Raw genomic sequence first — 57,330 nt, forward strand, 5'->3', positions numbered from 1 at the left:
GTGTTCGCGGGCCCGAACAATGTGGCCTACTCGGCGACGAAGGCGGACCAGGCGCACCAAGTACGCCTGCTGGCTGCGGAGTTGGGCGGGGACGGCATTCGCGTGAACGGTGTCAACCCCGACGGGGTCGTGCGCGGCTCCGGCATCTTCGCGGGCGGCTGGGGCGCGCAGCGTGCGGCGACGTACGGCATCGAGGAGGAGAAGCTCGGCGAGTTCTACGCCCAGCGCACCCTCCTCAAGCGCGAGGTCCTCCCGGAACACGTGGCCAACGCGGTCTTCGCCCTGACAGGCGGCGACCTGACCCACACGACGGGCCTGCACGTCCCGGTGGACGCGGGGGTGGCAGCGGCGTTCCTGAGGTGAGCCCGGGGCACCGGACGCCCCGTCAGGGGCGCGGGGAACTGCGCGACCAGCCACGACGGCGCCGCACGCGCAGGCGAAACAGCGACCGCCAACGGCGCCCGGCCCCGGACCTCCGCCCCGGCCCCTCTCCTCAACCGCCGGAGGAACGGCGCGCCCAGCCACGACGCACCTGAACCCGCCCCCCGACCGCCACACACCACGGCGCTCAGGGGCGCGGGGAACTGCGCGAGCAACCACAGCACACCCGCACCCGCGAACGATCCCTCACCCGCAACGGCGCGAAGGCGACGACCCCATGCCCACCACCCCCTACGCCGCAATAGACCTGGGCGCATCGAGCGGCCGAGTCATCACAGCCCAGGTCGCCCGCGACACCCTCACCCTGAACGAAGCGCACCGTTTCCCGAACACCCCCGTCCGCACAGGCCCGTCCCTCCACTGGAACATCCTCGGCCTCTACACAGGCATCCTTGACGGCCTCCGCAAGACGGGCCAGGTCCGCTCCCTGGGCATAGACAGCTGGGCCGTCGACTACGGCCTCCTGGACGCGACCGGCGCCCTCCTCGGCAACCCGTACCACTACAGGGACCCCCGCACGGACCACATCGCGGAGCAGCTCCGGACCCACGTACCCCCAGCGGAGCTCTACGCGGCGACGGGCCTCCAGTACGCCCCCTTCAACACCCTCTACCAGCTCGCAGCCGCCCGGGACACCCCCCAACTCGCCGCAGCCCGCACCCTGTTGCTGATCCCCGACCTCCTCACCCACTGGCTCACAGGAGAACGCGGCACCGAGCTGACCAACGCCTCCACCACCCAGCTCATCGACCCGCGCACCCGCGACTGGGCGCACGACATAGCCAGGCGCACCGGCACGGACCTGACGCTCTTCCCCCCGCTGCGCCACCCGGGCGACCCGGCCGGCAACCTGCTCCCCCACGTCCTCGACGCAACGGGCCTGACCGGCCCCGTCCCGGTGACTACCGTCGCGTCCCACGACACCGCGTCGGCCGTAGCGGCCGTACCGGCGACCGAGGGCACGCACTTCGCCTACATCTGCACCGGCACCTGGTCCCTGGCGGGCCTGGAACTGGACGCCCCCGTCCTGACCGAGGAGAGCCGCGCGGCGAACTTCACCAACGAGCTGGGCATCGACGGCACGGTCCGCTACCTCCGCAACATCATGGGTCTGTGGCTGCTCCAGGAGTGCCAGCGCGCCTGGGGCGACCCGGACCTGGCGGGCCTCCTCGACGGGGCCGCGCGGGCACCCGCCCTGCGCTCGGTCATCGACGCCGGCGACCCGACGTTCCTGGCCCCCGGCGCCATGCCGTCCCGTATCGCCGCCGCCTGCCGCGCCACGGACCAGCCCGAACCCCGTACCCCCGCCGAGACCACCCGCTGCATCCTCGACTCGCTCGCCCTCGCCCACCGCAGGGCGATCGCGCAGGCGGCGCGGCTCGCCGACCGTCCGGTGGACGTCGTGCACATCGTCGGCGGCGGCGCCCGCAACGCGCTGCTGTGCCAGCTCACCGCGGACGCCTGCGGCCTGCCGGTGGTGGCGGGCCCGGCGGAGGCGGCGGCGCTCGGCAACGTCCTCGTCCAGGCCCGCGCCGACGGCACCCTCGGCGACCGGGCGGCGGCGCGCGAGCTGGTCGCCGCCACGCAGCCGCTGACGCGCTACACACCGCGCGGCTCGGCCGCCCAGTGGGCGGCGGCGGAGGCCCGTGTCGCCGCCTCGTGACCGGGTACGGCACACGACGTACGCTGCACCCGTCCGATGACCGCCCCCTGCAGAACCTCAGCCAGACCCGACCCAACCGCACCGAACCGAAGGGGCCACGATGCGTGTCGCGCTCTTCCTGACCTGTGTCAACGACACGCTCTACCCCGACACGGGCCGTGCCGTGGTGAAACTCCTGACCAGACTGGGTGTGGAGGTGGACTTCCCGGCGGCCCAGACATGTTGCGGGCAGGCCCACTACAACACCGGCTACCGTCACGAGGCCGAACCGCTGGCCCGCCACTACTCCGATGTCTTCGGCCCGGGTCTCGCCTCGGGCGCGTACGACGCGGTCGTCACGCCGTCCGGTTCGTGCGCGGCGATGGTGCGCGAGCTGTACCCGCGCATGGGTGAACGGGCCCGCGCGGAGGGCCGCGGCGGCGGTCTCGCCACGACCCTCGCGCCGGTGGTCCCGAAGACGTACGAGCTGACGGAGTTCCTGGTCGACGTGTTGAAGGTGACGGACGTCGGCGCGTACTACCCGCACAAGGTGACCTACCACCCCACCTGCCACGGCCTGCGCTCCCTCGGCCTCGGCGACCGCCCCGCCCGGCTCCTCCGCGCCGTCAAGGGCCTGGAACTTGTCGAACTGCCGGGCGCGCAGGAGTGCTGCGGTTTCGGCGGCACGTTCGCCGTGAAGAACGCGGACGTCTCGGCGGCGATGGGCGCCGACAAGGTGCGCAACGCCGAGTCGACGGGCGCGGACGTGCTCTGCGCCGCCGACAACTCCTGCCTGATGCACATCGGCGGCACGATGAGCCGCCTGCGCACGGAGCTGCGGCCGGTCCACATCGCGGAGATCCTGGCGAGCACGGAAGAGGAGCCCCTGGTATGAGCGGCACGAGCGGCACCTATCTCGGCATGCCCGCCTTCCCCTCCTTCCCGAAGGCCGCGCACGACGCCGTACGGAACACCACCCTGCGCGCCAACCTGACCCACGCCACCCACACCATCCGCGACAAGCGCGCCCGCGCCGTCGCCGAGCTGGACGACTGGGCGCGGCTGCGCGAGGCGGGCAAGCAGATCAAGGACCACACGCTCCGCCACCTCGACCACTACCTCCTCCAGCTGGAGAAGTCGGTGACGGCGGCGGGCGGCACCGTGCACTGGGCCGCCGACGCCGACGAGGCCAACCGGATCGTGACCCGGCTCGTCAAGGAGACGGGCGAGTCGGAGGTCGTCAAGGTCAAGTCGATGGCCACGCAGGAGATCGGCCTCAACGAAGCCCTGGAAGCCGCCGGGATCGCCGCGTACGAGACCGACCTCGCCGAACTCATCGTGCAGCTCGGCAAGGACCGCCCCTCGCACATCCTCGTCCCCGCCATCCACCGCAACCGGGGCGAGATCCGCACCATCTTCGAGAAGGAGATGGGCGCGTGGGGCCGCCCGGCACCGGAAGGGCTCACCGACACGCCCGCCGAGCTCGCCGAGGCCGCCCGTCTCCACCTGCGCGAGAAGTTCCTGCGCGCCAAGGTCGGTGTCTCCGGCGCGAACTTCATGGTCGCCGAGACCGGCACCCTCGTCGTCGTCGAGTCCGAGGGCAACGGCCGCATGTGCCTGACGCTGCCCGAGACGCTGATCTCGGTCGTGGGCATCGAGAAGATCGTGCCGAGCTGGCGGGACCTGGAGGTCTTCCTCCAGACGCTGCCGCGCTCCTCCACCGCCGAGCGCATGAACCCGTACACCTCGACCTGGACCGGCACCACCAACTCCGACGGGCCGCGCACCTTCCACCTGGTCCTGCTCGACAACGGCCGCACCGACACCCTCGCCGACGAGGTGGGCCGCCAGGCGCTGCGCTGCATCCGCTGCTCGGCCTGCCTGAACGTCTGCCCGGTGTACGAGCGGGCCGGCGGCCACGCCTACGGCTCGGTCTACCCGGGCCCGATCGGCGCCATCCTCAGCCCGCAACTCCGGGGCACGCAGAGCGAGATCGACGCCTCCCTCCCGTACGCCTCCTCGCTCTGCGGCGCCTGCTACGAGGTGTGCCCCCCGGTCGCCATCGACATCCCCGAGGTCCTCGTGCACCTGCGGGAACGGGTCGTGCAGGGCGGTGAGGCGGTCCGGCGCGGCGCGAAAGTGACGCTGAAACCGGCCAAGGGGCACGCGGCGGAGCGCGCCGCGATGCGCGCCGCCCGCTGGGCGTTCACCCACCCGGCGGCGCTCGGCACCGGCCAGCGCCTCGCCTCGCGCACCCGCCGCTTCCACCCGCGTACGGTGCCGGGCCCCGGCCGCGCGTGGACGGCGGCCCGGGATCTGCCGAAGGTGCCCGCGGAACCGTTCCGCGACTGGTGGCAGCGGACGCACGGCGGAAAGGACGACGCGAAGTGAGCAGCAGGGACGTGATCCTGGGCCGGGTGCGACGCGCGCTCGACGACGGCGGGCAAGGCGGGGCCCCGACCACGTACGCCACGGACATCGACCGGGACTATCTGCGGGAGCACGGCGACCGGAGTGTCGCGGAGACGGTCGAGCTGCTCGCCGAGAACCTGGCGGACTACCGGGCGCTCGTGCACCGGTGCTCCGCCGGGGAGCTGGCCGCCACCGTGGCCCGGCTGCTCGCCGCGCACGGCACACGCTCCGTGGTGACGCCTGCCGGGCTCCCCGGCGACTGGCTGGCGGACACCGACGCCGTCCGGGTGACCGACGACGCCGCGCACACCCCCGCCGAACTCGACGAGGTCGACAGCGTCGTCACCGCCTGCGCCGTCGCCGTCGCCGAGACCGGCACGCTCGTCCTGGACGGCTCGCCCGACCAGGGCCGCCGCCGCATCACCCTCGTGCCCGACCATCACATCTGCGTGGTGCGCGTGCCCGGTCAGGTCGTCTCGGCCGTCCCGCAGGCCCTCGAACGGCTCGACCCGGCGCGTCCGCTGACCTGGATCTCGGGCCCGTCCGCGACCAGCGACATCGAACTCGACCGGGTCGAGGGGGTGCACGGTCCGCGCACCCTGGAGGTGATCCTGGTGAGCGGGGAGTGACGGGCGCGGTTAGCGTGATTCCATGATCCGGTTCGATCAGGTCACCAAGCGGTACGCGGACGGCACGACGGCGGTGGACGGCCTCTCCTTCGAGGTCGCCGAGGGCGAACTGGTCACGCTCGTCGGCCCGTCCGGCTGCGGCAAGACCACGACGATGATGATGGTCAACCGGCTCATCGAGCCGACGTCGGGCCGCATCCACGTCGACGGCGAGGACATCGCCACCCTCGACCCGGTGAAGCTGCGCCGCCGGATCGGTTACGTCATCCAGCAGGTCGGCCTCTTCCCGCACCGCACGGTGCTCGACAACACGGCGACCGTGCCCGCGCTGATCGGCTGGAAGAAGGCGAAGGCGCGGGCCCGCGCCGCCGAGCTGCTCGATCTGGTGGGCCTGGACCCGAAGACGTTCGGGGCCCGCTACCCGGAGCAGCTCTCGGGCGGGCAGCGCCAGCGGGTCGGCGTGGCGCGGGCGCTGGCCGCGGATCCGCCCGTGCTGCTGATGGACGAGCCGTTCGGCGCGGTCGACCCGGTGGTGCGCGAGCAGTTGCAGGACGAGTTCCTGCGAATGCAGGCGGCTGTGCGCAAGACGGTGCTGCTCGTCACCCACGACATCGAGGAGGCGGTCCGGCTCGGCGACCGGATCGCGGTGTACGGGCAGGGCCGCATCGAGCAGTTCGACACGCCGGGCGCGGTCCTCGGCACGCCCGCGACGCCGTACGTCGCCGAGTTCGTCGGCGCGGACCGTGGCCTGAAGCGGCTGTCGGTGACCGCGATCGAGCCGGACGACCTGGAGCAGCCGACGGTCGTGCGGCTCGACGACGGCGCCGGGCGGGCCGCGGCCCGGATGCGTGCGGAGGCGGCGCGCTGGGCGGTGGTCCTGGACGGGAGCGGTGATCTGCACGGCTGGATCGGCGTCGACGAGGCGGCCCTCGCCGGTCCCGACGGGCGGGTCGGCGATCTCGCGCACCGGATGAACGCCTGGGTCCCCGTCGGCGCGCCGCTCAAGCAGGCGTTCGGGGTGATGCTCCAGCACGACGCGGGCTGGGTCGCGGTCCTCGACGGCGCCCGCTTCCTCGGCGTCCTCACCCCGGCGAAACTGCACGAGGCGCTGCGCCGCTCGGTCGACGCGGATGCGCAGGGCGTGGGGCGGGACGAGGTCGAGTTCGACTCGGTCGCCGACGCCTAACGGGCTCCTTGCGGCCGTCGCCCCTGACGCTGCCGCTGCCCCTGACGCTCCCGCCGGCCGTTCATCGCGCGCAGGTTCTCGTCCTGTACGGAGTCGTCGAGGGGCCGGTCGGGGCGGTACGGGGCCAGTGCGGCGACGGGCCGCCCGGTGACGATCTCGTGCGCGGCGAGCCGGCCCAGGACCGGGGCCAACGTGACCGCGCTGTGCGAGACGAGGTGGTAGAGCCCGGGCGCCGCCCCGACCGCGCCCACCAGCGGCAGCCCGTCGAAGGGAATGGGCCGCACACCGACCCTGACGTCGTCGATCCGGGCACGGGCCAGTCCGGGCAGGATGGTACTCGCACGGCGGTGCAGTTCACGGGGCAGGCCGTCGAGGGCGGCGGCGGGATCGAGATGTGCGTCGATCTCCCAGGACAGGGCCAGGACGCCGCCCTCCGGTGTGGGCCGCAGGTCGACGTCCGGGGTGACGACCATCGCGGTGAGTGCCGGTCCTGGCAAGGGCGCGCTCTCGGCGAGCAGTCCTGGCACCTGCCGCATGGGCAGCCGCTGCCCGGCGAGGGCGGCGATCCGGTCGGCCGCCGGGCCCGCGCAGTTCACGACGGTGTCGGCGCTCCAGGCGCGGGCCCCGGCCGTGACGCCGGTGATCCGCCCGTCGCCGGTCCGCGTCAGGCCGGTGACGGCGACTCCGCAGTGCGTCTCGGCACCGTGCCGCACGGCCGCGTCGAGCAGGGCGTGCACGAAGCGCGGCGCGTCGAACCAGGCGGCGGAGCCGTATACCGCGACCTCGTCGGCGGCGCAGACGGCGGGGTCGACGGCGGGCGCGAGGTCGCGCAGCACGGACGGCGGGGCGAGGCGGCAGTCGTGGCCCCAGCCCCGGGCGCGCAGGACGCGTTCGCGCAGCGCCCGGTGGGCCGTGTCGCCGTCGGCCCACTGGACGAGGGGCACGGGGTGGCGCCAGGCCGGTCCGCCCAGCGTCCCGGAGAGCAGGCGGTGCTCGTCGGCGCCCTGCCGGTTGAGCCGGTAGTAGGCGTACGGGGTCTTCACGTGGGTGACGTCCGCGGAGAACGTGGCGCCGGAGGTGCCGGACGCGGGGCGCGGGGCCGCCTCCAGGACGACGACCCTGACGCCCTGGCGGGCGAGGTGGTAGCCGACGCTCGCGCCGAGCACGCCCGCGCCGACGACGACGGCCGAGCGGGCCGGAGCCGTGGCGGACGCCGGGGCGGTCGGGGCAGCTGAGTCCATGGCTGATCCTGTTCGGTGGGTCCGCCGGAGGCGCTCCACCTTCCCGCCCTTCGGCCGCGGCACACCCTCCCGTACCGGCCTACTTCAGAAGCCCCTTGTCGCGCAGATAGGTGCGCGCGACGTCCTCGGGGAGCCGCCGCCAGCTGTCGACCTGCTGGTTCATGGCGGCCAGATCCGCGGTGGTGAGGACGGGGCCGAGCGCGCCCAGCGCCTCGGCGACCTTCTCGCTGCCCGCCTGCGACCGGTTCACGACGGGCACGATGTAGTCGGCGTTCTGGAGCTTCTTGTCGTCGGCGAGCAGGACGAGCCCGAAGTCGGCGAGCGTGGCGTCGGTGGTCGTGGTGAGCACCATCTGGTCCTGCCCGTTCTGCACGGCCTTCTTGGACTGGGTGGTGCCGACGCCCTTCGGGTCGACGCCGGTGACGTCGATCCCGTAGACCTTCTTCAACCCCGGTTCGCAGTACGGGCGTTGCACGCATTCGTCCCCGGCGGCGAGCCGCACCTTCAGACCGGAGGCGCCGAGGTCGCTGAGGGTCTTCAGCCGGTGCTCGGCGGCGTAGGACCGGGCGACGGCGAAGGCGTTCTGGTCGACTGCCCTGCCCGGGTCGAGGACGACGAGGCCGCGCGGCCGGGCGAGGGTGCGCAGCGCCTTGACGGTGGCGTCGAGGTCGGGTGAGCCGACGGGGTCGGCGTCGGCGCCGTGGGTCTTGGCGCCCAGCCAGTCGGCGAAGGTGGCGGCGTACTCCGGGACGACGTCGATCTGCCCGGACTCCAGGGCGGGTTCGTACAGCTCACGGTTGGCGACGGACAGGATCTCGGTGCCGTACCCGGCGTTCTCCAGCAACAGCGCGTAGATGTTCGCGAGCAGGTCGCTCTCGGTGAACCCGGCGGACCCGATGACGAGGTGCTTGCTGTCGCCGGGCGGCGCGGTCACCTCGCCCTGGTTCTCCAGGGACGGCCCGGTGGCACACCCGGCGAGCAGGAGCCCGGCCCCGAGGAGCGCCGCGCGAAGGCGGCTCCGCGCGCTCACCCGGCGGCCCTTCCCCGCGCCCAGGACGGCGCGCACCGCTCGGCGATCTCGAAGAGCCCCTCGACGAGCAGCGCGAAGACGGCGACGAGCACGGCGCCCGCGACGACCTGCGGGGTGCTGGCGAGGTTGAACCCGGCGGTGATGATCCGGCCGAGCCCGCCGCCGCCCGCGAGCGCGGCGATGGTGGCGGTCGCGACGAGCTGCACGGCGGCGATCCGCACCCCGTTGAAGATCATCGGCAGCGCGAGCGGCGCCTCCACCCGCAGCAGCATCTGCCGCCCGGTCATGCCCATCCCGCGCGCCGCGCGGACGACTTCCCGGTCGACGCCGCGCATCCCCACGTACGCGTTGGTGAGCAGGGGCGGCACGGCGAACAGGACGAGCGCGACGACGGTCGGTCCCTCGCCGTACTGCCCGAGCGGTGTGAGGAGCAGCAGGACGAGGACGGCGAAGGTGGGCACGGCCCGCCCCACGTTGGAGATGTTGACGGCGAGCGCGCCGCCCTTGCCGAGGTGCCCGAGCACGAGAGCGACGGGCAGGGCGATCAGACAGCTGATGACGAGACAGACGAGGGTGAGGACGAGGTGCTGGGCCAGCCGGTGCCAGATGCCGTCGTCGCCGGACCAGTGCGCGGAGTCGGCGAGCCAGTTCCAGGCGTCGGTGAGGGTCTTCACGCGCGGCTCGCTCTCGTCCAGGGGGTGAGGAGGCGCCCCACGCCGAGCAGCACCAGATCGGCGACGACGGCGATGACCACGCACAGCACGGAGGCGGTCAGCACCTGCGCCTTGAAGTACGTGTTCATCCCCGCGTAGATCAGGTTGCCGAGCCCGCCGTGGCCGACGATGGCGCCGATCGTCACCAGGGACACGGCGGACACGGTCGCGATGCGCAGCCCCGCCATGGCGGCGGGCAGCGCGAGGGGCAGCTCGACGGCGAGCAGCAGCCGGACCGGCCCGTACCCCATGCCGCGCGCGGCCTGCCGGGTCTCCTCGGGCACGGCGCGCAGCCCGGCGAGGATGTTCCGCACGAGCAGGGTCAGCGAGTACAGCACGAGCCCGGCGGCGACGAGCGTGGCGGAGAGCCCGTAGGCGGGCAGCAGCAGCGAGAACATGGCGAGGGACGGGATCGTGTAGAGCACGGTGGTCAGCGCGAGCACGGGCCCGGCCGCCCATCCCCACCGGCGCGCGACGACGGCCAGCGGCACGGCGATGACGAGCGCGATCGCCACGGCGGCGAGGGTGATCTGCAGATGCTGCACGACGGCGTCGAACAGGATGTGCCTGCGCGTGCTCAGATACGCGCCGCAGATCCAGTCGTTGCGGGCGAGGCAGTCGTCCGGCGGCGGAGTGGGCACGCGTCCATTTCAGCGGCGGGGGCGGCGCGGGGCGCGTCGGGTGATCCGTATGGGCGAGACGAGCTCCCGCCGAGGACACATCGAAACCAAGCGAAACTTCGCCGAAACTTTCGCGCGACCGTAACGCCGCAGGCCCGCACAACGGGGTCGATCGGCTCGCGTCAGAAGCCGTACGAGTACCGGCTGAACCGCTCATTCTGTGTTTCGCAATGTTTACCGAAACTCTTGACAGTTGGCAGGGCCAGATCAAAGCTGTCGCCGTCACGAGCGAGAGCACGAGTTGGACGAGGAGGCACGCTCATGCACGACACCCCCCTACACCGGTTCAGGCTGCTGATCAGCGCTGTCTGTGCCGCGCTGCTGGTCGCCGTCGCCGCGCTGGCCCTGCCCGGCACCGCGCACGCCGACACGACCGTCACCACGAACCAGACCGGCACGAACAACGGCTACTACTACTCGTTCTGGACCGACGCCCCCGGCACGGTCTCCATGAACCTGGGCTCCGGCGGCGGTTACAGCACCTCCTGGAGCAACACCGGGAACTTCGTCGCCGGCAAGGGCTGGGCCAACGGCGGGCGCAGGAGCGTGACGTACTCGGGGACGTTCAACCCGTCCGGCAACGCCTATCTGGCGCTGTACGGCTGGACGTCGAACCCGCTCGTCGAGTACTACATCGTCGACAACTGGGGCACGTACCGGCCCACGGGCACGTACAAGGGAACCGTCACGAGCGACGGCGGCACCTACGACATCTACAAGACGACGCGGTACAACGCGCCGTCCGTCGAGGGCACCAAGACCTTCGACCAGTACTGGAGCGTCCGGCAGTCGAAGCGGACGGGCGGCACCATCACCACCGGCAACCACTTCGACGCGTGGGCCCGCGCGGGGATGCCGCTCGGCAGCTTCAACTACTACATGATCATGGCGACCGAGGGCTACCAGAGCAGCGGCAATTCCAACATCACCCTGGGCGGCACCGGTTCGGGTGGTGGCGGAGGCGGGGGCGGGGGCGGCGCGTGCAGCGCCACCCTCTCCGCCGGGCAGTCCTGGAGCGACCGCTACAACCTCAACGTCGCCGTCTCCGGGTCCAGCAACTGGATCGTCACCATGAACGTCCCCTCCCCCGCCAAGATCCTCTCCACCTGGAACATCGCCGCCAGCTACCCCAACGCACAGACCCTGACCGCGAAACCCAACGGCAGCGGCAACAATTTCGGCGTCACCATCCAGCACAACGGCAACACGACCTGGCCCTCCGTCTCCTGCACCGCGAGCTGACCCCCGTCCCCTCGATGGCGAAGGAGCACCCCCCATGCACATCTCCGTACGGACCCCCGTGCGCATCCCCACGCGTGCACGTTCCCTGCTCGCGAGATCGGCGGTCGTCGCCATGGCCGCCGCCGCCACGCTCACCGTCCACCCTGCCGCGCCCGCGCAGGCCGCCGCCGCCTGCACCGGGTATGTCGGCCTCACCTTCGACGACGGCCCGTCCGGCACCACCCCGGCCCTGCTCAACGCGCTGAAGCAGAACGGGCTGCGGGCCACCATGTTCAACGAGGGCCAGTACGCCGCCGCCAACCCGGCCCAGGTGCGGGCGCAGGTCAGCGCCGGGATGTGGGTCGCCAACCACAGCTACACGCACCCGCACCTGACCACGCTCGGGCAGGCGCAGATCGACTCGGAGATCTCCCGCACCCAGCAGGCCATCGCGAACGCGGGCGGCGGTACGCCGAAGCTGTTCCGGCCGCCGTACGGCGAGACCAACGCGACGGTGCGGGCGGTCGAGGCCAAGTACGGCCTGAAGGAGATCATCTGGGACGTCGACTCGCAGGACTGGAACAACGCCAGTACCGACGCGATCGTCGCGGCGGCGGGCCGGCTCACCAACGGCCAGGTCATCCTGATGCACGACTGGCCCGCCAACACGCTCGCCGCGATCCCGCGCATCGCGCAGGGCCTGGCCGCCCGCGGCCTGTGCGCCGGAATGATCTCGCCGAGCACCGGCCGCGCCGTCGCCCCCGACGGCGGATCGGACGGAGGCGGAGGCGGCGGGGGCGGCTCCTGCACGGCCACCCTCTCCGCAGGACAGTCCTGGAACGACCGCTACAACCTCAACGTCGCCGTCACCGGATCGAACAACTGGACCGTCACCATGAACGTCCCCTCCCCCGCCAAGATCCTCTCCACCTGGAACATCGCCGCCAGCTACCCCAACGCACAGACCCTGACCGCGAAACCCAACGGCAACGGCAACACCTTCGGCGTCACCATCCAGCACAACGGCAACACCACCTGGCCGTCCGTCTCCTGCGCCACGGGCTGAGCCTCGGCACGGCCGCGGCGCGGGCTACAGGCCCACGTCGCGGCTGCGGAGGTCCGCCGGTGACTCGCGGCGGACGAGGAGGCGGGCGTCGCCGTCGCGCACGGCCACCACCGGCGGGCGGCCGACCATGTTGTAGCCGGAGGCCATCGACAGGTGGTAGGCGCCCGCCACAGGGACGGCCAGCAGATCGCCCGCCCGGACGTCGGCGGGCAGTTCGACGTCCGCGGCGACCACGTCCCCTGCCTCGCAGTGCCGGCCGACGACCGTGACCGGGGCCAGGCCCGCCCCTCTCGTGTTCCGGCCGATCAGGCGGGGCGCGTAGCGCACCCCGTACAGCGCGGGCCTGGGGTTGTCGCTCATGCCGCCGTCGACGGCGACGAAGGTGCGGTCGCCGGTGTGCTTGATGGCCACGACGCGGTACAGCGCGATCCCGGCGGGTCCGGCGATGGCCCGGCCCGGCTCGATGATCAGGCGCGGCACGGGAAGCCCCGCCGCGCCGCACGCCGCCTTCAGTTCGGCGCGGACGGTGCGCGCCAGCCGGGCGAGATCCATGGCGGGCTCACCGGGGCGGTAGGCCACGCCGTGGCCCCCGCCCAGGTCCAACTCCCGCAGAGATACTCCGTGTTGGTCGCGCAGCCGGGCCATCAGACCCACCATGCGGCGCACGGCGCTCACGTACGGCTTGACGTCCGTGATCTGCGAGCCGAGGTGGCAGTGGAGGCCCGTCAGGTCGAGCCGGGGCTGGCCGAGGACGCGGGCGATGGCGTGCTGCGCGTAGCCGTCGGAGAGGGAGAGGCCGAACTTCTGGTCCTCGGTGCCGGTACGGATCTTCTCGTGGCCGCCCGCGCTGACGCCGGGCACCACCCGCACCATCACCTTCTGCCGGCTGTCCGGGCCGACGGCCGCCGCGATGCGGGCGATCTCGGAGGGGCTGTCGATGACGACGCGGCCGACGCCGTGCTCCAGCGCCGTATGCAGGTCGTGCGGCGTTTTCACATTGCCGTGCAGGACGATGCGCCCTGCGGGGAAACCGGCGGCGACGGCCAGTTCCAGTTCTCCGGCGGAGCAGACGTCCAGGCCGAGCCCCTCCTCCGCCGCCCAGTGCGCCATGGCCCGGCACAGGAACGCCTTGGCGGCGTAGTGGATCTCCGCCTCCGGGAAGGCGTCCCGGTAGGCGCGGCAGCGGCGGCGGACCTCGCCCTCGTCGAGGACGTAGGCGGGGGTGCCGTACCGGCCCGCGATCTCGGCGAGGGCCACCCCGCCGACGGTCACCTCGCCGGGCCGGTGCTCGGCGGCCGACTCGGGCCACACCGCCAGGCCGTCTGCCGCGAGCGGCGTTTCGCGCACGGTCGTCATCGCGCCACCGGCCTTGCACGGCAGGTCAGGTACGTCAGCGCCGGGGTGCGGATGGCCGCCGGGGCCGGGGCGGTGAGCTGGGGGTCGACGGTGATGGTGGCCACGCCGAGCGGCCCGGTCATGGCGCGCAGGGCGGGTGCGGCGAGCCGGATCCACGGCTGGCCGGGGCCGAGCGTCGCGGCGAGCGCCCGCTCGGAGGTGAAGCCGACCGCCGTGCGGCCGCCGAGCGGGTCGCGGAACAGGCGGGCGGCGTGCCCGAAGGGGCCCGGCCGGACAGGGACGTACAACAGCCCGGCCGGGACGCGTTCGAGGGGTTCCGGTTCCTCGCCGCCCTCGCCTTCCTTGTCGCCCTTGTCGCCTTTGTCGCACGGGAGTGGTGCCATGGGATGCCTCCTACGGGATCCGGGGTGGTGCGGCGGTGCCGGGGCCCGGCCGCGGGACGTGCGGCCGGGCCCTCGCCGAGGACGCTATGCCCGCCCTCCCCGGTGCCCGGAGCCCTCCTGACGCGATGCTGACGTGCGCCGCCGCACCCCTGACGCGATCGTGACGCGTCGGCCCGCCGGGCCGACGCCGTCAGCCGAGCAGCCGCAGCGCCGCGAGGAGGCGGTCCACGTCCTCCTCGCTGGTGTAGGGGCGAACCCGACGCGTACGCCGCCCTCGGTGCCGAGGCCGAGGTCCTCCGACGCGTGCACGGCGTAGAAGGAACCGGCCGGGGCGTCGACGCCGTGGGCGGCGAGGTGGCGGGCGACCTCGGCCGGGCGGTGGCCCGCCACCGTGAACAGGACGATCGGGGTCGGGGCGGCGGGGCGGCCGTGCACGGTGATGCCGGCCAGCTCCGCGAGGCCGTCCGCGAGGCGCTTGGAGAGCGCGTGCTCGTGCTCTGCGAGCGCGGCGAACGAGGCGGTCAGCCGTGCGCGGCGGCTGCCCCGCGCGTCCGGGTCGAGGCCCGCGAGGAAGTCCACCGCGGCGTGCGCCCCGGCCAGCAACTCGTAGGGCAGCGTCCCCAGTTCGAAGCGTTCGGGCACCTGGTCGCTGGACGGGAGCAGCTTGTCGGGGCGCAGGGACTCCAGGAGGTCGGCGCGGCCGGTCAGCACGCCCAGGTGCGGGCCGAGGAACTTGTACGGCGAGCAGACGAGCGTGTCGGCGCCCATCGCCGTCAGGTCCACGAGGGCGTGCGAGGCGTAGCCCACGGCGTCGACGTGGAACAGGGCGCCCGTGCCGTGCGCGAGGGCGGCGATCGCGGGCAGGTCGGGGCGCGACCCGGTGAGGTTCGACGCGGCGGTGACGGCGACGAGCCGGGTCCGTGCGGACACCTGCGCCTCGATGTGCTCGGGGCGCAGCTCGCTCGTCGCCGGGTCGAAGCCCGCCCACTTCACGACCGCGCCGGCCGCCTCGGCGGCCTGCACCCAGGGCCGGATGTTGGAGTCGTGGTCGAGCCGGGTGACCACGACCTCGTCGCCCGGCTCCCAGGTCTTGGCGAGCGTCCGCGCCAGGTCGTAGGTGAGCTGCGTGGCGCTGCGCCCGAACACCACGGTGCCGGGCGCGGTGCCGAGCAGGTCGCCGAGGGCGGCGCGCGCCCCGGCCACGATGCGCTCCGCGTTGTGCTCGCCCTCCGTGGTGCTGCCCCGGTTCGCCGTGGGCCCGGTCAGCGCGGCGACGACGGCGTCGATGACGGGCTGCGGCGGCTGGGTGCCGCCCGGCGCGTCGAACCGGGCGGAGCCGGAGGCGAGCGCGGGGATCTTGGCGCGGATCGCGGCTATGTCGAAGGGCATGCGTCAACTCCAGGGGGTGGCGGGTACGCCGTACGGCTGCGACGTACCCCGAGTCTCCCCCACACCCCGGTCACCGCGTCCCGGTGGGCCGCCGCGCAAGCCGCCCCGCCTCCCCCACGTCCGTGATCGGCCGCAGCCGGTACGTGTACGCGTAGTCCCGGTCCGCGAACAGCTTGTACGCGTCATGGGTGTGCGCACCCCAGCTGTTGTCGCCTCCGACCCCCATCTGCCGATGGTTGACGCGCAGGATCACCTCCTCGCGCGGGGTGAGCTGGTAGTCGTGGCGGACGCCGACCGACAGGTCCTCCGGGGTGAAGTGGGAGGCGTTGACCTCCAGGAGGCCGTCGCCCCACACGAGGAGGCCGTGGCCGCGCCGGTCGGTGAGCGCCGCCCAGCGCACGTCCGTCTTGTTGCCGTTCTCCTGGGGCCGGATGTACGGGGTCCACTGGTCGCGCACGGTGGAGGACCAGCGGCCCACGTCGGTGCCGTCCTTGCGGTCCCAGTGGTTCTCCTCCGGGCCGCGGCCGTAGTAGTCGAGGCGCTCGAAGGCCGCGGGCAGGTGCAGGATCGTGCCGACCTCGGGCAGGTAGGGGAGGTTCGCGGCACCCGGGTGCAAAGTGTTGTCGACCTTGATCTCGCCGTTGCCGAAGACGGTGTAGGTCGTGCTGTACGCCGACTCCGTCGTGGTCGGCAGGGTGCCCTCGACGGTGACGGCGACCGCGCGTCCGCCGTCGAGCGGGCGCACCGTCACCTCCCGGACCTCGCGCCGGGCGCCCGCGTCCCGCCAGGTCTGGTTGCGGGTGTGCTGGCCGTTGCCCTGGTCGTTGTCCGTCGGCGCGCGCCAGAAGTTCGGGACCGCGCCGGTGAGCAGCAGCTTCGTGCCGCCCGCCGCGAACGTCGTGAGGAGTCCGGTCGACTTGTCGATGACGACCTCGAGTCCTCCGCGGCCGGTGACGGTGACCTGCCCGGCCCCGTCCTCGTACGCCAGCTTCGGCACGTCGGCCAGCGGTACGGGGGTGACCTCGGGGCTGCCCGCGTCGAGCGGCAGTTGTACGCGGGCCACCTCGAAGCCCTCCTCCGCCCACGGGGTGCGCTCCTTGGTGGTGAAGGAGAGCTGGAGGAAGTACTCGGCGCCGGGCGCCGGATCGTCCGGCAGCCGTACCGGGATCGTGATGTCCTTGCTGCTCAGCGGGTCCACGTCGAGCTGGGCGCGGGTGAGTGTGCCGCGCCGGACCACCTGCCCGTCGCAGGCCAGCTCCCAGCTTCCGTGCCAGGCGCGGAGGTTGGTGAACAGGTTCTCGTTGTGGAGGGTGACCTCGCCGGCCGCGCCGCCTTCCTTCAGGGTCGCTCCGATCGTCTGATAGATCCGTTTGACCTCGGCGGCCTTTCCGGTGTGGCGGCGGTCGGGCAGGACGATGCCGTCGCCGCTGAAGGCGCCGTCGTTGGGGTTGTCGCCCCAGTCGCCGCCGTACGCGGGGAACGTCTTGTCCCGCGCCTTCTCCGTCTCGTGGCCGACGGTGCGGGCGTCGAACCAGAAGCGCACGCCTTCGCCGTCCGGGGTGCGCCCGTCGTCGGCGAGTTCGGCGGCGCTCAGCGCGCGGGCGTACACGCGGGCCCGGCGGACCGTGCCGCTCAGTTCCCGCGTGGGGTTCTCGACCTCACCCGCGAGGGAGAGAGGCGCCGTGGAGCCGGACGGCTTGCGGGTGGTGGTCCTCGTCGCCTTGACCGCCCCGTCCACATACAGGGTAAGTGTGCCCCGGTCCGCGTCGAAGACGCCCGCGACGTGGTGCTCGGCGCCCGTCCAGCCGTCGTCGGGTGTCTGCCAGGACGCCGCGATCCACTGGCCGTCGGCGTAGAGGAAGAACTCCAGGGTCTTCCCGGACTGCTTGAGGGCGTAGTGGGTGTCGCCCTTGGCGAGGATCGGCTGGTCGTAGCCGCGCACGTGCGGGGTAGTCCACGCTTCGAGGGTCAGCGAGCCGCGCAGGTCGAGGCGGTCGTCGCGGGCGAAGACGGTCGCGCCTGAGACGCCCTTGTCCCGACTGAACGAGCCCGACGGGTTGACGATCTGGCCCTTGAGGCGCGCGGGTCCCTCCTCGGTGAACAGGGTACGCGCCGGGGTCGGCCAGTTCAGCGCCTGGTCGACGAAGTCCCAGATCCAGCCGCCCTGGAGGACGTCGTAGCGGCGTACGACGTCCCAGTACTCCTTGAAGTTGCCGGTCGAGTTCCCCATCGAGTGGGCGTACTCGACCATCACGTACGGGCGGGTGTCGGAGGTGTCCTTCGCGCGGGCCTCCACGCGGCTCGGCGACTCGTACATCTTGGAGCGGATGTCGCTGACGCCCGGCCGGTCGTCGCCCTCGTAGTGGATGACGCGGGTCGGGTCGTAGCCGTGGATCCAGTCGTGCATGGCCTTGAAGGCGGAGCCGCCGCCCGCCTCGTTGCCGAGCGACCAGATAACGGCGGAGGCATGGTTCTTGTCGCGGTGCACCATATTCCGCGCGCGGTCGACGCACACGGTGGTCCAGTCGGCGCGGTCGCCCGGGTAGGAGCTGTTGATGCCGTGGGTCTCCAGGTTGGTCTCGCCGACGAGGTAGAGGCCGTACGCGTCGGCGAGTTCGAGCCACAGCGGGTTGTTGGGGTAGTGCGAGGTGCGCACGGAGTTGATGTTCAGCCGCTTGATGATCCGGATGTCGCGGACCATGTCGGCGCGGCTCAGGGCGGAGCCGCGGTCCGGGTGCATCTCGTGGCGGTTGGTGCCGCGCAGCGAGACGGGCTGCCCGTTGATCCGCATGAGGCCGTCCTTCAGCGCGAACTCGCGCAGGCCGACGCGGTGCGACAGCGTCTCGACGACCTTTCCGCGCGGATCGCGCAGGCGCAGGACGGCGGTGTAGAGGTAGGGGTTCTCGGCGGACCACAGGCGCGGTGAGGGGACGGACTTCGCGCCCTTCACGGTCACCTCCGCCGAGGTCAGGGCGGCGGAACCGGTGAGCGGCCGGGCCCAGACGGCGTGCCCGCCGGCGTCGTAGAGCTGGGTCTCGACCGTGTACGCGGCCCCGTCGGCGTCGCCCGCGTAGTCGCGTACGTGGGCCGTGACCGACAGCTCGGCCGACCTGTACCCGTCGCCGAGCGGCGTCTCGATCTTGAAGTCGCGCAGGTGCACCGTGGGCGTCGAGTACAGGTACACGGAGCGGAAGATGCCGCTGAGCCGGATCATGTCCTGGTCCTGCAGCCAGTCGCCGTCCGAGTAGCGGTAGACCTCGACGGCGACGTGGTTGGTGCCGTCCTTCAGGTGCGGCGTGATGTCGTACTCGGCGGGTGTGTACGAGTCCTCGTGGTATCCGGCGAGCTGCCCGTTGACCCACACGTAGTGCGCCGCCTTGACGCCCTCGAAGTGCAGGAAGGTCCGTCGCCCGCGCCAGCCCCCCGGCACGGTGAACGTGCGCCGGTACTGGCCCACCGGGTTGTACCGGGTCGGCGCGGCGGGCGGCTGGGCGTCCTCGCCGAGCCCGTTGGCGCCCCACCACGGGTAGGTGATGTTGACGTAGATCGGGGTGTCGTACCCGTGCATCTGCCAGGCGGACGGGACGGGGATCGTCTCCCAGCCGGAGTCGTCGAGGTCGGGGCGGTGGAACTCGTCGAGCTTGTCGGCGGGCCGCTCCACGTGACGGAACTTCCAGTCCCCGTCGAGGCTCTGGCGGTACGGGGATCTCGTGCGGTCCGCCGCGAGCGCCTGCCGCACGCTCTCGTACGGCATGAGGGTGGTGTGGGCGGGCTCGGTGCCGAGGCGGAAGACGTCGATGTGCCCGTTCCACTCGTCGCCGCCCGCCTTGACCTCTCCTCCAGCGCCGAACGCCTGCCCGACAGGCAGCACTTGGGGCAGTGCTGCCGCGCCTAGCACGGCCGCCCCCGCTTCGAGGAGACGTCGGCGGCTTACGTACATGCGGGACGGGTGCGGCATGGCTGTGCCCTTCCGGCCGGGAGCGGTTGCGGAACCGCGCCCACCCTAGGAAGGGAACACAACCGAGACAATATCGACGTCAGATTCTGTCGCTTTCTGAGTGGCGGCCCCGCCCCGCGTCGATGTGCACGAAGACGCCGGTCACCACGGCGGTTCGCCCGAGCACCCCGGCGCCGGTTCCCCGCCCTGCCCGCTCCATGATCACGGCGTAGTCTTCGACCGGCGTTTCGGGTCGGTGACGACGGTGTACGGGGGACACGCGATGACGGACACACAGACGGACAAGGGGGCGGCGGCGCCCTGGGACTCGGTGCTCACGGCGGTGGTGGTGCACGCGCGGGGCGCCGTGTGCGTGCGGCGCGCCCGGGGCACCGTCACGGCGGCCGACGGCCGGGTACGGATCGGCGGCCTGCCGCTCTCGCTCGACCCGGGGTCACTGCGGGCCTCGGTCGTGGACGCGCCGGGCGTACGGGTCGCCGAGGCCCGGGTCGCCGTCGAGGCCGCACCCGCCGCGCCCGACGCGCACGAGGAGCTGCGCCGCGAGGTGGAGCGGCTGAGCGAGGCGCGGCGGGCGGCCGAGGCGCGGCGGGACCGGCAGGTGCGGCGGATCGAGGAGGTCGCGGCGGTGCGGCCGGTGCAGCCGCCCCGCAGGCGCGACGACCCGCACCGCCGTACCCCCGTCGACGCGTGGCTCGGCCTCGCGGAGTTCGTGGACGAGCGGCTCACCGCGCTCCACGCCGTGCTCGACGAGCGGGACGAGGAACTGCGCCGCGTGACGCACGAGGTGGACCTGGCCACCGAACGGCTGCGCCGCGCGCCCACGGGTGCGGCGTCGGACTCGGTCCGGACCTCGGTCTCGGCCGTGCTGACCCTGGAGGGCGCCGCGCGCGACGAGGTGACGGTCGAGGTCGAGTACCGCGTGCCGGGCGCCGTCTGGGTGCCGTCCTACCGGCTGACACACCGTCAGGAAGGGGGTGCCGGGCGCCTGGTGCTCCGCGCCTCGGTCGCCCAGCACACCGGCGAGGACTGGACCGGCGTCCGCATCGGCCTGTCCACCGCCGACCTGCTCCGCCCCACCGGGGTCCCGAAGCTCCGCTCGACCCGCATCGGCCGCCGCCAGCCCGCACCCGCGCCGTCCGGCTGGCGCGAACCCCCGGCGGGTCTCGCCGACCTCTTCACCGGGTACGACGGGGCGGGGCCGAGGCCGGTCCCGCGGGCGGTCGGCGGCGCCGTGCTCCACGCCGATGCCGCGGAGGAGTCCTCGGCCGACCTCGCGCCCCCGCAGGGCTACGGCGCCCCGATGGCAGCCGGTGCCGCCGAGGACGCTCCGGTGTACGGCGCGCCCCCGCCTCCGCCCGCACCCGTCGCGCCCGGGGCCGCCCGGCCGCGTTCGGTCGGCAAGGCGAGGGCGGCCCGCGCGCCGATGGCCGCGGGCGCCCCGGCGTTCGCCGACGCCCCGATGGCGTCCGGCGCCGCTCCGACCCCGGCTCCCCCGGCTCCGCCCCGGTTCGGGCCGCCGCGCCCCAGCGCCGCCGAGCTCGACTACGGGGACCTCGTCCTGTCCGGCGCCGACGCGCCCGACGGGCGGCGCGGGCTGCTCACGCCGGGGGCGGCCCCTGACCGTACGGCCACGGAGGTGCGGGGACGCGCCGAGGCCGTGCAGTTCCTGCCGCTGCCGGGAGACGCCGTGCGGCCCCGCGAGTCGGCCGGCTCCTTCACCTACCGCTACGACGCCGAGGGCCCCGCCGACATCCCCTCCGACGGCGCCTGGCACACCGTCACCGTCACCGAACTGCCCGTCGGCCTGCGCACCGAGTACGTGTGCGTGCCGTCCGTCGAGGAGACCGTGTACGCGACGCTGGTGCTCACCAACGCCACCGACCGGGCCCTGCTCGCGGGCCCGCTCGACCTCACCTCCGACGGCGACCAGCTGCCCGCCACGGCCCTGCCGACCATCGCCCCGGGCGGCACGGGACGCATCGGGCTCGGCCCGGCCGAGGCGGTCCGGGTCAGCCGCCGCACGGAGCTGCGTGAATCGACCGCGGGGCTGCGCAACACCACGACCGTGCTCGACCACCGCGTCCACGTGGAGCTGGCCAACCGGCTGCCCCGCACGGTCACCGTCGAGGTCCGCGAGCGCGTGCCCACCGCCGCCGAGGGCGACATCCGCATCGAGGAACGGGGCGGATGGACGGCCCCGCCGGACGGCGGCGAGGGGCCCGAACGGCCCGTGCCCGGCACGCGTCTGTGGCGGGTGGACGTCCCCGCGGGCGGCACCGCCGTGCTCGACGGCGGCCACGAGATCCGCATCCCGGCCGCCAAGGCCCTCGTCGGCGGCAACCGGAGGAGCTGAACCCATGACCACGTCCCCCGAGACCGGGGCCGAGGCCGGGACCCCGGCCACCGCCCTGATCCCGCTGCCCGTCACCGCCGTGACCTGCCTGGAGGACCGCGCCCACGTCGAGCGCACGGCCGCCCTCGCGCTGCGCCCCGGCGTCCAGCGGCTGCTCCTGGGACCGGTCGGCGCGCTCGCCGTCGACCGCAGCCTGCACGCCGCCCTGACCGGCGGCGCCACCAACGCCGCCGACGCCACGGTCCTGGACGTCCGCCTGGTCCGGGCCTGGACGCCGCGCTCGCCCGAGCCGCCCGGCGACGAGGACTCCGCGCTGCGCCGGCACACGTACGCCCTCAAGGAGGAGGAGCGGGCGCTGCGGCAGCGCCGCGACCGGCTGCGGGCCCGCCTCGACCTCCTGGCGCGGCTCGCCGCCGACCTGCTGCGCGAGTTCGGCGAGGGCGCGGGGTACGGCGAGAGCGAACCGGAGCGCTGGACCCGCGAGTTGGAGCGCGCGTACGCCGAGCGCGACAGTCACGAGGACGAGCTCGGCACCGTGGAGGCGCGGTTGCGGGCGCTCGGTACGGAACTGGGCACCGCCCTGGGCGCGTTGCAGGCCGCCGAGGAGGAGCCGCCGGAGCTGACCGCGCACGTGGAGCTGACCGTGCGGGCGGCGGCAGCGGGCGAGGCCGAGCTGCGGCTGAGCCACCTCACCCCGTGCGCGCTGTGGCGCCCCGCCTACCGCGCCACGCTCGACGCGGGCCGGCTGGCCCTGCGGACCGACGCGATGGTGTGGCAGCGCACCGGCGAGGACTGGTCGGGGGTCCGTCTGACGCTGTCGACGGCCCGGTCCGGCCTGGCGACCGCGCCGCCACGGCTCGTCGAGGACCGGCTCACGCTGCGGGACCGGTCCGCCGTCGAACGCCGGACCGTCGACATCGAGGTGCGCGAGGAGGAGATCACCGATGTGGGCCCGGCACCCGTCCCCGGGCTGCCGGGCGTGGACGACGGCGGCGAGGTCCGCGTCCTGCGCGCCCCCGCGCCGGCCTCCGTGCCGAGCGACGGACGCGCGCACCGCGTGCCGCTGACGGAGGCCACCAGCGCGGCGCACAGCGAGTACGTGTGCGCGCCCGAACTCTCGCCGCTGGTCACGCAGGTGGTGCGGTTCCCGAACGCGAGCGGGCACGCGCTGCTCGCCGGGCCCGTGGAACTGGTCCGCGACAGCGGCTTCACCGGCCGCTCCGCCCTGGACTTCACCGCACCGGGCGCCACCGCCGAGCTGGCGTTCGGCAGCTCCGACAGCCACCGGGTGCTCCGGGAGACCGAGGAGGCCCGCGACACCACGGGCCTGACCCACCGGACCGTCGTCACCCGCACGGTCCGGCTGCACGTGTCGCGGTTCTCCGGGCCGGACGACACCGAGGACCGCACCATCACGCTCCGTGAGCGGATCCCGGTCTCCGAGGTCGCGGACGTCGTGGTGCGGCTGCGCGAGGAAGCCTGCTCGCCCGCCCCCGACGCGCTCGACGCCGAGGGCATCGCCCGCTGGGACGTCTCCCTGCCGCCCGGCGGCCGGCGCACCGTGACGCTGGTCTACGAGGTGTCGGCGAGCGGCAAGGTCAACGGGCTGTAGTCGGCGCTCTGTCCGGGACAGCGCGATCCTGTCCCGGACAGCCCTGACCCTTGCCGGACAGGGTCCCACCTGGCAGTTTCTTGTCCGGCGCCGGCCGCGAGGGGAAGCTCGGGGGACCCTCGCGGCCGCGCCGCGCAAGGGGAGGGCTCAGCCGGCGGCCGGGGTGGCCGTGCCCGCGGTGGTTCGGCGGATCACGAAACGCTGGCCCGTCGAACCGTCGCAGGGCCGCACCACCGCCTCCACACCGTCGACGGGCCGCTCGTCCCGCGCTCCGGCCGTCACGCACTGCGCGTCGGTGACTTTGAGTACGTAGGTGGAGGTGGTGTCCCGTACGCGTTCCACCCGCAGGGGGGTGCCCTGGCGGCACTCGCTGAACGGTTCGAGGAACCCCTTGGGCGGGCCTTCCTTCCGGACCACGAGGCAGCCGGGGCCGTGCTCGGGGTGGTACCAGTGGATGCGGTGGCGGCCGTCGTCCGTCGCGCGCAGTTCGGTGACGGGCGGGGAGGCCGTCGCACACGCCCGGAACACGGCGACGAGGCTGTCGTAGCGGCCCTCGCGGTCCTTGCCGTCGCTGATGCAGAGGTCGGGTCCCTCCACCGGCCGTACGGTCACCGCTCCGGCGGGCACGTCGGCCCCGCCCTGCGCGCCGCCGCCGTCGTCGAGGGCCTGCAACGCCACGATCAGCAGCGCGGCGCACACCACGACGCCGCCGACGAGGAGCAGGACGCGGCGGCGCGCCCGCACCAGCCGTTTCCCGCCACGCCGCAGCTGTCCGCCGGCGCCGGCGCCGCGCGGGCCGTCGGTTCCGGGGCCCGGTCCGGCGGCGTCGGCCGCCCCACCGGCTTCGGCGGCGTCGATGCCGTCCGGGGTGTGCGCGGGGTCCGCGTCGCCCTCGAGGTCACCGCCCGCCGCCAGCCGCTCGCGGGCCGCCTCCCACTCCGCGACCTCCTCCTCGCCGACCCCGCAGGCCCGGACGAAGGCGGTGAGCAGATCCGCCTTCGGGAGCGCTTCGCGGGAGAGGGCGCCCGCGAGGGTGGAGCGGGCCAGGACGTCGCCGTTCTTCGCGGCGCGCAGCTCCAATTGGCGGTAGGTGAGGCCGGAGGCGTCCTTGCGGTGGCGCATCAGCGCCACGAACTCCCGCACCGTCCGTACCCCGCCCGGCCCGCCCACCACCTCGTGCGTTCCGCCGCCCCGCGTCAGGTCGTCCACCGCCGCTCGTCCCCCGCCCGCCCAGTCGCCCCGTCGAACCGGATCAAGTGTCACCACTGCCCGCACCCGCCACAAGGGCCGATCGCGTCAGTCCCGGCCCTCCGCCCCCGCCCGGCGCGCTCGCCGCTGCCGACCGTGCCGAAAGGGTGTTTCCTGAGGTCAGCGGGGAACCCGGCACGCCGCGGGCCCCGCTGTCCCGCGATATCCCCCACCGAGGAGCAGAGCCATGAGCGACACCACTCCGTCCCAGGCCGAGGGCGACTCCGACGACGACTCCCGGGCCGGCGACGGCCCGTCCACGCAGCGGGAGGAGCACCCGGAGGTGCCGCGCTCCACGCCGTCCCAGGCCGAGGGCGAGGCGGACGACGGCCTCGAAGGGGCCGACGGGCCCGAGGGCTGACCTCCGCCGACGGGCCGCCCGGCGCCCGGGTGCGGGTCAGGTCCTGCGCCAGGCGTCGGCGGCCCTGTCGTGCACCGCGAGCCCTTCCGCCTCGAACGCGCGGAGCCAGCCCTCCATCGGCCAGCTGCCCCAACGGCGTTTGTAGAGCGCCCCGTTGCGGAGGATGTCGTCGATGTGCTGGACGGGCGGATGGTGCGTCGGGTGGTACTGGTGGTAGGCGGGCGCGCCGCCGACCCACCACAGGTCGACGCCCCGGTGGGCCGCGGTGGCGGCGAAGTCGGTGTCCTCGCCGCCGTACCCGGTGTAGTCCTCGCAGAAGCCGCCGATCCGCCGCCACGTGCGGGCGGTGAGCGCGAAGGAGAGCGACCAGAACAGACGCGGGTCGCCCCCGCGCTCCACGTGCCCGGCGGGCGGAGCGGGCCTGGCGGGGTGCGGTGGGGCGAGGCCCTCCAGATCGTCGAGGCGGTAGCCCGTGCCCGGTGGGGGCGGCAGGTAGGCGACCGTGCCGCACAGCAGCGCCCCGTCCTCGGCGGCGCGGGCATAGCCGTCCAGGAGCGTGGGGCCCGGTACGCAGTCCACGTCGAGGAAGACGAGGAGGTCGGCGCCGCCCGCGAGGGCCCGCGCGGCACCTTCGTTGCGGGCCGCGGCGAGGGGCAGCCGTCCGTCGGCCAGGGGCACGGTGACGACCTGTGCGGCCGGACGCCGGTCGGCGAGCGCGTCCGCGATCCCGGGGTCGGCCATGGAGACGACCACGTACTGGTCGGGGGTGCGCACGCCGCGCGCGAGCCCGTCCTGTTGCAGCCGCAGGTGCGCGTGGCGCCCGGCCGCGAGGGTGATCACCGCGCTACGCATACGGGCTGCCTCGGTGAGCGGGAGGCCAGGTCGGTGAGGAGGCGTGCGGCGCGTGCCGCTCCGTCGCCGTGGGACCAGCGGGACCAGCGGTTCGGGCGGGCCGCGGTCTCCTCGAGCAGGGCCGGCCATTCCCGCGCGGACGGCCAGCTGTCCCGTACGGTCGCCAGGTCCGCCGCCCGCAACGCCCGTGCTGTGGCGTGCTGTTCGCCGTGCGGGCGGTCCTGCGGGAGGACCAGGGCCCGGGCACCGGCGGCGGCGCACTCGGCGATCGCGTTCTGCCCGGCATGGGTGACGACGACGCGGGCGCGGCACAGCGCGGGCCAGGGGTCCTCGGTCCAGGCGGCCCCCTCGCCGCCCAGGACGGTCCAGGTCCAGTCGGGGGTGGCGCGCCGGGCCTCGGCGAGCGCGGACTGGGTGAACGCGGTGCCGCCCGCGCCGAACAGCACGAGCACCTCGTTGCCGGGTGGTCGCGTGCCGGCGGGCCGCGGGCGTCCGTCGAAGCGCGAGATGCTCCCCGTGTGCAGGGTCTTCTCGTACCAGGCGGCGGGCCAGCCCGGCTCGGGCAGGGACCGCGGCCAGGGGGCGAGGAGCGCGTCCGCGAGGTCGAGGCCGAGGCGGTGCGCGGCGTCGGCGCGGTCGCCGCGCATGGCCGTCACCACGACGGGGACGCCCATGAGACGGGCCAGGGCGGTGACTTCCACGGAGACGTCCGTGACGAAGAGGGCGGGCTCCTCCTGCCTGATCCACTCGGCGATGACGCCCATCCGCTCGCGGTGTCCCGGGTGGTGGAGCGGTGCCCAGTGCAGCCGTCCCCGGGCGGTGGGGTCGAGCGGGTCGTCCGTGGTGTCGGGCGGCAGCGCCACCCAGGGGCTCGTCCAGGTGGCGGGCCTGGGCAGCGAGGACAGGAGCGTGACCGGGCCCGGCACGTGCGGGGCCACGCACTGGGCGCGGTGCAGGTGGCCGCGCCCCTGGTGGTGCACGTAGTAGCCGATGGGGCCGGTCGTCACCCGGACACCTCCTCGTAGAGGGCGGTATAGGCGTCGGCCGTGCGGTCCAGTGCGCAGAACTCCTCGGCGCGGGCGCGGGCGGCCTTCCGGTCGAGCCGCATGACACGCGGGATGAGCGCGGCGAGGGCGTCCACGTCGCCCGGGGGCGCGAGGAGTCCGCACTCCGGGGTGAGGATCTCCGCGAGGGCGCCCCGGTCGAAGCCGCAGACCGGGGTGGCGCAGGCCAGCGCCTCGGCGACGACGAGCCCGTACGGCTCGTCCCAGCTCGGCGTGACCAGCGCCGCCGCGGAGGACCGCAGCAGTTCGGCGAGGCCCCGCCGGTCGATGTGGCCGACGTACTCGGCGCCGTCGCCGAGCAGCGGCGCCACCTCCTCGGCGAAGTAGCGCCGGTCCGAGACGGGCCCGGCGAGCCGCAGGGGCACCCCGGCCGCGCGCGCCGCCCGGATCGCCAGGTGGGGGCCCTTCTCGGGGACGAGGCGGCCCGACCAGAGCAGGCCGTCGCCGCCGGGCCCCGGCTGCCAGAAGCCGGTGTCGACGCCGTTGCGCACGACGCGCGCGGCCGGGACCAGCGGCTGCCAGGCGGAGGCCGTGAACTCGCTGACGGCGGTGAACGCGACCGGGCAGGCGTCCGGGGTCTGGATCGCGGACTCCAGCCAGGGCGTGGGAGGGGTGTGCAGCGTCGTGATCACCGGGACGCGCAGCGTCGACGCCATCGCGACGGGGAGGTGGTGCAGGCTGTTGTTGTGGACGACGTCGAACCGCCGGTCCCCGTCGCGTGCCAGCTCCAGCATCAGCATCAGGTACGCGTGGTGCTCCTCCATCCAGGCGAGGCTCGGCATGCTGGCGTCCGACCGGGCCGCCGCGCTCAACTCGATCCTGTGCACCGGGAGTTCACGGGCGCCGAGCGCCGGGTCGGAGCCGGGCGCCGCGAACAGCTCCACGTGGTGGCCGCGCCGGATCAGCGCGTGCGCGAGGTTCCAGGTGTGCGCTTCGAGACCGCCCGCGAAGGGTTCGCTGATGGGGTGGCGCGCTGACGCGATGAGCGCCACCCTCTTGGCGGTCATCGGCCCGCGTCCGCTTGGACGGCCCGCTGGAGCACGTCCGCGTAGAGGGCGCGGTGCGCGGCGGCGATCTCGTCGCGTTCGCGGGCCCGCTCCCGTGCGGTCGCCTTCGGCGCGGGACGCTCCTGGTATGCCGAGAGCACCGCTTTGCGCAGTGATTCCTCGTCGAGCCCGCCCTCCTGTGTGTGTCCGTAGGTGTGGCAGGGGCGCTGCTGGGCGTAGAAACCGCAGTCCGGGGCGGCGACAGCGGTGCCCAGGTCGTGGCAGGCCTCCAGCCAGCCGGAGTGGGTGCCGAACGCGTAGGGCAGCACGGACAGGTCGAGGGATTCCAGGTATCCCCACAGCTGGCCGTCGTCGAAGTAGTCGTGCACGGCGAGCTCAAGGCGGTCCTGTGCGGCGAGATCGTTCACCTCGGCCATGAGGCGCGGCTCGTGGCCGGGCGAGCCGGGTTCGGCGACGTCGCGGTGGACGTTCACCTGGAGGCGGGCGCCGGGCAGTTCGGCGACCGTGGCCGCGAGGGTGCGCACGACGGGGAGGACGGCCATGTTGAGCCGCAGGCTCTTGGCGTGCACGCCCACCCGGAAGCCCTCGTGCACCGGCCTGGCCACGTCGAGGCGTTCGAGCCCGACGACGTGCGGGTGGGGCAGGACCGTGGCCGTCCGGCCCCAGCGCTCCTGAATGACCTGGGCCGCCCCGGCGGTGAGGGTGATCAGGCGGTCGGCGGCCGGGACGAGGACATCGAGCGCGGCGTCGTGGAGCGCGGGGTCCGGCTGATGCGGGTTGCGCAGGTCATGGACCGTGTACACCAGGGGTTTGCGGTGCCGGCGCAGGGTCTCGACGAGCGCGGCCAGCTGGTCGGGGCTCTGGGCGTCGAAGCCGAAGTGCAGATGGAACAGGTCGAACTCCCGGTGGTGGGCGGCGACCCAGTCCGGGTCGAGCATCACCGGCGGCCACCACCGCTGGGAGGTGCTGGGCGCGCCGTTCGGGCGGGGGTCCGCCAGCCGTGCGACACCGTCCGGCCGAGGGGCGGAGCAGTGCCGTACGTACACATGTCCTGCGGGTACCGAGGCGACACGTATCTCGCCGTTGGACCGGGTGGGCGATGACATGTGTGCGCTCAAGACAGCTCCTAGGTCCGGGGATCTGTGTGGACCAGTGTGCGGAGGTGTGCGCCATCGCGCACCTTGAGTCACATGTCGTCACACGCGTAGCCATGCTCCCGCGTGGGAGGAGATGCCCGACGGGCTCAGCGGGAGCCGGGTCCGCCCGCCGCCCCGGTGACGCGGGCGACCAGGTCGGTCCAGCCCGCTTCCAGGCGTTCGAGCGGCATGTCGCACCGCTTCGTCAGGTAGTGGATCAGGGCCGGGTCGAGGTAGCCCATCAGCGCCTGCGCCTGGAGCGCGCAGTCGGCCTCGGGGACGAGTTCGCGCAGCAGGATCGTGACGTGGGTGGCGAGGACCCGGTGCGAGGGGTGGGCGATGCGGCGCGCGGGTTCCGGCTGCGCAGCCAGGTGCAGTTCGAGCTGGGCGACGGACCAGCGGAGGACGGCCGTGCCGAACGCGCGCAGCCGCTCGTCGGCGGGGGCGCCGGGGCCGAGCGGTGGCGGCCCGCTCATCAGGTCGGCCTGGAGCTGTTTCGTGGTGTGGTCGAGCAGTGCGGTCAGCAGGCCGGTGCGGTCGCCGAAGCGGCGGAAGACCGTGCCCTTCCCCACCTGCGCGGCGGCGGCGACGGCCTCCATGGTGACGCCCGCCGGACCGTGCTCCGCGACGAGGCGGGCCGCCGCTTCGAGGAGCCGGGCGCGGTTGCGGGCGGCGTCGGCGCGCAGGCACGGCTCGTCGTCCGCGGCGAGGCCGATCTCCAGCAAAGCGGGCTCGCCCACGGGGTCGGGCGACGCCGGGAGGTGGGGCGGGCTTGGGGACATGAACACAGCGTAAAGCATTCCCGGCCGAACTGGACCGCGGTCCGCTTAGGGTGCTAGAACTGTAAACGGACCTCGGTCCGGATTGTTCTCCGGATCGTCTCCGGACCGTAGAGAGTCTTTTTCGCAGCCCCTTGGAGTCCTCATGTCTGTTCGTATCCTTGCGCTCGTCGGCAGCCTGCGCGCCGGTTCGCACAACCGCCAGCTCGCCGAGGCGGCCGTCAAGCTCGCGCCCGAGGGCGCCGAGGTCGAGCTGTTCGAGGGTCTGGCCGAGATCCCCTATTACAACGAGGACATCGACGTCGAGGGCAACGTGCCCGCCGTCGCCGCCAAGCTCCGTGAGGCCGCGCAGAACGCCGACGCGTTCCTGGTCTTCACCCCCGAGTACAACGGCACCATCCCGGCCGTCCTGAAGAACGCCATCGACTGGCTGTCCCGCCCCTACGGCGCCGGTGCCTTCGGCGGCAAGCCCGTCGTCGTCGGCGGCACCGCCTTCGGCCAGTACGGCGGCGTGTGGGCGCAGGACGAGGTCCGCAAGTCCGTGGGCATCGCGGGCGGCCGGGTGATCGAGGACCTCAAGATCTCCATCCCGTCCTCCCTGACCCGCTTCGCCGAGACGCACCCGGTCGACGACGCCGAGGTCGCCGAGCAGCTCACCGAGCTCCTCGCCCGCCTGCACGGCCACGCCGGCGAGACCGTCGCCGCCTGATCCGCGCACCGGCACACCGAGCGGCCCGAGCCTTCCGGCTCGGGCCGTTCCGCGTACGCGTGACATCAAGGCCCGGCCGGCTCCCGCAGCCTGGGCAGCAGTTGTCCGCCCACCCGGGCCGTCTCCTCCCGGTACGGGGTGTCGGACAGGACGAAGTGCGTGACGCCCAGGTCGCGGTAGCGGCGCAGCGCCCCGGCCACGTCGTCCGCCGAGCCGACCAGCCACGTGGTCCCCGCTCCCCCGCCGCCGGCCTTGCCCGGCGCGGTGTAGAGGCAGGTGTCGAGCACCTCGCCGCGCTCGGTGAGGTCCAGGAGGCGCCGCTGGCCGACGGCGGCCCGCTGCTGCGCCGCCCACGTCGGCTCGGTCTCCGCCCGCGCCATCCGCGCGACCTTCTCCTCGGCCGCGCGCCACGCCTCCTCGGTCGTGTCACGCACGAGCGTGGTGATCCGCAGCCCGAACTCCAGCGGCCGGTGGCGCCGCTCCACCTCGGCGCTCAGCTTCCGTAACCGCTCGACGCGTTCGGCGATCCCGTCCAGCGGTTCGCCCCAGAAGAGCTGCACGTCCGCCTCGGCCGCCGCCACCCGTTCGGCGGCCTGGGACGCGCCGCCGAAGTAGAGCACGGGGTGCGCCCGGCCCTCGGTGGCGAAGGGGCGCGGCTGCACCGTGGACTCCGTCACCCGGAAGTGCTCGCTGTGGAAGGTGACCCGCTCCTCGGTCCACAGCCGCCGCACCAGGTGCAGGAACTCCCGGGTGCGGGCGTAGCGCAGGGCCGGCTCCACCGTGGTGTCGCCGTACGCGGCCGGGCTGTCCAGGCCGCTGACGATGTTGACCAGGACCCGGCCGCGGCTGAGCTGGTCGAGGGTGGCGGCAGCGCTCGCGAACTGCGCGGGCTGCCAGTATCCGGGCCGGACCGCGACGAGCGGTTTGAACGTCGTGGTGCGGGCGACGAGGGCGGTGGCGACGGTGAACGCGTCGGGGCGGCCCCATCCGGTGCCGAGCAGGGCGCCGCCCCAGCCGTGCTTCTCCGCCGCGAGGGCGAGTTCGGTCGAGTGCTCGACCGAGCCCCAACCTGCCGTCGTGTCGTCCCCGCGGTGCCCCGGCTCGACGGTGTTGGGGATGTACCAGAGGAACTCCTGGCTCATGGCTGTCCTCCTGGGCTGGGTGGGTGGCCTACTGGTCGAGGCCCAGGTGGTGGCGGAGGGTCGGGCCCTCGTACTCGGTACGGAAGACCCCGCGCTCCTGGAGGAGCGGGACGACCTGGTCGGCGAAGGCGTCGAGGCCGCCAGGGGTGAGGTGCGGGACGAGGATGAAGCCGTCGCTGGCGTCGGCCTGCACGAGGTCGTTGATGGCGGTGGCGACGGTGGCCGGGGTGCCGACGAAGCTCTGCCGGTTGCCGGTGTTGATGACCAGGTCGCGGATGGACCAGTGGTGGGCGGCGGCCAGTTCGCGCCACTCGCGGGCGGTGGCGAGCGGGTCGCGGTACATCCGCACCTGCGCGCGGCCCTCGGCGATGTGGTGCTCGCTGACGTCCGGGTCGACATCGGGTAGCGGCCCCTCGGGGTCGTACCCGCTAAGGTCCCGGTTCCAGACGAACTCCAGGTGCTTGAGCGCCGTGGCGCCGCTGACCTGGCGGCGGCGCACGTCGCGGGCCTTCTCCTCCGCGTCGGCGTCGGTGTCGCCGAGGACGAAGGTCGCGGCGGGCAGGATCTTCAGCTGCTCGGGGCGGCGCCCGTACGCGGCGAGGCGGCGCTTGACGTCCGCGTAGAACGCCTGGCCCTCCGTGAGCGTGGCGTACCGGCTGAAGATGGCGTCGGCGCTGGACGCCGCGAACTCGCGGCCCTCCTCGGAGTCACCGGCCTGGAAGATCACGGGGCGGCCCTGCGGCGAGCGCGGGACGTTGAACTGGCCCTGGATGTCGAAGTGCTGCCCGGTGTGGACGAAGGAACCGGCTTTGGCGTCGTTCAGGAAGGTGCCGGTGGCCTGGTCGGCGAGGATCTCATCCCCGTGCCAGGAGTCGAAGAGTTCGTTCGCGGTGGTCAGGAACTCCTTGGCCCGCGAGTACCGCTCCTCCTTCGGCAGGAAGCCGCCGCGGCGGAAGTTCTCCCCGGTGAAGGCGTCCCAGGAGGTGACGACGTTCCAGGCGGCGCGCCCGCCCGAGAGGTGGTCGAGGCTGGCGAACTGCCGGGCCACCTCGTAGGGCTCGTTGAACGTGGAGTTGATGGTGCCGGTCAGGCCGAGCCGGTCGGTGACGGCGGCGAGCGCGGCGAGGACGGTGAAGGTGTCGGGGCGGCCGACGACGTCCAGGTCGTATATCCGCCCGCCCTGCTCCCGGAGCCGCAGCCCCTCGGCGAGGAAGAGGAAGTCGAACTTGGCGCGCTCGGCGGTCCGCGCGAAGTGGGCGAACGAGCTGAACTCGATGTGGCTGCCGGCCTCCGGGTCGCTCCACACGGTGGTGTTGTTGACGCCGGGGAAGTGGGCGGCCAGGTGGATCTGCTTCAGCGGCTTGCTCATGTCGTTCTTCTCCGTCCGGCTCAGACCGTGGCAGGTGCGGTCGTGGTGGCCGCGTAGCGGTTCGCGGGCCGGGCGAGCCCGAGCAGACCGCGCAGGGTGTCGGCCTCGTACGCGCGCCGGAAGGCGCCCCGGCGCTGGAGTTCGGGGACGAGGCCGCGGGTGATCGCGGGCAGGTCGTGCGCGAGGACGGCGGGCCGCAGCCGGAACCCGGCGAGGCCGGCGGCCTGCAACTCCTGGAGCAGATCGGCCAGTTGCGAGGGTGTCCCGGCGAAGATCCGGGCGTCCCCGGTGTACGGCTCGCCCGCGGCGGCGTCGAGGCGGGCGCGGCGCGCCCGCGCGGCGTCCGGGTCGTCGTCGAGGAAGACGACGAGGTCGCCGAAGACGTGCAGCGGCTCCCCGGCGCGCCCCGCCGTCTCCTGCTCGGCGCGGATCTCGGCGACGATCGCGCGGGCCTCGTCGGCGTCGTGCGGGGTGACGTAGCCGACGTCGCCCTGGCGGGCCAGGAGCCGGTAGGGGACGGTCCGGTGGGCGAGGGCGCTGACGACCGGCTGGCCCTGCGGCGGGCGCGGGGTGATCGAGGGGCCCTTCACGCTGAAGTGGCGGCCCTCGAAGTCGATGTAGTGCAGCTTGTCCCGGTCGACGAAGCGGCCGGTGGCCTCGTCGCGGATCTCGGCGTCGTCCTCCCAGCTGTCCCAGAGGCGGCGGACGGCCTCCACGTAGTCGGCGGCCTCGTCGAAGAGGTCCGTCACCAACTCCTCTGCCTCGTCGAGGCGTTCCGCGTCGAGGTGCGGGATCGCGCGGCGGCCGAAGTGGGCGGCCTCATGGGCCCGCGCGGAGACCTGGACGCGCAGCCCGGCCCGGCCGTTGCTCACGTAGTCGAGGGTGGCGACGGCCTTGGAGAGGTGGAACGGCTCCGTGTGCGTGACGATCGCGGACGGCACCAGGCCGATGTGCCGGGTCAGCGGGGCGATCCGGGCCGCGGTCAGGACCGCGTCGAGGCGGCCGCGCACCTGGTCGGTGCGGCCGTCGGGCTCGAAGGGGTGCGAGGACTGGAGGCCGAGCCCGTCCTCGAAGGTGACGAAGTCGAGCAGCCCGCGCTCGGCCTCGGCGACCAGGTCCGCCCAGTACGCGGCGGTGAACAGCTCGCGCGGCCGGGCCGCCGGTTCGCGCCAGGAGGCCGGGTGCCAGCCGGTGCCGTCGAGGGCGACGGCGAGGTGCAGCGCAGGGGCAGGAGTGGATGCTGAGGACACAGCTGTGCCTCCCGGAAAGGGTCGCGGCAGGTTCGTAGCTGTATGTCTAACAGGGAGACGGCCGAAAGATCGTTGCAGATGCATGAAATCTGCCCCGGCGGGCCCGGCCCGCTCATGACGGCGCCCTCCGCCGGCGGGGAACCGGGGAGGGCGCACGATGACCGAGCCGGCCGTCTACTCCAGGGGCGTGGCACGGATCGCGGAGATGTCGAACTGGAGCCGCACCTTCTCGCTCACCATCGTGCCGCCCGCTTCGAGGCGCTGGTTGTAGACCAGGCCCCAGTCGGTGCGGTCGATGGTGGTGGTGCCGTCGAACCCGGACCGCTCGAAGCCGAACGGGTCCAGGACCGAGCCCAGGTAGTCGAGTTGCAGCTCGACGGGCCGGGTGACGCCCTTGATGGTGAGGTCACCGGTCATCCGGAACGTCTCGCCGCCCACGTGGGCCGTGGACGTGGAGCGGAACACCATCTCCGGGTGGCGCCCCGCGTCGAAGAAGTCCTTGCCGATCAGGTGGGCGTCCCGCTGCTCGACGCCCGTGTCGACGCTGGCGACGCGGATGACGATCTCGGCCCGCGACTTCTCGGGCCGCGCGCCGTCGAAGTAGAGGGTGCTGTCGTAGTCGGCGAAGGCACCGCGCACGGTCGTCACCATCGCGTGCCGCACGGAGAACCCGACCCGGCTGTGCGGGCGGTCGATCGTCCACTCTCCGGTCAGCGCGCGCAGCGTCGGGTCGAGGGCGACACCGGACGCGGCGGACGCCGGGAAGGGCGTGCCGGGGCCGACGTCGTCCGTCGGCTCGAGGGTCGCGGTCGGGCGACGGCTGAAGATACCCATGAGGTCGTCGTCTCCTTCGAGTCTGATCGCTCCGTGCTATCACGCGGCCCGCGCCCGTCCCCGGCGAGATGGGAGGCCTCGTCCGGGTTCCATGGAGCTGCCCGCAAAGATGCACAGGATCAGCACGAATGAGGATGCACGGACAGCTGACCCGGCGTCACGCAGGGTCAGCGACCGGAAGGCGACGTGAAGTAGTGCCCCGCATCGAGGTCTTCAAGCAGTCCGGGCCGCGTCGGTTCCCAGCCGAGGAGCGTGCGGGTGCGCTCGGCGGAGGCCGGGCTGTCCAGGTTCAGGAAGTTCGCCAGCCAGGTGAAGTGCGCGGGCGCCTCCTCGGGTGTGATCGAGGCGACCGGCACGCCGAGGTGGCGCCCGATCACCTCGGCGACGGAGCGGATCGGCACGCCCTCGTCGCCGACGGCGTGCAGCACGGAGCCCGCGGGCGCGTCCTCCAGGGCGAGCCGGAAGAGCCGGGCCGCGTCCGCGCGGTGCACGGCGGGCCAGCGCGCGGCGCCGTCACCGATGTAGCCGGAAACCTTCTTCTCGCGGGCGGTGGCGATCACGGCGGGCACGAAGCCCTGGTCGCCGTCGCCGTGCACGGTCGGGGGCAGCCGGACGACGGACGAGCGCACGCCCCGGTCGGCGAGGGCGACGACCGCCCGCGCGTTGGCCATCCGCTGGGCGGGACCGCCCGCGTGGCCCTCCTGTGCGGGCGGCGCGGAACCGTCCTCCTCGGTGGCGACCCGGCCGGGCGTGAGGCCGAGGAGGCCTGAGGCGATGACGAACGGGCGGCCAGTGCCCGCCAGTGCGGCGCCGAAGGTGTCGATGGCACGCCGGTCGGCGTCGGCGGCCTGCTCGAAGCCACCGCTGAAGGCGATGTCGTGCTTGAAGGCGAGGTGCAGGACGCCGTCGGAGCCGGACGCCGCGTCGCGCAGCGTTCCGAGGTCGTCGAGGGAGCCGCGGACCACCTCGGCGCCCGCGTTGGTGAGGGCGGCGGCCGAGGCGTCCGAGCGGGCGAGTCCGAGCACCTCGTGGCCCGCGCCGACGAGTTCGGGTACGACGGCGGAGCCGATCCAGCCGGACGCGCCGGTGACGAAGACACGCATGAGGAGACCTCCATGAGGCAGTGAGGCAGTGAAGTAATGACACGAGCAGCGATGTCAGTAACTGTCATCGCTCTCTCGACGGTAGCACTGATGTCAGTCACCGTCATCACATAAGATCGGGGCATGAGCCGATGGGAACCGAACGCGCGCGGCCGCCTGGAGCGTGCGGCGCTCGACCTGTACCGCGAGCGCGGGTTCGAGCAGACCACCGCCGCGCAGATCGCCGAGCGCGCCGGCCTCACCGAGCGGACGTTCTTCCGGCACTACGCGGACAAGCGCGAAGTCCTCTTCGGGGGCGCGTCGCACATGGAGACGTTCTTCGTGGAGACCCTGACCGGGGCGCCGGAGACCGCCGGGCCCCTGGACGCGGTCGCCGCGACGCTGGACGCGGCCGGTGCGCTTTTCGAGGACCGCCACGCGTTCGCCCGGCAGCGCCACGAAGTCATCATGGCCAGCCCCGAGCTGCGCGAGCGCGAGCTGAACAAGCTGGCGTCGCTGTCCCGGGCGGTGGCCGGCACGCTGGAGCGGCGGGGCGCATCCGCCGACGCCGCGCACCTGGCGGCGGAAGTGGGCGTCGCCGTGTTCAAGGTGGGCTTCGAGCGCTGGATCGGCTCGGACGGCACCCGGCCGCTGGAGGAGTTCCTGGGGGAATCGCTGCGTGAACTGAGGGAGATGGCCGCGGGCCGCTGAACGCGGCCCGGGCCACCTCTCCGCGCGGGCCGCCGACCGGCCCGGAGTCATCCGTCCCGCGAGGACTGCCTACTTGGCCTGAAGCACCTCGTCCATGTGGTCCGCGCGCCAGCCGCGCAGCAGTTCGTGGAAGGCGACGGCCCCGTGCGGATAGGCGAGCGGCCCGTTCGGACGGCCGCGGCCCTCCCGGTTGTAGTAGCCCGGTGTGCACTCGGCGTGGAACCACGCGTGGTCCGGGGCGCCCTGCGCGCAGACGCCGGTCCAGGCGTCCTCGGCCTCGGGGGTCGGCTCCAGGACGGCGTCCTTGTCGTGCGCGGCGGCGATCAGCGCGGCGGCGTGCACGGCCTGTTCGTCGAGGATGTGCGTGAAGTTGACGCTGCTGGCGTTCTGCAGCGAGCCCATCTGGATCAGGTTCGGGAAGCCGTTGCTGAGGAAGCCGTGCAGGGAGCGCGGGCCGCGCCGGACCCGCTCGTCCAGGAGCTGGATCCCGCCGCGCCCGGTCACGGGCAGCTTGCCCGAGGTGACGCCGGAGACGCCCACGGAGAACCCGGTGGCGAAGATCAGGCAGTCGACCTCGTACTCGGTGCCGCCGACGACGACGCCGCGCTCGGTCATCCGCTCGATGCCGTGGGTGTCGGCGGTGTCCACGAGCGTCACGTCGTCCCGGTTGAAGACCGGCAGGTAGAGGTCGGAGAACGTGGGCCGTTTGCAGGCGTACCGGTACCAGGGCTGGAGGGCCGCCGCCGTGGCCGGGTCGGTGACCTCGGCGCTCACCCGGTCCCTGATCCGGTTCATGGTGGCGTGGTCGGCTGTCTCGTACGCGGTCTCGAAGTCCGGTTCGCCGTCGCGGCGGAAGCTCGGGAGGAGCTTCTCCAGGAGCGCGGCGGAGGCGGTCCAGCCGTCGGCGACCAGGTCCGTCGCGGCGTCCTCGCCGGAGACGATCCGCAGGAAGTTCTCGCGCCGCTCGGCCGCCCAGCCCGGCCGGTCGGCGCCGACCTGCTCGGGTGACGTGCGCTGCTGGCACCGTACGTCGACGGCGGAGGGCGTGCGCTGGAAGACGTACAGGTGGGCGGCGTCCTCGGCGAGCTTCGGGATGACCTGGACGCCGGTGGCGCCGGTGCCGACGACGCCGACCCGCTTGCCCGCGAGGCCCGTCATACCGCCCTCGGGGCCGCCGCCCGTGTACCCGTAGTCCCAGCGCGAGGTGTGGAAGGTGTGGCCCCTGTAGTCCTCGATGCCGGGGATGCCGGGGAGTTTGGGCTCGGTCAGGGTGCCGGTGGCGGTGACGACAAAGGCGGCCCGGAATGCGTCGCCGCGGTCGGTGGAGACCAGCCATTGGCGGGCGGCGTCGTCCCAGGTCAGTGCGGTGACGGAGGTCGAGAACAGGGCGTCCTCGTAGAGCCCCGACTGCTCGGCGATGCGGACCGCGTGGCGCCGGATCTCCTCGCCCGGGGTGTACTTCCACTCGGGCACGTAGCCGGTCTCGTCGAGCATCGGCAGGTAGACGTGCGACTCGATGTCGCAGTGGACGCCCGGGTAGCGGTTCCAGTACCACGTGCCGCCGAAGTCGCCGCCCTGCTCGACGACGCGTATCCGCAAGCCCGTTCCGGTCCGCGCACGCAGGCGCGCACCCGCCAGGATCCCGCCGAAGCCGCCGCCGACGACCGCGACGTCGACGATGTCGTGGACCGGCGCCCGCTCCCCGGTCCCCTCGATGTAGGGGTCCGCGGCGAAGTAGCCGAACTCGGCGGTGGTGGACCGGTACTGGCCGGGGCCTTCGGGCCGGACGCGGCGCTCCCGCTCCGCGCGGTAGCGCTCGCGCAGCGCGGCCGCCTCCTGCGGGGTGGGCGGGTTGTCGCAGTGCGGCAGGGTCATCGGGCCGGTTCCTCTCGTGTGGGGACGAGTACGGGGCGGGCGCGGCGCGGCGCGGACAGGGGTGGGCGGTGCCCGGTCTGGGCGTGCCGCGCGGCCTTCGGTACCGTAACCCAGCAACCGGACACCGTTGTCCGGTAGTGGCGGGATCACGCCCCCCGAGCACACCCGGGCGCCTTCGAGCGCCCCCGAGCGTGCCCGGGTGGGCCCGCCACGCAAGCGTTCAGCCGGACACGAAAGGCCCGCGATGTCGGATCTCACCCCCGCCTCCCCGCTGCGCGACTGGCTGGCGGACCCCGCCGCAGGACGGGTCCTGCGCGGCATGCTCGCCGCCCAGGGCCAGAGCGAGGAGGCCCTCTCCCCCGCCCTCGGCCTGTCCTTGGAGCAGCTCGTGCAGATGTCGGGCGGGACGTTCCCGCCCGAGCTGGTGGACGCCCTGGTCACCGCCGCCGGGACCGGGCTCGTCCCCGAGGACCTGCCCGCCGCCCCCGTGGCGCAGCCCGACACGGGCGTCGAACTCGGCACCCCCGAGCCGTGGACCGAGCAGGTCACGCCGGGCCGCTTCGACGGCCAGTCGGTCGTCGTCACCGGCGCCGCCTCCGGCATCGGCCGGGCCGTCGCCGCCCGGATCGTGCGCGAGGGCGGCCGGGTGGTCGCCGTCGACCTGTCCGACGGTGTCAAGGCGCTCGCCGCCGACCTCGGCGAGGCGGTCGTCCCCGTCACCGTCGACATCACCGGGCCCGGCGCGGCCGAGTCCGTCCTGGACGCGGCGGGCGGGCGCGTGGACGGCCTGGCCAACGTCGCGGGCGTCATGGACGACGACGCCGCCGTGCACGAGGTCGACGACACGATCTGGGAGCGCGTCATGCGCGTCAACGTCGACGGTCCGATGCGGCTGATGCGCGCCGTCGTGCCCGGGATGCTCGCCGCGGGCGGCGGCCGCGTCGTCAACGTCGTCTCCGAGGCGGCCCTGCGCGGTTCGGCGGCGGGCGCCGCCTACACGGCGTCCAAGCACGCCCTCGTCGGCCTGACGAAGTCCTCGGCCTACCAGTACGCGGGCACGGGCGTACTGGTCAACGCGGTCGCCCCGGGCGCCGTCGCCACCGGCATCAAGGTGCCGGCGCCCGCCCCGTACGGCTCGTCCCGCACGGCGAAGATGCGCGTCGCGATCCCGAGCCTGGCGACGGCCGAGGAGCTGGCGGCCTCGATCACGTTCCTGCTCAGCAAGGACGCGGTGAACATCAATGGCGCGATAGTGCCCTCCGACGGCGGCTGGTCGGCGGCGTGATCCCCTCCACCGGAGCAGATGAAGGAGCTCACCCCGCATGAGGACACCGCGCATGAGGACACCGCGCACACTGCTGACCCTGACGGCCACCGCCGCCCTCCTCGCGCTGACCGGCTGCGGCACGGAGCAGGCCACGGGGCCCGGAGCCGGGACTCCGGCAACGCCCGGCGAGGGCAAGCGCATCGGCGCCACCCGGGTCGCGCACGTGACCGACGTGCACGAGGCCACCGGCATGACGCTCCTGGAGGGCCCGGTCCTGGACGAGCGCGGGCGCCGGCTCACGCTCGTGGACGTCACCGCGCCACCCGGCGAGCCCAAGGTCCTCTCCGTCGACGTGGCGACCGGCAACCACAAAAGCCTCTACACCGACGCGACGGGCGCGTACACCTCCGCGCAGGTCAGCCCGTACGACGGCCGGCTCTACCTGAGCGACTTCGCCACGGGCGCCGTCGTCAGCGTCGAGCGGGACGGCTCGGACCCGCGCACCTTCTTCTCCGGTGAGGTCGACGGGTCCCGGATGACCCCGGACGACATCGCCTTCGACGACGCGGGCCACCTGTACATCAGCGACGCGCAGGGCACGGAGCCGGACGAGTCCGACGGCCGGATCGTGCGCGTCGACCGCGACGGGAAGAGGACGATCGTCCTGGCCGACGGGCTCGCCCAGCCGAACGGGATCATGTTCGACCCCGAGCGGCGCGGTCTGTGGATCAGCGAACTGGAGAAGGACACCGTCTCCTACCTCCTCCTGGACGCCGGAAAGACCGCGGTCACCTCGCGCCACGAAGCGATCCATGTCGACGGCGGCCTGGCCCAGACCGACTCGATCGCCGTGGACGCCGACGGCAATCTCTACCAGGGGCTGCACGGCCGCGCGGCCGTCGCCGTCCACAGCAAGTACGGCGCGCGCCTGGCCACCGTCGAGATCCCGGCGGGAGACGCCGAGGGCCTGAAGTCGGCCACGAACGTCGCGATCACTCCGGGCGGCAAGAAGGCGTACATGACCGTGAGCGGTCCCGACGGCGGATACGTTTACGGGTTCACCGCCCTCGGCAAGGGCATCCGCCAGTCGAACGGCGGCTGAGGCCCCTACGCGTCGCCTTCCTGTGCGTCGCCCGCCTGCGTGTCACCCACCTGCGTGTCACCCACCTGCGTGTCGGCCACCGCCTCCGGCTGTCGCAGCGGGCCCACCTCGACGCCGAGCAGCCGCCACGCCCGCAGGGCGACGCGCTCCCGCTCGGCGGGGGTGGGTCCCGCGACGGCCCCGGAGACCATCGCGACCGCCAGCATCAGGTCGTCGGCGGAGAGGCCGGGCCCGGCCGGGCCGAACCCGGCGAGGACGCTGTGGACGCGCCCGGCGAGGGCCCGCGCCTCCGCCCCGTCGCCGCGCACGCGCAAAAGGTCGACGAAGGCCGTGGACCGGGTCAGATGCCAAGTGACCACGCCCAGCACGCTGTTGAGACTCGCGTCCGGCGCGGTGGCGGCCTGTTCGATCTGCCGCACGTTCTCGTCGAGGACGGCGGTGGCGAGGGCCACGCGGTCCGCGAAGTGCCGGTAGAGGCTGCCCTGGCCGACCCCCGCCCTGCGGGCGACGGCGGACAGCGGCGCGTTCAGCCCCTGCTCGGCGAAGACCTCCCGCGCGGCGGTGATGAGGGCGGCCCGGTTGCGTGCGGCGACCCGGCGCCCCTGATTGGCCGGGCGTTCTTGCTTCGTCACCAGGTCAGCGTAGTTCAGGGCGGTGCGGCGGTACGGCGGTACGGGCAGCGTACGGCGGTATGGGGCAGCGGCTCCCCTACGGGACGCTCGGGCCGCCCGGGTACGTGCCGTGCTCGTCGTACGGCCAGGCGTGGGCGCGGCAGCCCTTCGGCCCGTCGATCCGCTGCGTCATCGCGGGCGCGGGCCGGCGCACTGGGCCTCGCCCGCACGGTCGGGCGGGCCCATCAGGCCGATGCGGCGCGACACAGCGCTTCCGGTCCGGCGCCGGCGCGGTCCCGGAGGTGCGGGGCCAGGTCGAGGTCCGCGTCACCGGCGGGCAGCCGGGCGAGGCCGCCTGGCGGGTCACCGTGGCGGCCTAGGGGTGCCCTTCGTGAGCGGCACGACCGCGTCGGCCGCGCCGGACGCGCCGGACGACACGGGGGCCGCGGGCGCGCCCGCGCCCGGCCTCCGGCGTCGCCCGCGTCGCCGCACGATCGCCACAGTCGTCCCGACCCCCGCGATCAGCGCTCCGATGCCGCCGAAGATCAGCGGCAGCAGCCACAGCGACTGGAACCCGTTGATCTTCGCGTCCTCCGGGGAACCGGCCCGGTACAGCACCTCGACGCGCTCCCCCACGTCGTAGGCGGGCGGCTTCGAGCCCGTCGAGTCGGTGAACGTCGTGCGCTCACCGTCCGCAGGGACGAACTCGACCACCGGGTGCGCCACCGGCCCGCCGGAGGACGACCGGTGGCGCCGGGATCCGCTGCTGTGGTCCGCGCGCCAGTCGAGGCCGACGACTGTGCCCGGCGCGCGCTTCGCGTTCGCCACGTACGAGGCCGACACCCCCGCCAGGATCGCCCCGATGACCAGGAACAGCGCCCCGAACGCGATCACCGCGAAGGTGATCCACCACGCGGCACCGCGCCCTCCCGGACGTGTCCGCACGACGCCCCTCACCGGTCCAGCGCGCCCGCGACGACCGCGAACGCCTCGTCGAGGAGGGCGACCGGGTCCTGCGCCGCGTCGCTCGCGCTCCAGCGCTGCAGGACGACGTGGAACGCGTTGAGCGCGGTGCCCGTGGCGAGGCGCGGGTAGAGGTCGGTCTCCGGGTCGAGGCCGACGCGGGCCGCCAGCTCACCGGCGAGATCGTCGCGCCACTGCGCCTGGCGCTCCAGGAACCGGGCGTGCAGCGCCGGGGTACGCAGGATCAACTGGACGACGCGCAGCGCCCGTTCGGAGTCGGCGGCGCACGTGGTGACCGGTACGCGCACGGCGTGCAGCAGGGCCTCGGCGGGCGTCTCACCGGCCGGGCGCCCGGCGAGGGCGGCGCGCATGTCCGCGCCCATGTCGGCCAGGAACTGGACGACGACGTCCTCCTTGGACGCGAAGTACCGGAAGAAGGTCCGCTTGGAGACTCCGGCGGCCGCCACGATCTCGTCGACGGTGACCGTGTCGAAGCCCTTGAGCGCGAGCAGCTGCAGGGCCGCCTCGGTCAGTTCGTCCGCCACGAGCTGTCTCTTGCGCTGGGCCAGGCTCAGCTGGGGTCGCGTGCTCACCCGCCCACCCTACATCCGCGTTCTACACCCCATGCCCTCATTGGCACTCAGTATCTTCTTGACACCAAGTGCCACCAAGGTCAGGCTGTGCCACATGGACGCACACAGCGAAAGCGGAAGCGGAAGCGGGCGGGGCGGAGCGCGCGGGGAGCGGTGGGGCGCGGACCGCGTCCCCGACCAGAGCGGGCGGGTCGCGGTCGTCACGGGGGCGGCCGGTGGTCTCGGCCTGGCCGCCACCAGAGCCCTGGCGCGGCGGGGAGCGCAGGTGGTCCTCGCCGTGCGCGACCCGGACAGGGGGCGCGCCGCCGCCGCCACGGTCACCGCGCGGCAGCCGGACGCGCGGCTCGACGTGCGCCGCCTCGACCTCGCCGACCTCGACTCCGTACGGGCCTTCGCCGACGGGCTGCGCGCCGACCACCCCCGGATCGACCTCCTGCTCAACAACGCCGGGGTGATGGCGCCGCCCCGCACGCTCAGCGCCCAGGGCCACGAGATCCAGTTCGCGACGAACCACCTCGGGCACTTCGCGCTCACCGGGCTGCTGCTCGACGCGCTGCACCAAGCGCCGGAACCGCGTGTGGTGACGGTGAGCTCGCTCGAACACCGCAAGGGCCGCGTCGACTTCGACGACCTGACGGGTGAGCGCGGCTACGACCCGATGGGGTTCTACCGGCGGTCGAAGCTGGCCAACGCCCTGTTCGGCCTCGAACTGCACCGCCGCCTGGCCGCCGACGGCTCCCCGCTGCGCAGCGTGCTCGCGCACCCCGGGTACAGCGCGACCGGCCTCCAGACCAACGGCACGGTCCGGCTGCCGCGCCTGGTCTTCGGGTACCTGGCCAGGCCTTTGGCCCAGTCGGCCGAGCGTGGCGCGCTGCCGCTCCTGTACGCCGCCACCCAACCGGGCGTCCGGGGCGGCGAGTTCATCGGGCCCGACGGCCGGGGCGAGCTGCGCGGCACGCCGACCCGGGTCCGCCCGGCCCCGTCGGCGCTCGACACCGAGGCGGCGCGACGGCTGTGGGAGGTCTCGGAGGAGCTGACGAAGGTGCGCTTCACCCGGGGGCGCGCGGGCAGGCGTTAGAGCCGCCTCGTCGCCACGACCAGGCGACAGCGCGGCCGGGCGTCAGCGCTTGGTGGCCACGACCAGGCGGCAGCGCGGACTGCCGTCGGGCCGCTCCCCCAGCTCCGGCAGGCCCCGCAGCGCGATGTCGAACCCGGCCGCCGCCAACTCCCGGCGTACTTCGCCGAGTCGGAACGGCCGGTAGTACATGACGAACGGCGGGCGCCACACGGCGTTGCGCAGGCGCATCGCGCCGTCGAAGCCGAGCATCATCCAGTACGCGGGCGACCCCGGCCGCGCCGGAGCGGGCAGCGGGAACGCGAACTGCCCGCCGGGGCGCAGCACTTGACGCACCTGGGCGAAGAGGGCCGGGTACTGCCCGGGCAGGAAGTGGCCGAACGCGCCGAAGCTCACGACGAGGTCGAAGACGGCCCGGAACGGCAGCGCGAGGGCGTCCCCGCGCACGTACGAGGCGGCCGGCTCCTCCCCGCGCGCGACGTCCAGCATGCCCGCGCTGAAGTCGACGCCCACGGTCCGCCCGGCGCACACCTCGCGCAGCACGCCGAGCCCCGCCCCGGTCCCGCAGCACAGGTCGAGCCCGTCCCCGTACGGGCCGAAGTCGCTCAGCGCCCGCGCGACCGGGGTGAGGACGCTGTCCGGCGTGCGGAACGGGGTCTGGTCGAACTTCGGGGCGAGCAGGTCGTAGCCGCGCTCGACCGACGACAGCGCCTGAACGGCCAGCTCGCGGAGGGTGGGGCCGTGGGGTGTGAACATGGCCGCCCAGCATAGATCGGCGGGGCCGCGAAGTCCGCTGTTGCCGTCCGCCCGGATGTGAGTGCTACAGTGCGAGTGGCACGTGTGTACGCCCCTTCCGAGGCGCCGGTGCCGCATCCCTTCTCGCTTCGCAGCGATCCGCTTCTCAGCCATCCGCTTCGCAGCGATCTGTCTTTCCCAGCGCCTCAGCGCGCGCATCTCTTCCGGCCACGGGCTGTCCTGCCCGTCCCGCGGGGCGTGATGTTCCGCCCCGCCGCTCGCCGGTCCCCCCTTCCCTTCTGCACTCCGCGTACCACCAGCGTCCGCGAAAGGACCGTGAACCGATCATGACCACCACCACTCTGGAAGCACCGGACATTTCCGTACGGACGGCCACCGGCGTCCTCGACATCGGCCCGAACGGGGCGGGGCACCTGCGCGCCGCCACCTTGCTGCCGGCCTCCCACGACGTCCAGGTCCCCGCCGCGCTCGTCCGCCGACTCGGGCTGCGCAAGGGCGACTTGGTGGCCGGGCTGTGCGCCAGGCCGCACACGCTCACCCACGTCGAGACCGTCGACGGCGCACCCGTCGACGCCGTCCGAAGCCGCCCCCGCTTCGGCGACCTCACCCCGCTGCACCCGTCCGAGCGGCTGCGCATGGAGAGCCCGGCGAGCGGCCTCGGGGGCCGCGTCGTCGACCTCTTCGCGCCGGTCGGCAAGGGCCAGCGCGGACTGCTCGTCGCGCCGCCGAAGACCGGCAAGACCGTCCTGCTGCAACAGCTCGCCGCCGCCGTCGCCGCCAACCACCCCGAGGCGCATCTCATGGTGGTGCTCGTCGACGAACGCCCCGAGGAGGTCACCGACATGCGGCGCTCCGTGCGCGGCGACGTGTACGCCTCCACCTTCGACCAGCCCGCCAAGGCGCACATCGCGCTCGCCGAACTCGCCGTCGAGCGCGCGAAGCGCCTGGTCGAGCGGGGCCGCGACGTCGTCGTCCTGCTCGACTCCCTCACCCGGCTGTGCCGCGCCCACAACAACGCGGCCTCCTCGGGCGGCCGGACCCTGTCCGGCGGTGTCGACGCCGCCGCGCTGCTCGGCCCGAAGCGGCTGTTCGGGGCCGCCCGCAACACCGAGGAGGCCGGCTCTCTGACGATCCTCGCCACCGCCCTCGTCGACACCGGCTCCCGCGCCGACGACTACTTCTTCGAGGAGCTCAAGAGCACCGGCAACATGGAGCTGCGCCTGGACCGCTCGCTCGCCGACCGCCGCGTCCACCCGGCCGTCGATCTCGCCCCTTCCGGCACGCGCCGCGAAGAACTCCTGCTTTCCGCGACGGAGTTGACGGCCGAGCGCGGACTGCGCCGGGCGCTGCGGGACCGGGACGGCCACTCCTCCTACGAGGCGCTGCTCGACAGGCTGCGCCACACCCCCGACAACGCCGCGTTCCTGCGCCAGGTCCAAGCGACCGTGCCCACGGGCTGACCGCCGATTGCCGGGTCCGCGATCAGATACGTAATACTCGACGCATGACATCGAGCATTACGCGGCGTGGCGGTGACCCCGCCGTCACGGTGCGCCGGGCCACCGCGCGCGACGCCAGACGGCTGACCCGGCTCGTCCGCGGCTCCCGCGCCTACGAGGGCCCGTACGCGCCGATGGTCGCGGACTACCGGGTGGGCCCCGACTACATCGAGGCACACCGGGTCTTCGTCGCGGCCTCGCTCGCCGACGACCGCGTGCTCGGCTTCTACTCCCTGCTCCTCGCCCCGCCGGAGCTGGACCTGATGTTCGTCGCGAACGACGCGCAGGGAATGGGCATCGGGCGCCTGCTCGTCGCGCACATGCGGGACGAGGCGCACACCGCGGGCCTGGACCACGTACGCGTCGTCGCGCACCCGCCGGCGGAGGGCTTCTACCGCAGCGTCGGGGCGCACCGCACGGGCACGGCCGTCGCACGGCCCCCGGCCGTCGCATGGGACCGGCCGGAACTCGTCTTCCCCATCGGCCCCTCCGGCCGGGGGCTGTCCTAGGGCCTGTCGAAGGGCTTCCGCCCCCGGCCCGCGCGGCGCACACTCGGTGGCAATTCGAGCGGGCGGCAATGGGGCAAGGAGGCCACATTGGGCGGCAGCGAGACGCGCGGCGACGCGTTCGACGTGATCGTGGAGATCCCGCAGGGCTCCCGGAACAAGTACGAGATGGACCACGAACTCGGGCGGATCCGGCTCGACCGGATGCTGTTCACCTCGACCCAGTACCCCGCGGACTACGGCTACGTACAAGGCACCCTCGGCGGCGACGGCGACCCGCTGGACGCGCTGGTGCTGACCGGCGACGCGACGTTCCCCGGCTGCGTCATCGAGTGCCGGGCCATCGGCATGTTCGTGATGAGCGACGAGAAGGGCCCGGACGAGAAGATCCTGTGCGTGCCCGCGCACGACCCGCGCCACGCGGAGACCCAGGACATCGACGACCTCCCCGAGTTCGACCGCCTGGAGATCACCCACTTCTTCGAGGTCTACAAGGACCTGGAGCCCGGCAAGTCCGTCGAGGGCTCGCACTGGGAGGGCCGGGAGAAGGCGTACGAGGAGATCGGGCGGGCGCGCGAGCGCCGCGAGGGGTAGCCGCCCGGAGCAGCGCGCGGCCCGTCCTCTAAGGTGGGCGGGCCGTGGTGCTCGGGAAGACCGGTGACGGCCCTTCGGGGCCAAGTCCGGAGCGGCCCTCGCCACTGTGATCGGGTTCCGTGCCGTCCCGCTTCCGGGTCGGTGCGGAGCACGCCGTTCCACCGCGCCACTGGCCGCCTCCGGGCGGCTGGGAAGGCAGGAGCGGCGCGCCATGCCCGTAAGCCAGGAGACCGGCCACGGCATCTCACGAAGTGATCCACGAGGTGCTGGAGCGTGATCAAGGCATGACCCTGCCCGGAACCCCCGCGACTTTCCGCTGGCGCCGTGAGGACACCGTCCGTACGGCGGGTCTCCTCGCGGTGATCGCGGCGCTGCACGTCGTCGCGTTCGGCGTGCTGTTCCTTCTCGTCGTCCCCGAGCACTACGAGGTCGGCGACAAGGCGTTCGGCATCGGACTCGGCATCACCGCGTACACGCTCGGGATGCGGCACGCGTTCGACGCCGACCACATCGCGGCGATCGACAACACCACCCGCAAGCTGATGGCGGACGGCAAGCGGCCCGTGTCGGTCGGGTTCTGGTTCGCGCTCGGGCACTCCAGCGTGGTCGTCGCGATGGCGGCGCTCGTGGCGGGCGGCGCGGCGCTCGCCGGTGTGCTCCTGAACGACGAGTCCACCACGCACCAGGTCCTGGGCGTGGTGGGCACGACGGTGTCGGGCACGTTCCTGTACCTGATCGCGGCGCTCAATCTGGTGGCGCTCCTCGGCATCCTGAAGGTGTTCCGGGCGATGCGCGAAGGCTCGTACGACGAGCGGGAGCTGGAGGAACACCTGGACTCGCGGGGCTTCATGAACCGCATCCTCGGCCGCTTCACCAGGTCGATCACCCGCCCCGGCCAGATGTACCCGCTCGGCTTCCTCTTCGGCCTCGGCTTCGACACGGCGACCGAGGTGACCCTGATGGTGATGGCGGGCAGCGGGGCCGCGGCCGGGCTGCCCTGGTACGCGATCCTCTGCCTGCCCCTGCTCTTCGCGGCGGGCATGAGTCTGTTCGACACGCTGGACGGGACGTTCATGAACTTCGCGTACCAGTGGGCGTTCTCCAACCCGGTGCGCAAGGTGTTCTACAACCTCACGATCACCGGTCTGTCGATCGCGGTCGCGTTCTTCATCGGCACGATCGAGCTGGTCGGTGTCCTGCGCGAGAAACTCGCCCTCACGGACGCGGTGACCGGCTGGATCGCCGGGCTCGACCTCGACAACGTGGGGTACGTCATCGTCGGCCTGTTCGTCGCGGTGTGGGCGGCGGCGCTCGCCTACTGGCGTCTGGCCAAGGTCGAGCAGCGCTGGTCGGCACGGGTCGCCGAGGGCGGTTGAGGCGGGGCCGGAGTCGGGCTCCGGGGCGCGTGTGTCCGGCGGGGCGCGCGAATGCGGGCCGTTCGGCCCAGTGAGGAGGGTCACATGGCCCGATTGCCCCGGCCCGCGCCTTGGGGATACTGCTCAGCAGAGCCTCCCGTGCCCTCGCTCTCCCGCCGCGGCGCACGGTCGAGGCCCGGGCCCGCCGGTCGCAGTGGGGGGAGCTGCAATCGGCGGGCCCGGCACCTTTTCGCTCTTCGCTGGGCTCGGGGTGAGTTCTCCCGGGGCGGCCCGGCCAGGGCGGGCCTCACCCGGTCGGAGGTGCCCGGGGCGATAAGGTATCGGGTCGAACCGCCCGCGCCCGAGCACTCAGGAGCACCTACGTGACCGTAGCCATCGACTCGTCCGAGGCCCCCGTCCCGTCCGGCGAGAACAACGGGGAGGCGCCCGGCGCGGACGTACCGGCAGCCCGGCACGCGGGCACGGACGAGAAGACGGCCGGCCCGCTGGACACACCGGCCACATGGACTCCGCCCGGCGACGAGGCCGACGCCCCCGGGACAACGGTCCGGACCGACTCCGCCACGTCGGCAGAACTGACCGGGGCGCCCCCGGCGCCCGCCCCCTCCGGCCCGGACGAAGACGGCGCGTCCGAGAACTTCTGGCAGCCCGCCGGCGCGGACGACTCCGTGCCTGAGGTGCCGGAGGCCATTGCTCGGGATGCCCGTGAGTTCGGGGTGTACGCCCGTACCGGCGGGTGGACGTTCGCTCTGAAGGTGGCCAGGAGTGTGCGCCCCGGGGGACAGCCCGCCGGTGAATCGCCGAAGGTCTCCGCCCGGAGGTTCGCCGAGCTGGCGGAGTGCTCCCCCGAGCGTGTCATGCGGTTCTACAAGGCGTGGGACAGGGCCGCCGACGACGGCGTGGTCCCGCAGTTCGAGGCGCTGACCCCGGGCGCCGAGATCGAGTTGCCGGACGCCGATCTGTGGCTGCAGTACTACGTCTCGCGCTCCAGCGCGACCAGTGTGCGCGGCCAGGCCATCACCGAGGCCGCGGAGGCGGAGGGCATCCGGCCCACCAAGGCCCTGGAGGTCGCCGAGAACCCGACGGCGCTGCGGGCCGCGATCCTCGCCGACCCGGGCACCGCGGAAGCGGCCCGCAAGGCGCTGCTCGACCGCCTCGACGAGGACCCGCTGCTCCGCTCGGACCTGGCCCGCGACATCGTCCGCACGGACGACCTGAAGAAGGCCGTCGCGGAGGAATCGAAGACCGGCGACCGGCTCGAGTACGTCCGGAAGATCGCCGAGGAGGGGCAGGTCAAGACCGCCGCGGGCCAGAAGATCGAGGCCCCGCGGGAACTCCGCGAGGAGGCCGAGCGCCACCTTTCCCTCATCGACGAGCTCGACGAGGACGAGGAGGCGGGCGAATGGACCCGCGAGGCGTACGACTCGGTGCGCACGCTGATCGCGGAGACCGTCGAGGCCGACCCCGAACTGCGCGTGCAGGAGCGGCGCGCGAAGTTCTACAGCAGCCTGCAGAAGGCGACGAAGGCGTTCGAGGAGCTGACCTTCGACGACATCCAGGAGATCGACGACATCTACGAGGACGACATGGTCCGCCGCCTGGAGGAGCTGCAGACGGCCATCTCGGCGTGCATCAACGCCTTGCAGACCGCCCAGCAGAAGGGCTGACCCGCCGCCTCCACCCGACCACCCCCCGATGCCCGGCCTCCCCTCAGGGGAGCGCCGGGCATCGGCGTTCCGGTGCGTGTCGCGCAGGTCACGTCCCACTCGCCCAGCGAAACGTTGCCGTTTCGCTTACGAAGTCGTACGCTCGTCGAGGCGGTGAACGAAACCGTTTCGTTTCCTTACCGCATCCTCTCGTCCCTGGACTCTCATCCCCGGAGTGGCCTTCTCATGTCCCAGTCGACAGTGGCCGACACGACCAGCGTGGCGATCCCGCCGGACCCCAAGGTCGCGGCCAGGCGCTGGTGGATCCTCGGCATCATCGGCATCGCGCAGCTCATGGTCGTCCTCGACGCGACGATCGTGAACATCGCGCTCCCCTCCGCACAGCAGGACCTCGGCTTCACCGACGGCAACCGCCAGTGGATCGTCACCGCGTACGCGCTGGCCTTCGCCTCCCTGCTCCTGCTCGGCGGCCGCATAGCCGACCTGTTCGGCCGCAAGCCCGCCTTCCTGATCGGCGTCGCGGGCTTCGCGGGCGCCTCCGTCCTCGGCGGCGCGTCCACCAGCTTCGGCATGCTGGTGACGGCACGCGCCCTGCAAGGCGTCTTCGGCGCCCTGCTCGCCCCGGCCGCCCTGTCCCTGCTCAACACGACCTTCACCGACGCCAAGGAGCGCGCCAAGGCGTTCAGCGTCTACGGCGCGATCGCGGGCGCGGGCGGCGCCGTCGGGCTGCTGCTCGGCGGCGTCCTGACCGACACGCTCGACTGGCGCTGGACGCTGTACGTGAACCTCGTCTTCGCCGTCGCCGCGTTCATCGGCGGCTGGCTGCTCCTGGGCAACCACCGCGACGCCGCCGGCGCCAAGCTCGACCTGCCCGGCACGGTCCTCGTCTCCGCCGGACTCTTCTCCCTGGTCTACGGGTTCTCCAACGCCGAGACGCACGACTGGAACTCCCCGCTGACCTGGGGCTTCCTCGCCTCCGGCGCGGTGCTGCTCGCCGCCTTCGCCTGGTGGCAGACCAAGGCGACCCACCCGCTGCTCCCGATGCGGGTCCTGCTCGACCGGGACCGGGCCGCCTCGTTCATCACGGTCCTGATCACGGGCGCGGGCATGTTCGGCGTCTTCCTCTTCCTCACCTACTACCTGCAGCTCAACCTCGGATTCAGCCCGACCAGGACGGGTGTCGCGTTCCTGCCGATGATGGCCACCCTGATGGTCATGGCGCAGATCTCCACGACGGTCCTGGTGCCGCGCATCGGCCCGAAGGTCGTCATCCCCGCCGGGTTCGCCGTCGCCGCCGTCGGCATGGCGTGGCTGACCGGCATCGGTCTCGACTCCGGGTTCACCACCCACGTACTGCCGCAGCTGCTGCTCATCGGCGCGGGCCTGGGTGCCGTGATGCCGCCCGCGATGGCCCTGGCCACCAGCGGCATCGCCGCCGAGGACGCGGGCGTCGCCTCCGCGACCGTCAACACCATGCAGCAGGTGGGCGGTTCGATCGGCACCGCCCTGCTGAACACGCTCGCGGCGAGCGCCGCCACCAGCTACCTCTCGGGCCGCAACCCGGCGGACAAGCTGACGCGGGCGCAGGCCACGATCGAGAGCTACACGACCCCGTTCTGGTGGTCGGCGGGCTTCTTCGCCGCCGGCGCGGTCATCGCCTTCCTGCTGTACCGGCGCGGGGCCGTGACGCAGGATGCGGAAGCGGCACCGGTCGTCCACATGTGACGGTCCGCGTGTGTCCGCACACGTGTGACCGTCCGCAGGTGACACCACCGTCGCATCCACCCGCAGGGGCCGCCGTTCGCAGGGAGACGGCGGCCCCTGCGCACGTCCCGGGGCGGGCAGTGGCATCGTGGAAGACGATCATCACACTCAGCCCGCACCCAGCCCAGGAGGAATGACCGTGGCGGACACCCCCGACACCCCCCGCTCCACCGGCCGTCCGGCCCACCAGAACGTGACGTTCGACAGCAACGGCACCCCCGCCCACGGCTATCTGGCCCTGCCGCCCACGGGCAGCGGCCCCGGCGTCATCGTCATCCAGGAGTGGTGGGGCCTGACCGACCACATCGCCGACGTGACCAACCGCCTCGCGGGCGAGGGTTTCGTGGCGCTCGCGCCGGACCTCTACGGCGGCAACGTGGCGCACGACTCCGGAGAGGCACTGCGCATGATGCAGGACCTGCCCGTCGAGCGCGGCGTCGAACTGCTCTCCGGCGCCGTCGACCACCTGCTCTCGCTGCCCGAGGTGACCTCCGACTCCGTCGGCGCGGTCGGCTTCTGCATGGGCGGCGGCTTCGTCCTCGACCTTGCGGCGAAGGACCCGCGGGTCGGCGCGGCCGTCCCGTTCTACGGCGTCATCCAGGGCGAGGTCCCGGACTTCTCCCAGCTCAAGGCCCAGATCCTCGGCCACTACGGCGAGCAGGACGAGTCGATCCCCGTCCCCACGCTCGACGGCCTGCGCCGCACCATCAAGGACCAGTCCGGCATCGACGCGGACCTGCGCCTCTACCCGGCGGGCCACGCCTTCTTCAACGACGGCCGCCCGGAGGCGTACGACCCGGAGGCGTCGGCGAAGGCGTGGGCGTCGACGCTGGAGTTCCTCCGATCCAGCCTCTCCGGCGATTGAGGAGCGGGGTCCGGGGCGGAGCCCCGTGACGGCGGGCCCGGGAGGCACCAACCTCCCGGCCCCGCCTCACACCGACTACCAGATCCGCACCCGGTCAGCCGGATCAAGCCACAACCCGTCCCCCACGGCAGTGCCGAACGCCGAGTGGAACTCATCCAGGTTCCGCACGATGTTCGCCCGGAACTCCGGCGGCGAATGCGGATCGATCGTCAGGTACTGCTGCTCCTGCTCCTTGCGCCGCTTGGTGCGCCAGCAGAACGCCCAGTTCAGGAACAGCCGCTGCGACCCCGTCAGCCCGTCCTCGCCGACCGGCACCTCCGCCCCGTCGAGCGAGATGAGATACGCGGTGTGCCCGATGGTGAGGCCGCCGAGGTCGCCGATGTTCTCCCCGACGGTCAGCGAGCCGTTGACGTACTCACCGGGCAGGTTGCGCGGCGAGAACCCGTCGTACTGCTTGATGAGCGCCTTGGACTTGCCCTCGAAGGCGGCCTTGTCGTCGGCGGTCCACCAGTCGTTGAGGTTGCCCTGGCCGTCGTACTGGGCGCCCTGGTCGTCGAAGCCGTGGCCGATCTCGTGGCCGATGACGGCGCCGATGCCGCCGTAGTTCTCGGCCGCGTCCGCGTCCGGCGAGAAGAACGGCTTCTGCAGGATGCCGGCCGGGAAGCAGATCTCGTTGGTGCCCGGGTTGTAGTAGGCGTTGACGGTCTGCGGCAGCATGAACCACTCGTCGCGGTCGACCGGCGCGCCGATCTTCGCCATCTGCCGGTCGTGCTCGAAGGCGTCGGCGGCGTGCGCGTTGGCCACCAGGTCGTCGGCGACGACGGTGAGCGCCGAGTAGTCGCGGAACCGGTCCGGGTAGCCGATCTTCGGGCGGAACGTGGCGAGCTTCTCGTACGCCCGCTCCTTCGTCTCGTCCGTCATCCAGTCCAGGGCGGCGATGGACTGCCGGTACGCCGCGAGGAGGTTGGCGACCAGGTCGTCCATGAGCGCCTTGGAGTGCGGCGGGAAGTGCCGGGCCACGTACTCCTTGCCGACGGCCTCGCCCATGGCGCCCTCGACGAAGCCGACGGCGCGCTTCCAGCGGGCGCGCAGTTCGGGGGTGCCGTTGAGGGTGCGCCCGTAGAATTCGAAGTTGTTGCGGACGAACGCGGAGGACAGGTACGGGGCCGCGTTGCGCACCACGCGCACCGTCAGCCAGTCGCGCCACTGCTCGATGGGCGTCTCGGCGAGGACGGTGGAGAGGTGGGCGAGGTAGGAGGGCTGGCGGACGCAGGACTGGGCGAGCGTGTCGTCGTTGCCGCCGAGCCCGGTGACGTAGCCGCGCCAGTCGAACTCCGGGGCGAGCGCGGTGAGTTCGTCGAAGGTCGTGAGGTTGTACGTCTTCTGCACGTCGCGCGTCTCGGCGCGCTCCCAGTGGCCTGCGGCGAGCCGGGTCTCCAGGGCGAGGACGGTGCGCGCGGCGGCGGCCGGGTCGGCGTGCTCGGCGAGCGTGAGCAGCTCGGTGAGGTAGCCCTCGTACTTCTCGCGGGTCTCGGCGAACTTCTCGTCGCGGTAGTACGACTCGTCGGGCAGGCCGAGGCCGCCCTGGAGGATGTTGTAGAGGTAGCGGTCGGAGTCGCGGTCGTCGGTGTCGATGTAGGCGCCGAAGAGGCCGGAGCCGCCGATGCGCTCGAAGCGGCCGATGAAGGCGGCGAGCTGGCGTACGTCACCCAGTCCGGCCACCTCCGCGAGCAGCGGGCGCACCGGGTCGAGGCCGCGGGCCTCGGCGGCGTCCTCGTCCATGAACGACGCGTAGAGGTCGGCGATCTTGCGGGCCTCATCCGGTGCGAGGCCGGTCTCGCCGCCCGCCGCGGTCTCCTGAATGATCTCCTTGACCTGCTGCTCGGCGACGTCGACGAGCTGCACGAAGGGGCCCCAGCTGGAGCGGTCGTCGGGGATCGGCTCCGTCGCGAGCCAGCGGCCGTTCACGTGGCCGAAGAGGTCGTCCTGCGGTCGGATCTCCGGGTCCATGCCCGGACGTGCGTCATCCAGAGTGCTCATCGCCGCAGCCTACCCAGGTCAGCGGCGTCATACAGCAGCGGATAAGCCGCACTGCCCCACAGGCGCGGAGCCTGCGGGGCAGTGCGGGTCAAACCCGTATCAAAGAACGGGTGCTCAGGCGAGGGTCGCCAGCGCCTCGTTCAGCGTCTGCGAGGGACGCATCACGGACGCGGCCTTCGCCGGGTCGGGCTGGAAGTAGCCGCCGATGTCGGCCGGGCTGCCCTGAACGGCGAGCAGCTCGTCGACGATCTTCTGCTCGTTCGCTGAGAGCTTCTCGGCGAGCGCGGCGAAGGCCTTGGCCAGCTCCGCGTCGTCGGTCTGCTGCGCCAGCTCCTGGGCCCAGTACAGGGCCAGGTAGAAGTGGCTGCCGCGGTTGTCGATGCCGCCGACGCGGCGGGTCGGCGACTTGTCCTCGTTGAGGAAGGTGCCGGTGGCGCGGTCAAGGGTCTCGCCGAGGACCTTGGCGTGCTTGTTGCCGGTGGTGGTGGCGAGGTGCTCGAAGGAGACGGCCAGGGCGAGGAACTCACCGAGGGAGTCCCAGCGCAGGTAGTTCTCCTTGACCAGCTGCTGGACGTGCTTCGGGGCGGAGCCGCCGGCGCCCGTCTCGAAGAGGCCGCCGCCGTTCATCAGCGGGACGACGGAGAGCATCTTGGCGCTGGTGCCCAGCTCCAGGATGGGGAAGAGGTCGGTCAGGTAGTCGCGGAGCACGTTGCCGGTGACCGAGATGGTGTTGAGGCCCTGGCGGATGCGCTCGACGGAGAGCTTGGTGGCGTCCTCGGGCGAGAGGATGCGGATGTCCAGGCCCTCGGTGTCGAACTCCGGGAGGTACTGCTCGACCTTCTTGATCAGCTGGGCGTCGTGGGCGCGGCCCTCGTCCAGCCAGAAGACGGCCGGGTCGCCGGTGGCGCGGGCGCGCGTGACGGCGAGCTTGACCCAGTCCTTGATCGGGGCGTCCTTGGTCTGGCAGGCGCGGAAGATGTCGCCCTCGGAGACAGTCTGCTCCAGGACGACGTCGCCGGCCTTGTTGACCAGGCGGACGGTGCCGGTCGTCGGGATCTCGAAGGTCTTGTCGTGCGAGCCGTACTCCTCGGCCTTCTGCGCCATGAGGCCGACGTTCGGCACGGAGCCCATGGTCGAGGGGTCGAAGGCGCCGTTGGCGCGGCAGTCGTCGATGACGACCTGGTAGACGCCCGCGTAGGAGGAGTCCGGGATGACGGCGAGGGTGTCGGCCTCGGCGCCGTTCGCGTCCCACATGTGGCCCGAGGTGCGGATCATCGCCGGCATGGAGGCGTCGATGATGACGTCGGAGGGGACGTGCAGGTTGGTGATGCCGCGGTCGGAGTCGACCATGGCCAGGTCCGGGCCCGCGGCCAGCTCGGCCTCGAAGGACGCCTTGATGTCGGCGCCGTTCGACAGGGACTCCAGGCCCTTGTAGATGCCGCCGAGACCGTCGTTCGGGGAGAGACCGGCGGCGGCCAGGTCGGCGCCGAAGCGGGCGAACGTCTCCGGGAAGAAGGCGCGGACGACGTGACCGAAGATGATCGGGTCGGAGACCTTCATCATGGTGGCCTTCAGGTGCGCGGAGAAGAGGACGCCCTCTTCCTTGGCGCGGGCGACCTGGGCGGTGAGGAACTCGCGCAGGGCGGCGACGCGCAGCACGGAGGCGTCGACGACCTCACCGGCGAGGACGGGTACGGACTCGCGCAGGACGGTGGTGGTGCCGTTGTCGGCGACCAGCTCGATGCGCAGGGCGTCGTCGGCGGCGATGACGGTGGACTTCTCGGTCGAGCGGAAGTCGTTGACGCCCATGGTGGCGACGTTCGTCTTGGAGTCGGCGGACCAGGCGCCCATGCGGTGCGGGTGGGCCTTGGCGTAGTTCTTGACCGAGGCGGGGGCGCGGCGGTCGGAGTTGCCCTCACGC

The 57,330-nt window shown here is 73.1% G+C and carries 49 protein-coding genes, 1 pseudogene and 1 riboswitch (1 of these 51 only partly in view); of the genes and pseudogenes, 24 read left to right on the forward strand and 26 right to left on the reverse strand.

Features of this window, described 5'->3' with window-relative positions:
* From N5I75_RS29555 to N5I75_RS29580, 6 genes are all read left to right on the forward strand, one after another.
* Positions 1-363 (forward strand): SDR family oxidoreductase (locus tag N5I75_RS29555; protein WP_476682405.1); only part of this gene is annotated, 363 nt, incomplete at its 5' end.
* Between the two features lie 295 nt (positions 364-658).
* Positions 659-2,104, forward strand: coding sequence for a rhamnulokinase (locus N5I75_RS29560; RefSeq protein WP_476682407.1), 1,446 nt, complete (start codon positions 659-661; stop codon positions 2,102-2,104).
* A gap of 100 nt (positions 2,105-2,204) precedes the next feature.
* Positions 2,205-2,978, forward strand: coding sequence for a (Fe-S)-binding protein (locus tag N5I75_RS29565; RefSeq protein WP_476682409.1), 774 nt, complete (start codon positions 2,205-2,207; stop codon positions 2,976-2,978).
* Positions 2,975-4,474, forward strand: coding sequence for a lactate utilization protein B (locus N5I75_RS29570; RefSeq protein ID WP_476682411.1), 1,500 nt, complete (start codon positions 2,975-2,977; stop codon positions 4,472-4,474). The genes N5I75_RS29565 and N5I75_RS29570 overlap by 4 nt, the downstream gene beginning before the upstream one ends.
* On the forward strand, positions 4,471-5,124 hold the full coding sequence (locus tag N5I75_RS29575) for a LutC/YkgG family protein (protein WP_476682413.1): 654 nt from the start codon (positions 4,471-4,473) through the stop codon (positions 5,122-5,124). Before N5I75_RS29570 ends, N5I75_RS29575 begins: the two co-directional genes overlap by 4 nt.
* Positions 5,125-5,146: 22 nt before the next feature.
* The gene (locus N5I75_RS29580; RefSeq protein ID WP_476682415.1) at positions 5,147-6,310 is read left to right on the forward strand and encodes an ABC transporter ATP-binding protein; all 1,164 of its coding nucleotides are present in this window, start codon (positions 5,147-5,149) and stop codon (positions 6,308-6,310) included.
* On the opposite strand, the gene N5I75_RS29585 is transcribed toward N5I75_RS29580, so the two are convergent.
* The 4 genes from N5I75_RS29585 to N5I75_RS29600 form a co-directional block, all read right to left on the reverse strand.
* Positions 6,307-7,551, reverse strand: a complete 1,245-nt coding sequence (locus N5I75_RS29585) for an NAD(P)/FAD-dependent oxidoreductase (protein WP_476682417.1) — start codon at positions 7,549-7,551, stop codon at positions 6,307-6,309. The two genes, N5I75_RS29580 and N5I75_RS29585, sit on opposite strands and share 4 nt — an antisense overlap.
* 79 nt (positions 7,552-7,630) lie before the next feature.
* Positions 7,631-8,581 (reverse strand): ABC transporter substrate-binding protein, encoded by a 951-nt coding sequence (locus N5I75_RS29590; protein ID WP_476682419.1) that lies wholly within the window; start codon positions 8,579-8,581, stop codon positions 7,631-7,633.
* On the reverse strand, positions 8,578-9,255 hold the full coding sequence (locus N5I75_RS29595) for an ABC transporter permease (protein ID WP_476682421.1): 678 nt from the start codon (positions 9,253-9,255) through the stop codon (positions 8,578-8,580). The genes N5I75_RS29590 and N5I75_RS29595 overlap by 4 nt, the downstream gene beginning before the upstream one ends.
* Positions 9,252-9,935, reverse strand: a complete 684-nt coding sequence (locus N5I75_RS29600) for an ABC transporter permease (protein ID WP_476682423.1) — start codon at positions 9,933-9,935, stop codon at positions 9,252-9,254. The genes N5I75_RS29595 and N5I75_RS29600 overlap by 4 nt, the downstream gene beginning before the upstream one ends.
* A gap of 300 nt (positions 9,936-10,235) precedes the next feature.
* Here N5I75_RS29600 and N5I75_RS29605 point away from each other — a divergent pair, with 300 nt between their 5' ends.
* On the forward strand, positions 10,236-11,216 hold the full coding sequence (locus N5I75_RS29605; protein ID WP_476682425.1) for a glycoside hydrolase family 11 protein: 981 nt from the start codon (positions 10,236-10,238) through the stop codon (positions 11,214-11,216).
* Positions 11,217-11,250: 34 nt separating this feature from the next.
* Positions 11,251-12,261 carry a polysaccharide deacetylase family protein gene (locus N5I75_RS29610; protein ID WP_476682427.1) on the forward strand — a complete coding sequence of 337 codons (1,011 nt, stop codon included), beginning with the start codon at positions 11,251-11,253 and terminating at the stop codon, positions 12,259-12,261.
* 24 nt (positions 12,262-12,285) lie between these two features.
* Here the strand turns inward: N5I75_RS29610 and lysA are convergent, their stop codons facing one another.
* The 4 genes and pseudogenes from lysA to N5I75_RS29630 all read right to left on the reverse strand — a co-directional run bounded on the left by lysA (position 12,286) and on the right by N5I75_RS29630 (position 19,347).
* Positions 12,286-13,617 carry a diaminopimelate decarboxylase gene (gene lysA / locus N5I75_RS29615; RefSeq protein WP_476682429.1) on the reverse strand — a complete coding sequence of 444 codons (1,332 nt, stop codon included), beginning with the start codon at positions 13,615-13,617 and terminating at the stop codon, positions 12,286-12,288.
* Positions 13,614-14,000 carry an SAV_915 family protein gene (locus tag N5I75_RS29620; protein ID WP_476682431.1) on the reverse strand — a complete coding sequence of 129 codons (387 nt, stop codon included), beginning with the start codon at positions 13,998-14,000 and terminating at the stop codon, positions 13,614-13,616. Before N5I75_RS29620 ends, lysA begins: the two co-directional genes overlap by 4 nt.
* Positions 14,001-14,190: 190 nt before the next feature.
* Positions 14,191-15,389 (reverse strand): annotated as a pseudogene (locus tag N5I75_RS29625) (cysteine desulfurase-like protein).
* 70 nt (positions 15,390-15,459) lie between these two features.
* On the reverse strand, positions 15,460-19,347 hold the full coding sequence (locus N5I75_RS29630) for a glycoside hydrolase family 2 TIM barrel-domain containing protein (protein WP_476682433.1): 3,888 nt from the start codon (positions 19,345-19,347) through the stop codon (positions 15,460-15,462).
* A 262-nt stretch (positions 19,348-19,609) separates the two neighbouring features.
* Here N5I75_RS29630 and N5I75_RS29635 point away from each other — a divergent pair, with 262 nt between their 5' ends.
* Together N5I75_RS29635 and N5I75_RS29640 are read left to right on the forward strand one after the other, a co-directional pair.
* Positions 19,610-21,700 (forward strand): DUF4139 domain-containing protein, encoded by a 2,091-nt coding sequence (locus N5I75_RS29635; protein ID WP_476682435.1) that lies wholly within the window; start codon positions 19,610-19,612, stop codon positions 21,698-21,700.
* A gap of 4 nt (positions 21,701-21,704) precedes the next feature.
* Positions 21,705-23,312: a DUF4139 domain-containing protein gene (locus tag N5I75_RS29640; protein WP_476682437.1), complete on the forward strand. Its 1,608-nt coding sequence runs from the start codon at positions 21,705-21,707 to the stop codon at positions 23,310-23,312.
* A 147-nt stretch (positions 23,313-23,459) separates the two neighbouring features.
* On the opposite strand, the gene N5I75_RS29645 is transcribed toward N5I75_RS29640, so the two are convergent.
* Positions 23,460-24,521 carry an XRE family transcriptional regulator gene (locus N5I75_RS29645; RefSeq protein WP_476682439.1) on the reverse strand — a complete coding sequence of 354 codons (1,062 nt, stop codon included), beginning with the start codon at positions 24,519-24,521 and terminating at the stop codon, positions 23,460-23,462.
* 226 nt (positions 24,522-24,747) lie between these two features.
* Between N5I75_RS29645 and N5I75_RS29650 the strand changes: the two genes are divergently transcribed.
* Positions 24,748-24,921 (forward strand): hypothetical protein, encoded by a 174-nt coding sequence (locus N5I75_RS29650; protein WP_476682441.1) that lies wholly within the window; start codon positions 24,748-24,750, stop codon positions 24,919-24,921.
* A gap of 36 nt (positions 24,922-24,957) precedes the next feature.
* Here N5I75_RS29650 and N5I75_RS29655 read toward each other — a convergent pair whose 3' ends face one another.
* From N5I75_RS29655 to N5I75_RS29675, 5 genes are all read right to left on the reverse strand, one after another.
* Positions 24,958-25,773 (reverse strand): glycosyltransferase family 2 protein, encoded by an 816-nt coding sequence (locus N5I75_RS29655; RefSeq protein ID WP_476682443.1) that lies wholly within the window; start codon positions 25,771-25,773, stop codon positions 24,958-24,960.
* Positions 25,758-26,780 carry a glycosyltransferase gene (locus N5I75_RS29660; RefSeq protein WP_476682445.1) on the reverse strand — a complete coding sequence of 341 codons (1,023 nt, stop codon included), beginning with the start codon at positions 26,778-26,780 and terminating at the stop codon, positions 25,758-25,760. The genes N5I75_RS29655 and N5I75_RS29660 overlap by 16 nt, the downstream gene beginning before the upstream one ends.
* Positions 26,777-27,844, reverse strand: a complete 1,068-nt coding sequence (locus N5I75_RS29665; protein ID WP_476682447.1) for a glycosyltransferase family 4 protein — start codon at positions 27,842-27,844, stop codon at positions 26,777-26,779. Before N5I75_RS29665 ends, N5I75_RS29660 begins: the two co-directional genes overlap by 4 nt.
* Positions 27,841-28,962 carry a glycosyltransferase family 4 protein gene (locus N5I75_RS29670; protein ID WP_476682449.1) on the reverse strand — a complete coding sequence of 374 codons (1,122 nt, stop codon included), beginning with the start codon at positions 28,960-28,962 and terminating at the stop codon, positions 27,841-27,843. Before N5I75_RS29670 ends, N5I75_RS29665 begins: the two co-directional genes overlap by 4 nt.
* A 125-nt stretch (positions 28,963-29,087) precedes the next feature.
* A complete protein-coding gene (locus tag N5I75_RS29675; protein WP_476682451.1) occupies positions 29,088-29,780 on the reverse strand; it encodes a TetR/AcrR family transcriptional regulator in 693 nt (230 codons plus the stop codon).
* Positions 29,781-29,904: 124 nt separating this feature from the next.
* On the opposite strand from N5I75_RS29675, the gene N5I75_RS29680 reads away from it, so the two are divergent.
* Positions 29,905-30,468, forward strand: coding sequence for an NADPH-dependent FMN reductase (locus N5I75_RS29680; protein ID WP_476682453.1), 564 nt, complete (start codon positions 29,905-29,907; stop codon positions 30,466-30,468).
* Between the two features lie 65 nt (positions 30,469-30,533).
* Here the strand turns inward: N5I75_RS29680 and N5I75_RS29685 are convergent, their stop codons facing one another.
* The 5 genes from N5I75_RS29685 to N5I75_RS29705 all read right to left on the reverse strand — a co-directional run bounded on the left by N5I75_RS29685 (position 30,534) and on the right by N5I75_RS29705 (position 36,166).
* Positions 30,534-31,610 carry an LLM class flavin-dependent oxidoreductase gene (locus N5I75_RS29685; RefSeq protein WP_476682455.1) on the reverse strand — a complete coding sequence of 359 codons (1,077 nt, stop codon included), beginning with the start codon at positions 31,608-31,610 and terminating at the stop codon, positions 30,534-30,536.
* A 28-nt stretch (positions 31,611-31,638) separates the two neighbouring features.
* A complete protein-coding gene (locus tag N5I75_RS29690; protein WP_476682457.1) occupies positions 31,639-32,979 on the reverse strand; it encodes an NtaA/DmoA family FMN-dependent monooxygenase in 1,341 nt (446 codons plus the stop codon).
* A 20-nt stretch (positions 32,980-32,999) separates the two neighbouring features.
* Positions 33,000-34,229 (reverse strand): LLM class flavin-dependent oxidoreductase, encoded by a 1,230-nt coding sequence (locus N5I75_RS29695; protein ID WP_476682459.1) that lies wholly within the window; start codon positions 34,227-34,229, stop codon positions 33,000-33,002.
* A 174-nt stretch (positions 34,230-34,403) separates the two neighbouring features.
* On the reverse strand, positions 34,404-35,063 hold the full coding sequence (locus tag N5I75_RS29700; protein WP_476682461.1) for a YceI family protein: 660 nt from the start codon (positions 35,061-35,063) through the stop codon (positions 34,404-34,406).
* A 167-nt stretch (positions 35,064-35,230) separates the two neighbouring features.
* Positions 35,231-36,166, reverse strand: coding sequence for an SDR family oxidoreductase (locus N5I75_RS29705; protein ID WP_476682463.1), 936 nt, complete (start codon positions 36,164-36,166; stop codon positions 35,231-35,233).
* Between the two features lie 123 nt (positions 36,167-36,289).
* Between N5I75_RS29705 and N5I75_RS29710 the strand changes: the two genes are divergently transcribed.
* Positions 36,290-36,856 carry a TetR family transcriptional regulator gene (locus N5I75_RS29710; RefSeq protein ID WP_476682465.1) on the forward strand — a complete coding sequence of 189 codons (567 nt, stop codon included), beginning with the start codon at positions 36,290-36,292 and terminating at the stop codon, positions 36,854-36,856.
* Between the two features lie 69 nt (positions 36,857-36,925).
* Here N5I75_RS29710 and N5I75_RS29715 read toward each other — a convergent pair whose 3' ends face one another.
* A complete protein-coding gene (locus N5I75_RS29715) occupies positions 36,926-38,731 on the reverse strand; it encodes a flavin-containing monooxygenase (RefSeq protein ID WP_476682467.1) in 1,806 nt (601 codons plus the stop codon).
* A gap of 244 nt (positions 38,732-38,975) precedes the next feature.
* Between N5I75_RS29715 and N5I75_RS29720 the strand changes: the two genes are divergently transcribed.
* On the forward strand, positions 38,976-40,016 hold the full coding sequence (locus N5I75_RS29720) for an SDR family NAD(P)-dependent oxidoreductase (RefSeq protein WP_476682469.1): 1,041 nt from the start codon (positions 38,976-38,978) through the stop codon (positions 40,014-40,016).
* 37 nt (positions 40,017-40,053) lie between these two features.
* Complete coding sequence (locus tag N5I75_RS29725) at positions 40,054-41,100, forward strand: SMP-30/gluconolactonase/LRE family protein (RefSeq protein WP_476682471.1); 1,047 nt, start codon at positions 40,054-40,056, stop codon at positions 41,098-41,100.
* 5 nt (positions 41,101-41,105) lie between these two features.
* Here N5I75_RS29725 and N5I75_RS29730 read toward each other — a convergent pair whose 3' ends face one another.
* Positions 41,106-41,732 carry a TetR/AcrR family transcriptional regulator gene (locus N5I75_RS29730; RefSeq protein WP_476682473.1) on the reverse strand — a complete coding sequence of 209 codons (627 nt, stop codon included), beginning with the start codon at positions 41,730-41,732 and terminating at the stop codon, positions 41,106-41,108.
* 59 nt (positions 41,733-41,791) lie between these two features.
* Between N5I75_RS29730 and N5I75_RS29735 the strand changes: the two genes are divergently transcribed.
* Entirely contained in the window at positions 41,792-42,091 is a 300-nt protein-coding gene (locus tag N5I75_RS29735) for a hypothetical protein (RefSeq protein WP_476682475.1), read from the forward strand.
* Here N5I75_RS29735 and N5I75_RS29740 read toward each other — a convergent pair.
* Positions 42,075-42,656, reverse strand: a complete 582-nt coding sequence (locus tag N5I75_RS29740) for a DUF3592 domain-containing protein (RefSeq protein WP_476682477.1) — start codon at positions 42,654-42,656, stop codon at positions 42,075-42,077. The two genes, N5I75_RS29735 and N5I75_RS29740, sit on opposite strands and share 17 nt — an antisense overlap.
* An 8-nt stretch (positions 42,657-42,664) precedes the next feature.
* Entirely contained in the window at positions 42,665-43,267 is a 603-nt protein-coding gene (locus N5I75_RS29745) for an acyl-CoA-like ligand-binding transcription factor (RefSeq protein WP_476682479.1), read from the reverse strand.
* 94 nt (positions 43,268-43,361) lie between these two features.
* Here N5I75_RS29745 and N5I75_RS29750 point away from each other — a divergent pair, with 94 nt between their 5' ends.
* On the forward strand, positions 43,362-44,345 hold the full coding sequence (locus tag N5I75_RS29750; protein WP_476682481.1) for an oxidoreductase: 984 nt from the start codon (positions 43,362-43,364) through the stop codon (positions 44,343-44,345).
* A 42-nt stretch (positions 44,346-44,387) separates the two neighbouring features.
* Here the strand turns inward: N5I75_RS29750 and N5I75_RS29755 are convergent, their stop codons facing one another.
* Entirely contained in the window at positions 44,388-45,098 is a 711-nt protein-coding gene (locus N5I75_RS29755) for a class I SAM-dependent methyltransferase (protein WP_476682483.1), read from the reverse strand.
* A 326-nt stretch (positions 45,099-45,424) separates the two neighbouring features.
* On the opposite strand from N5I75_RS29755, the gene rho reads away from it, so the two are divergent.
* The 7 genes from rho (at position 45,425) to N5I75_RS29790 (ending at position 53,369) form a co-directional block, all read left to right on the forward strand.
* Positions 45,425-46,558: a transcription termination factor Rho gene (rho, locus tag N5I75_RS29760; RefSeq protein WP_476682485.1), complete on the forward strand. Its 1,134-nt coding sequence runs from the start codon at positions 45,425-45,427 to the stop codon at positions 46,556-46,558.
* A gap of 44 nt (positions 46,559-46,602) precedes the next feature.
* On the forward strand, positions 46,603-47,106 hold the full coding sequence (locus tag N5I75_RS29765; protein ID WP_476682487.1) for a GNAT family N-acetyltransferase: 504 nt from the start codon (positions 46,603-46,605) through the stop codon (positions 47,104-47,106).
* A gap of 87 nt (positions 47,107-47,193) precedes the next feature.
* Positions 47,194-47,697: an inorganic diphosphatase gene (locus tag N5I75_RS29770; RefSeq protein ID WP_476682489.1), complete on the forward strand. Its 504-nt coding sequence runs from the start codon at positions 47,194-47,196 to the stop codon at positions 47,695-47,697.
* A 28-nt stretch (positions 47,698-47,725) separates the two neighbouring features.
* Positions 47,726-47,950: riboswitch (cobalamin riboswitch) on the forward strand.
* A 31-nt stretch (positions 47,951-47,981) separates the two neighbouring features.
* Positions 47,982-49,073, forward strand: a complete 1,092-nt coding sequence (gene nicT, locus N5I75_RS29775) for a Nickel transporter NicT (protein WP_476682491.1) — start codon at positions 47,982-47,984, stop codon at positions 49,071-49,073.
* A gap of 668 nt (positions 49,074-49,741) precedes the next feature.
* A complete protein-coding gene (locus N5I75_RS29780; protein WP_476683115.1) occupies positions 49,742-50,740 on the forward strand; it encodes a hypothetical protein in 999 nt (332 codons plus the stop codon).
* 225 nt (positions 50,741-50,965) lie between these two features.
* Positions 50,966-52,465, forward strand: a complete 1,500-nt coding sequence (locus N5I75_RS29785) for an MFS transporter (protein WP_476682493.1) — start codon at positions 50,966-50,968, stop codon at positions 52,463-52,465.
* 172 nt (positions 52,466-52,637) lie between these two features.
* A complete protein-coding gene (locus tag N5I75_RS29790; protein ID WP_476682495.1) occupies positions 52,638-53,369 on the forward strand; it encodes a dienelactone hydrolase family protein in 732 nt (243 codons plus the stop codon).
* A 75-nt stretch (positions 53,370-53,444) separates the two neighbouring features.
* Here the strand turns inward: N5I75_RS29790 and N5I75_RS29795 are convergent, their stop codons facing one another.
* Positions 53,445-55,409, reverse strand: coding sequence for a M13 family metallopeptidase (locus N5I75_RS29795; RefSeq protein WP_476682497.1), 1,965 nt, complete (start codon positions 55,407-55,409; stop codon positions 53,445-53,447).
* Between the two features lie 114 nt (positions 55,410-55,523).
* A protein-coding gene (locus tag N5I75_RS29800) for an NADP-dependent isocitrate dehydrogenase (protein WP_476682499.1) crosses the window boundary here: on the reverse strand, positions 55,524-57,330 show its 3' portion. It continues 413 nt past the right edge of the window; 1,807 of the gene's 2,220 nt are visible here — the last part of the coding sequence; the start codon falls outside the window, past its right edge; it ends in the stop codon at positions 55,524-55,526.

Source organism: Streptomyces sp. R818, assembly GCF_056172735.1.

Coding starts and splice junctions, on each gene's coding strand:
- N5I75_RS29560 (WP_476682407.1), top strand. CDS start 659: ATGCCCACCACCCCCTACGCCGCAATAGACCTGGGCGCATCGAGCGGC.
- N5I75_RS29565 (WP_476682409.1), top strand. CDS start 2,205: ATGCGTGTCGCGCTCTTCCTGACCTGTGTCAACGACACGCTCTACCCC.
- N5I75_RS29570 (WP_476682411.1), top strand. CDS start 2,975: ATGAGCGGCACGAGCGGCACCTATCTCGGCATGCCCGCCTTCCCCTCC.
- N5I75_RS29580 (WP_476682415.1), top strand. CDS start 5,147: ATGATCCGGTTCGATCAGGTCACCAAGCGGTACGCGGACGGCACGACG.
- N5I75_RS29585 (WP_476682417.1), bottom strand. CDS start 7,551: ATGGACTCAGCTGCCCCGACCGCCCCGGCGTCCGCCACGGCTCCGGCC.
- N5I75_RS29605 (WP_476682425.1), top strand. CDS start 10,236: ATGCACGACACCCCCCTACACCGGTTCAGGCTGCTGATCAGCGCTGTC.
- N5I75_RS29610 (WP_476682427.1), top strand. CDS start 11,251: ATGCACATCTCCGTACGGACCCCCGTGCGCATCCCCACGCGTGCACGT.
- lysA (WP_476682429.1), bottom strand. CDS start 13,617: ATGACGACCGTGCGCGAAACGCCGCTCGCGGCAGACGGCCTGGCGGTG.
- N5I75_RS29620 (WP_476682431.1), bottom strand. CDS start 14,000: ATGGCACCACTCCCGTGCGACAAAGGCGACAAGGGCGACAAGGAAGGC.
- N5I75_RS29630 (WP_476682433.1), bottom strand. CDS start 19,347: ATGCCGCACCCGTCCCGCATGTACGTAAGCCGCCGACGTCTCCTCGAA.
- N5I75_RS29635 (WP_476682435.1), top strand. CDS start 19,610: ATGACGGACACACAGACGGACAAGGGGGCGGCGGCGCCCTGGGACTCG.
- N5I75_RS29640 (WP_476682437.1), top strand. CDS start 21,705: ATGACCACGTCCCCCGAGACCGGGGCCGAGGCCGGGACCCCGGCCACC.
- N5I75_RS29650 (WP_476682441.1), top strand. CDS start 24,748: ATGAGCGACACCACTCCGTCCCAGGCCGAGGGCGACTCCGACGACGAC.
- N5I75_RS29655 (WP_476682443.1), bottom strand. CDS start 25,773: ATGCGTAGCGCGGTGATCACCCTCGCGGCCGGGCGCCACGCGCACCTG.
- N5I75_RS29665 (WP_476682447.1), bottom strand. CDS start 27,844: ATGACCGCCAAGAGGGTGGCGCTCATCGCGTCAGCGCGCCACCCCATC.
- N5I75_RS29675 (WP_476682451.1), bottom strand. CDS start 29,780: ATGCTTTACGCTGTGTTCATGTCCCCAAGCCCGCCCCACCTCCCGGCG.
- N5I75_RS29680 (WP_476682453.1), top strand. CDS start 29,905: ATGTCTGTTCGTATCCTTGCGCTCGTCGGCAGCCTGCGCGCCGGTTCG.
- N5I75_RS29685 (WP_476682455.1), bottom strand. CDS start 31,610: ATGAGCCAGGAGTTCCTCTGGTACATCCCCAACACCGTCGAGCCGGGG.
- N5I75_RS29690 (WP_476682457.1), bottom strand. CDS start 32,979: ATGAGCAAGCCGCTGAAGCAGATCCACCTGGCCGCCCACTTCCCCGGC.
- N5I75_RS29700 (WP_476682461.1), bottom strand. CDS start 35,063: ATGGGTATCTTCAGCCGTCGCCCGACCGCGACCCTCGAGCCGACGGAC.
- N5I75_RS29705 (WP_476682463.1), bottom strand. CDS start 36,166: ATGCGTGTCTTCGTCACCGGCGCGTCCGGCTGGATCGGCTCCGCCGTC.
- N5I75_RS29710 (WP_476682465.1), top strand. CDS start 36,290: ATGAGCCGATGGGAACCGAACGCGCGCGGCCGCCTGGAGCGTGCGGCG.
- N5I75_RS29715 (WP_476682467.1), bottom strand. CDS start 38,731: ATGACCCTGCCGCACTGCGACAACCCGCCCACCCCGCAGGAGGCGGCC.
- N5I75_RS29720 (WP_476682469.1), top strand. CDS start 38,976: ATGTCGGATCTCACCCCCGCCTCCCCGCTGCGCGACTGGCTGGCGGAC.
- N5I75_RS29725 (WP_476682471.1), top strand. CDS start 40,054: ATGAGGACACCGCGCATGAGGACACCGCGCACACTGCTGACCCTGACG.
- N5I75_RS29735 (WP_476682475.1), top strand. CDS start 41,792: ATGGGGCAGCGGCTCCCCTACGGGACGCTCGGGCCGCCCGGGTACGTG.
- N5I75_RS29750 (WP_476682481.1), top strand. CDS start 43,362: ATGGACGCACACAGCGAAAGCGGAAGCGGAAGCGGGCGGGGCGGAGCG.
- N5I75_RS29755 (WP_476682483.1), bottom strand. CDS start 45,098: ATGTTCACACCCCACGGCCCCACCCTCCGCGAGCTGGCCGTTCAGGCG.
- rho (WP_476682485.1), top strand. CDS start 45,425: ATGACCACCACCACTCTGGAAGCACCGGACATTTCCGTACGGACGGCC.
- N5I75_RS29765 (WP_476682487.1), top strand. CDS start 46,603: ATGACATCGAGCATTACGCGGCGTGGCGGTGACCCCGCCGTCACGGTG.
- nicT (WP_476682491.1), top strand. CDS start 47,982: ATGACCCTGCCCGGAACCCCCGCGACTTTCCGCTGGCGCCGTGAGGAC.
- N5I75_RS29785 (WP_476682493.1), top strand. CDS start 50,966: ATGTCCCAGTCGACAGTGGCCGACACGACCAGCGTGGCGATCCCGCCG.
- N5I75_RS29790 (WP_476682495.1), top strand. CDS start 52,638: ATGACCGTGGCGGACACCCCCGACACCCCCCGCTCCACCGGCCGTCCG.
- N5I75_RS29795 (WP_476682497.1), bottom strand. CDS start 55,409: ATGAGCACTCTGGATGACGCACGTCCGGGCATGGACCCGGAGATCCGA.